The 57018-nt window shown below is 70.8% G+C and carries 49 protein-coding genes and 7 pseudogenes (2 of these 56 running past the window's edge); 32 read left to right on the forward strand and 24 right to left on the reverse strand.

What is annotated here, in order from left to right; translation table 11 throughout:
* Together AB0A97_RS27060 and eno are read right to left on the reverse strand one after the other, a co-directional pair.
* Window positions 1–262, reverse strand: the 5' portion of a protein-coding gene (locus AB0A97_RS27060) for a DUF4157 domain-containing protein (protein WP_361154766.1). It extends 1301 nt beyond the left edge of the window; the window shows 262 of its 1563 coding nt (coding positions 1–262); its start codon is at window positions 260–262; its stop codon lies off the left edge, out of view.
* A 346-nt stretch (window positions 263–608) separates the two neighbouring features.
* Complete coding sequence (gene eno, locus AB0A97_RS27065) at window positions 609–1916, reverse strand: phosphopyruvate hydratase (protein WP_361154768.1); 1308 nt, start codon at window positions 1914–1916, stop codon at window positions 609–611.
* Window positions 1917–2131: 215 nt separating this feature from the next.
* Here eno and AB0A97_RS27070 point away from each other — a divergent pair, with 215 nt between their 5' ends.
* From AB0A97_RS27070 to AB0A97_RS27080, 3 genes are all read left to right on the forward strand, one after another.
* Window positions 2132–2554 (forward strand): MarR family transcriptional regulator, encoded by a 423-nt coding sequence (locus tag AB0A97_RS27070; RefSeq protein WP_361154770.1) that lies wholly within the window; start codon window positions 2132–2134, stop codon window positions 2552–2554.
* A 561-nt stretch (window positions 2555–3115) separates the two neighbouring features.
* Window positions 3116–4990, forward strand: coding sequence for an ABC transporter ATP-binding protein (locus tag AB0A97_RS27075; RefSeq protein ID WP_361154771.1), 1875 nt, complete (start codon window positions 3116–3118; stop codon window positions 4988–4990).
* On the forward strand, window positions 4987–5505 hold the full coding sequence (locus AB0A97_RS27080) for a S26 family signal peptidase (protein WP_361154772.1): 519 nt from the start codon (window positions 4987–4989) through the stop codon (window positions 5503–5505). Before AB0A97_RS27075 ends, AB0A97_RS27080 begins: the two co-directional genes overlap by 4 nt.
* A 92-nt stretch (window positions 5506–5597) precedes the next feature.
* Here the strand turns inward: AB0A97_RS27080 and AB0A97_RS27085 are convergent, their stop codons facing one another.
* The 5 genes from AB0A97_RS27085 to AB0A97_RS27105 form a co-directional block, all read right to left on the reverse strand.
* Window positions 5598–5996 (reverse strand): hypothetical protein, encoded by a 399-nt coding sequence (locus tag AB0A97_RS27085; protein WP_361154773.1) that lies wholly within the window; start codon window positions 5994–5996, stop codon window positions 5598–5600.
* A 986-nt stretch (window positions 5997–6982) separates the two neighbouring features.
* Entirely contained in the window at window positions 6983–8587 is a 1605-nt protein-coding gene (locus AB0A97_RS27090) for a BCCT family transporter (protein WP_361154774.1), read from the reverse strand.
* Between the two features lie 652 nt (window positions 8588–9239).
* Complete coding sequence (locus AB0A97_RS27095; RefSeq protein ID WP_361154776.1) at window positions 9240–9680, reverse strand: hypothetical protein; 441 nt, start codon at window positions 9678–9680, stop codon at window positions 9240–9242.
* Between the two features lie 177 nt (window positions 9681–9857).
* Window positions 9858–10145 (reverse strand): hypothetical protein, encoded by a 288-nt coding sequence (locus AB0A97_RS27100; protein WP_361154778.1) that lies wholly within the window; start codon window positions 10143–10145, stop codon window positions 9858–9860.
* A gap of 170 nt (window positions 10146–10315) precedes the next feature.
* Window positions 10316–11179: a helix-turn-helix domain-containing protein gene (locus tag AB0A97_RS27105; RefSeq protein ID WP_361154780.1), complete on the reverse strand. Its 864-nt coding sequence runs from the start codon at window positions 11177–11179 to the stop codon at window positions 10316–10318.
* Window positions 11180–11253: 74 nt separating this feature from the next.
* Between AB0A97_RS27105 and AB0A97_RS27110 the strand changes: the two genes are divergently transcribed.
* Window positions 11254–12138, forward strand: coding sequence for an alpha/beta fold hydrolase (locus AB0A97_RS27110; RefSeq protein WP_361154781.1), 885 nt, complete (start codon window positions 11254–11256; stop codon window positions 12136–12138).
* A gap of 114 nt (window positions 12139–12252) precedes the next feature.
* Window positions 12253–12486, forward strand: a pseudogene (locus AB0A97_RS27115) (helix-turn-helix domain-containing protein); the annotation flags it as partial.
* 912 nt (window positions 12487–13398) lie between these two features.
* Here AB0A97_RS27115 and AB0A97_RS27120 read toward each other — a convergent pair.
* Window positions 13399–13572 (reverse strand): hypothetical protein, encoded by a 174-nt coding sequence (locus tag AB0A97_RS27120; protein ID WP_361154782.1) that lies wholly within the window; start codon window positions 13570–13572, stop codon window positions 13399–13401.
* Window positions 13573–13676: 104 nt separating this feature from the next.
* On the opposite strand from AB0A97_RS27120, the gene AB0A97_RS27125 reads away from it, so the two are divergent.
* Both AB0A97_RS27125 and AB0A97_RS27130 read left to right on the forward strand, forming a co-directional pair.
* Window positions 13677–16889, forward strand: coding sequence for a PDZ domain-containing protein (locus tag AB0A97_RS27125; protein ID WP_361154783.1), 3213 nt, complete (start codon window positions 13677–13679; stop codon window positions 16887–16889).
* Between the two features lie 318 nt (window positions 16890–17207).
* A complete protein-coding gene (locus AB0A97_RS27130; protein ID WP_361154784.1) occupies window positions 17208–17492 on the forward strand; it encodes a hypothetical protein in 285 nt (94 codons plus the stop codon).
* An 87-nt stretch (window positions 17493–17579) separates the two neighbouring features.
* Here AB0A97_RS27130 and AB0A97_RS27135 read toward each other — a convergent pair whose 3' ends face one another.
* Window positions 17580–17867, reverse strand: coding sequence for a hypothetical protein (locus AB0A97_RS27135; protein WP_361154785.1), 288 nt, complete (start codon window positions 17865–17867; stop codon window positions 17580–17582).
* Here AB0A97_RS27135 and AB0A97_RS27140 point away from each other — a divergent pair.
* The 4 genes from AB0A97_RS27140 (at window position 17866) to AB0A97_RS27155 (ending at window position 19873) form a co-directional block, all read left to right on the forward strand.
* Window positions 17866–18132, forward strand: a complete 267-nt coding sequence (locus AB0A97_RS27140) for a hypothetical protein (RefSeq protein ID WP_361154787.1) — start codon at window positions 17866–17868, stop codon at window positions 18130–18132. The two genes, AB0A97_RS27135 and AB0A97_RS27140, sit on opposite strands and share 2 nt — an antisense overlap.
* Before the next feature lie 224 nt (window positions 18133–18356).
* Window positions 18357–18599 carry a hypothetical protein gene (locus tag AB0A97_RS27145; protein WP_361154788.1) on the forward strand — a complete coding sequence of 81 codons (243 nt, stop codon included), beginning with the start codon at window positions 18357–18359 and terminating at the stop codon, window positions 18597–18599.
* Between the two features lie 302 nt (window positions 18600–18901).
* Window positions 18902–19501, forward strand: a complete 600-nt coding sequence (locus tag AB0A97_RS27150; RefSeq protein ID WP_361154789.1) for a TetR/AcrR family transcriptional regulator — start codon at window positions 18902–18904, stop codon at window positions 19499–19501.
* Window positions 19502–19504: 3 nt separating this feature from the next.
* Window positions 19505–19873, forward strand: a complete 369-nt coding sequence (locus AB0A97_RS27155) for a DoxX family protein (RefSeq protein ID WP_361154790.1) — start codon at window positions 19505–19507, stop codon at window positions 19871–19873.
* A 125-nt stretch (window positions 19874–19998) separates the two neighbouring features.
* Here the strand turns inward: AB0A97_RS27155 and AB0A97_RS27160 are convergent, their stop codons facing one another.
* Complete coding sequence (locus tag AB0A97_RS27160) at window positions 19999–20988, reverse strand: phospholipase (RefSeq protein WP_361154791.1); 990 nt, start codon at window positions 20986–20988, stop codon at window positions 19999–20001.
* Between the two features lie 1236 nt (window positions 20989–22224).
* On the opposite strand from AB0A97_RS27160, the gene AB0A97_RS27165 reads away from it, so the two are divergent.
* The 7 genes and pseudogenes from AB0A97_RS27165 (at window position 22225) to AB0A97_RS27195 (ending at window position 32846) form a co-directional block, all read left to right on the forward strand.
* Window positions 22225–23415, forward strand: coding sequence for a histidine kinase (locus AB0A97_RS27165; protein WP_361154792.1), 1191 nt, complete (start codon window positions 22225–22227; stop codon window positions 23413–23415).
* Window positions 23408–24073: a response regulator transcription factor gene (locus AB0A97_RS27170; protein WP_361154794.1), complete on the forward strand. Its 666-nt coding sequence runs from the start codon at window positions 23408–23410 to the stop codon at window positions 24071–24073. Before AB0A97_RS27165 ends, AB0A97_RS27170 begins: the two co-directional genes overlap by 8 nt.
* Before the next feature lie 218 nt (window positions 24074–24291).
* Window positions 24292–25593, forward strand: coding sequence for a serine hydrolase domain-containing protein (locus tag AB0A97_RS27175; protein ID WP_361154795.1), 1302 nt, complete (start codon window positions 24292–24294; stop codon window positions 25591–25593).
* A gap of 146 nt (window positions 25594–25739) precedes the next feature.
* Window positions 25740–26564: pseudogene (locus tag AB0A97_RS27180) on the forward strand (methyltransferase).
* A 164-nt stretch (window positions 26565–26728) separates the two neighbouring features.
* Window positions 26729–27700: an alpha/beta hydrolase gene (locus AB0A97_RS27185; RefSeq protein ID WP_361154796.1), complete on the forward strand. Its 972-nt coding sequence runs from the start codon at window positions 26729–26731 to the stop codon at window positions 27698–27700.
* Window positions 27701–28227: 527 nt separating this feature from the next.
* On the forward strand, window positions 28228–29763 hold the full coding sequence (locus tag AB0A97_RS27190; protein WP_361154797.1) for a trypsin-like serine protease: 1536 nt from the start codon (window positions 28228–28230) through the stop codon (window positions 29761–29763).
* Window positions 29764–30191: 428 nt separating this feature from the next.
* Window positions 30192–32846, forward strand: a complete 2655-nt coding sequence (locus tag AB0A97_RS27195; RefSeq protein WP_361154798.1) for a glycosyl hydrolase family 28-related protein — start codon at window positions 30192–30194, stop codon at window positions 32844–32846.
* 76 nt (window positions 32847–32922) lie between these two features.
* Here AB0A97_RS27195 and AB0A97_RS27200 read toward each other — a convergent pair whose 3' ends face one another.
* Complete coding sequence (locus AB0A97_RS27200) at window positions 32923–33831, reverse strand: AraC family transcriptional regulator (RefSeq protein ID WP_361154799.1); 909 nt, start codon at window positions 33829–33831, stop codon at window positions 32923–32925.
* Between the two features lie 153 nt (window positions 33832–33984).
* Here AB0A97_RS27200 and AB0A97_RS27205 point away from each other — a divergent pair, with 153 nt between their 5' ends.
* On the forward strand, window positions 33985–34815 hold the full coding sequence (locus AB0A97_RS27205) for an alpha/beta hydrolase (protein WP_361154801.1): 831 nt from the start codon (window positions 33985–33987) through the stop codon (window positions 34813–34815).
* 69 nt (window positions 34816–34884) lie between these two features.
* Here AB0A97_RS27205 and AB0A97_RS27210 read toward each other — a convergent pair.
* A pseudogene (locus AB0A97_RS27210) lies at window positions 34885–35594 on the reverse strand (SDR family oxidoreductase).
* 451 nt (window positions 35595–36045) lie between these two features.
* On the opposite strand from AB0A97_RS27210, the pseudogene AB0A97_RS27215 reads away from it, so the two are divergent.
* From AB0A97_RS27215 to AB0A97_RS27225, 3 genes and pseudogenes are all read left to right on the forward strand, one after another.
* A pseudogene (locus AB0A97_RS27215) lies at window positions 36046–36234 on the forward strand (transcriptional regulator); the annotation flags it as partial.
* Window positions 36235–36386: 152 nt separating this feature from the next.
* Window positions 36387–36503, forward strand: a pseudogene (locus tag AB0A97_RS27220) (transcriptional regulator); the annotation flags it as partial.
* Between the two features lie 98 nt (window positions 36504–36601).
* On the forward strand, window positions 36602–37351 hold the full coding sequence (locus tag AB0A97_RS27225; RefSeq protein ID WP_361154803.1) for an SDR family oxidoreductase: 750 nt from the start codon (window positions 36602–36604) through the stop codon (window positions 37349–37351).
* Window positions 37352–37411: 60 nt separating this feature from the next.
* Here the strand turns inward: AB0A97_RS27225 and AB0A97_RS27230 are convergent, their stop codons facing one another.
* Both AB0A97_RS27230 and AB0A97_RS27235 read right to left on the reverse strand, forming a co-directional pair.
* Window positions 37412–38119, reverse strand: a complete 708-nt coding sequence (locus tag AB0A97_RS27230) for a phenylalanine--tRNA ligase beta subunit-related protein (protein ID WP_361154804.1) — start codon at window positions 38117–38119, stop codon at window positions 37412–37414.
* A gap of 96 nt (window positions 38120–38215) precedes the next feature.
* On the reverse strand, window positions 38216–39052 hold the full coding sequence (locus AB0A97_RS27235) for an EamA family transporter (protein ID WP_361154806.1): 837 nt from the start codon (window positions 39050–39052) through the stop codon (window positions 38216–38218).
* 152 nt (window positions 39053–39204) lie between these two features.
* Between AB0A97_RS27235 and AB0A97_RS27240 the strand changes: the two genes are divergently transcribed.
* Window positions 39205–39789, forward strand: a complete 585-nt coding sequence (locus AB0A97_RS27240; protein ID WP_361154807.1) for an XRE family transcriptional regulator — start codon at window positions 39205–39207, stop codon at window positions 39787–39789.
* Here AB0A97_RS27240 and AB0A97_RS27245 read toward each other — a convergent pair.
* Both AB0A97_RS27245 and AB0A97_RS27250 read right to left on the reverse strand, forming a co-directional pair.
* Window positions 39711–40646 carry an MFS transporter gene (locus tag AB0A97_RS27245; RefSeq protein WP_361154808.1) on the reverse strand — a complete coding sequence of 312 codons (936 nt, stop codon included), beginning with the start codon at window positions 40644–40646 and terminating at the stop codon, window positions 39711–39713. The two genes, AB0A97_RS27240 and AB0A97_RS27245, sit on opposite strands and share 79 nt — an antisense overlap.
* A gap of 60 nt (window positions 40647–40706) precedes the next feature.
* Window positions 40707–40865 (reverse strand): hypothetical protein, encoded by a 159-nt coding sequence (locus AB0A97_RS27250; protein WP_361154809.1) that lies wholly within the window; start codon window positions 40863–40865, stop codon window positions 40707–40709.
* Between AB0A97_RS27250 and AB0A97_RS27255 the strand changes: the two are divergent.
* From AB0A97_RS27255 to AB0A97_RS27265, 3 genes and pseudogenes are all read left to right on the forward strand, one after another.
* Window positions 40851–41000: pseudogene (locus AB0A97_RS27255) on the forward strand (TetR family transcriptional regulator); the annotation flags it as partial. The gene AB0A97_RS27250 and the pseudogene AB0A97_RS27255 sit on opposite strands and share 15 nt — an antisense overlap.
* Before the next feature lie 172 nt (window positions 41001–41172).
* Window positions 41173–41508 (forward strand): hypothetical protein, encoded by a 336-nt coding sequence (locus AB0A97_RS27260; protein ID WP_361154969.1) that lies wholly within the window; start codon window positions 41173–41175, stop codon window positions 41506–41508.
* A gap of 176 nt (window positions 41509–41684) precedes the next feature.
* Entirely contained in the window at window positions 41685–42026 is a 342-nt protein-coding gene (locus AB0A97_RS27265) for a hypothetical protein (protein ID WP_361154962.1), read from the forward strand.
* Between the two features lie 84 nt (window positions 42027–42110).
* Here the strand turns inward: AB0A97_RS27265 and AB0A97_RS27270 are convergent, their stop codons facing one another.
* Window positions 42111–42710, reverse strand: a complete 600-nt coding sequence (locus AB0A97_RS27270) for a TetR/AcrR family transcriptional regulator (RefSeq protein ID WP_361154810.1) — start codon at window positions 42708–42710, stop codon at window positions 42111–42113.
* Between the two features lie 33 nt (window positions 42711–42743).
* Window positions 42744–43535 (reverse strand): MBL fold metallo-hydrolase, encoded by a 792-nt coding sequence (locus tag AB0A97_RS27275; protein ID WP_361154812.1) that lies wholly within the window; start codon window positions 43533–43535, stop codon window positions 42744–42746.
* A 728-nt stretch (window positions 43536–44263) separates the two neighbouring features.
* Here AB0A97_RS27275 and AB0A97_RS27280 point away from each other — a divergent pair.
* From AB0A97_RS27280 to AB0A97_RS27295, 4 genes are all read left to right on the forward strand, one after another.
* Window positions 44264–45103 carry an ATP-binding protein gene (locus AB0A97_RS27280; protein ID WP_361154813.1) on the forward strand — a complete coding sequence of 280 codons (840 nt, stop codon included), beginning with the start codon at window positions 44264–44266 and terminating at the stop codon, window positions 45101–45103.
* 101 nt (window positions 45104–45204) lie between these two features.
* A complete protein-coding gene (locus tag AB0A97_RS27285; RefSeq protein WP_361154815.1) occupies window positions 45205–45627 on the forward strand; it encodes a hypothetical protein in 423 nt (140 codons plus the stop codon).
* Window positions 45628–45686: 59 nt separating this feature from the next.
* A complete protein-coding gene (locus AB0A97_RS27290) occupies window positions 45687–46109 on the forward strand; it encodes a hypothetical protein (RefSeq protein WP_361154816.1) in 423 nt (140 codons plus the stop codon).
* Window positions 46110–46674: 565 nt separating this feature from the next.
* Window positions 46675–46926 carry a BBE domain-containing protein gene (locus tag AB0A97_RS27295; RefSeq protein ID WP_361154817.1) on the forward strand — a complete coding sequence of 84 codons (252 nt, stop codon included), beginning with the start codon at window positions 46675–46677 and terminating at the stop codon, window positions 46924–46926.
* Window positions 46927–46982: 56 nt separating this feature from the next.
* On the opposite strand, the gene AB0A97_RS27300 is transcribed toward AB0A97_RS27295, so the two are convergent.
* Entirely contained in the window at window positions 46983–47969 is a 987-nt protein-coding gene (locus AB0A97_RS27300) for an NADP-dependent oxidoreductase (RefSeq protein ID WP_361154819.1), read from the reverse strand.
* A 50-nt stretch (window positions 47970–48019) separates the two neighbouring features.
* Between AB0A97_RS27300 and AB0A97_RS27305 the strand changes: the two genes are divergently transcribed.
* Window positions 48020–48646 (forward strand): helix-turn-helix domain-containing protein, encoded by a 627-nt coding sequence (locus tag AB0A97_RS27305; RefSeq protein WP_361154820.1) that lies wholly within the window; start codon window positions 48020–48022, stop codon window positions 48644–48646.
* Here AB0A97_RS27305 and AB0A97_RS27310 read toward each other — a convergent pair.
* Both AB0A97_RS27310 and AB0A97_RS27315 read right to left on the reverse strand, forming a co-directional pair.
* Window positions 48643–49176: pseudogene (locus tag AB0A97_RS27310) on the reverse strand (transposase); the annotation flags it as partial. The gene AB0A97_RS27305 and the pseudogene AB0A97_RS27310 sit on opposite strands and share 4 nt — an antisense overlap.
* A gap of 520 nt (window positions 49177–49696) precedes the next feature.
* On the reverse strand, window positions 49697–51211 hold the full coding sequence (locus AB0A97_RS27315; RefSeq protein WP_361154822.1) for a chitinase: 1515 nt from the start codon (window positions 51209–51211) through the stop codon (window positions 49697–49699).
* Window positions 51212–51523: 312 nt separating this feature from the next.
* Between AB0A97_RS27315 and AB0A97_RS27320 the strand changes: the two genes are divergently transcribed.
* A complete protein-coding gene (locus AB0A97_RS27320; RefSeq protein ID WP_361154823.1) occupies window positions 51524–51940 on the forward strand; it encodes a hypothetical protein in 417 nt (138 codons plus the stop codon).
* Between the two features lie 4 nt (window positions 51941–51944).
* Here AB0A97_RS27320 and AB0A97_RS27325 read toward each other — a convergent pair whose 3' ends face one another.
* The 3 genes from AB0A97_RS27325 to AB0A97_RS27335 form a co-directional block, all read right to left on the reverse strand.
* Window positions 51945–52745: an alpha/beta fold hydrolase gene (locus tag AB0A97_RS27325; RefSeq protein ID WP_361154825.1), complete on the reverse strand. Its 801-nt coding sequence runs from the start codon at window positions 52743–52745 to the stop codon at window positions 51945–51947.
* A complete protein-coding gene (locus AB0A97_RS27330) occupies window positions 52742–56101 on the reverse strand; it encodes an amino acid adenylation domain-containing protein (RefSeq protein ID WP_361154826.1) in 3360 nt (1119 codons plus the stop codon). The genes AB0A97_RS27325 and AB0A97_RS27330 overlap by 4 nt, the downstream gene beginning before the upstream one ends.
* 67 nt (window positions 56102–56168) lie before the next feature.
* A protein-coding gene (locus AB0A97_RS27335; RefSeq protein WP_361154827.1) for an aminotransferase class III-fold pyridoxal phosphate-dependent enzyme crosses the window boundary here: on the reverse strand, window positions 56169–57018 show its 3' portion. 455 nt of this gene lie beyond the right edge of the window; only the last 850 of its 1305 coding nucleotides appear in the window; its start codon lies beyond the right edge, outside the window; its stop codon occupies window positions 56169–56171.

The following is a 57018-nucleotide window of genomic DNA, read 5'->3' on the forward strand; positions in this document are numbered from 1 at the left end:
CCGACCGCTGCACCGTGTCCTGCTGCACCGCGTCCTGACGTTCGGGCTGGTGGCCGCACCCGGGGCCGTGCGTGTGTCGCTCCTGCTCCATTGCTCGGAGTACGGCGGCGTTGCCTGCGGCACGCTGCAACGCCAGCAGCGCCGCGGTCCCGGAACCGGCGGCGGCCGGCCTGCCGGACAGCGGTCCGGCGCTCTGTGGGGGCCTGACCGGGGTCCGCCGCCGGCTCTCCGCCGACGACCGCTCCGGCTCGTGTGCGTGCATGGCTTCCTCATTCCGTACGACTCGCCGCCTCCGCCGGGCACGGTGCCACGCCCAGCGCCCGGCGGGAAGGGACGGAAGGGCAGCCCCGGGGGCAGCCCCGAGGGCAGCTCCGAGGAGGCGGTTCGCGCGGGATTTCCCGAGCACCACGGCCAGGGCTGCCCTGCTGCGAAACCGCGGACTCGCAGCCCCGCCAGGCATCCCCACCGGCTCGCACGCAAGAAGCGCAAGAAGACAGACATGAGGTACCCAGCCCGGGAAGGCACCTCCCCCAGCACGTGCGTGGGCCCCGGTCGTGCTTGAGTTCCAGTGATCGGGGGTCCACGCCGTCTCTACCTCTGCCTGCCGCTCACGCCCGACGCAGCGCCGAGCGGCCCGCGAAGCGCGCCGATTCGCCCAGCTCCTCCTCGATGCGGATCAGTTGGTTGTACTTCGCCGTGCGGTCGGAGCGGGAGAGCGAGCCGGTCTTGATCTGACCGCAGCCGGTCGCCACCGCCAGGTCCGCGATGGTGGTGTCCTCGGTCTCGCCCGAGCGGTGCGACATGACGGCCGTCCAGCCCGCCTGGTGGGCCGTGGCCACCGCGGACAGCGCCTCGGTCAGGGTTCCGATCTGGTTGACCTTGACCAGGATCGAGTTGCCGGCACCGGTGCGGATACCTTCGCGCAGCAGCGTCTCGTTGGTGCAGAACACGTCGTCGCCGGTGAGCTGGCAGCGGTCGCCGACGCGGGCGGTCAGCTCGCGCCAGCCGTCCAGGTCGTTCTCCGCCATCGGGTCCTCGATGGAGACGACCGGGTAGGTGTCGATGAGCCTGGCCAGGTAGTCGGCCTGTTCGGAGGGGGTACGGCGCACCCCTTCGCCCGCGTAGTCGTACACCCCGTCGCGGAAGAACTCCGACGACGCCGGGTCCATGACCAGGCCGATGTCCGTGCCGGGCCGGTAGCCGGTGCGCTCGATGGCGGTCATCACGAAGTCGAGCGCCTCCTCGGCAGTGCGCAGTGCGGGCGCGAAGCCGCCCTCGTCGCCGACGCCCGTGGAGTGTCCGGCGGCCAAGAGGTCGCGGCGCAGGGTGTGGAAGATCTCGCTGCCCATGCGGACGGCTTCGGCGAAGGTGTCCGCGCCCACCGGCGCGATCATGAACTCCTGGAAGTCCAGCGGATTGTCGGCATGGGCACCGCCGTTGACGATGTTCATCATCGGCAGCGGCAGGAGGCGGGCACCGGCGCCGCCGAGGTAGCGGTAGAGGGGCTGGCGGTGCGCCGCCGCGGCGGCCTTGGCGGCGGCGAGGGAGACGCCGAGTATCGCGTTGGCCCCGAGCCGGGACTTCGTGGTGGTGCCGTCGAGGGCGACCAGCGCGGCGTCGAGACCCGCCTGGTCCGCCGCGTCCCGGCCGCGTACGGATGCCGCGATCTCCCCGTTGACGTGGGCCACCGCGCGGTCGACACCCTTGCCGTGCCAGCGCGCGGAGTCTCCGTCGCGCAGTTCCACGGCCTCCCGGGCGCCGGTGGAGGCGCCGGAGGGGACAGCCGCGCGCCCCAGGGACCCGTCCGTCAGGACGACGTCGACCTCGACCGTGGGGTTGCCCCGGCTGTCGATGATGCGGCGCGCGGTGACGGTCTCGATGGCGGCGTTGACGCGTCCGGCTGCGTACGCGGACATGGGAGGTCCTTCCCGTTGTCGTGTGCCGTGGCCCCGGCTGCGGCAACGTTGGCGCTGAGCCCGACGAGGAAAAACCATACAGCAATGCTGCTCAGTTCGCCTGCGCAGCTTGGCTGTGCAGTTTTGCTGTGCAGCATTGCTGTAGAGTGGTGCCGCGTAGCGCTTCCGTGCAGGTCAGGTGCGCGGCTTTGCTGGTCAACGAGGTAAAGTGCCCTATGCCCACCCCGGAAGCCGCCGCTGTCGCCGCCGAACTGCGTACCGCGATGAGCAAGCTCACCCGACGCGTCAAGCACGAGGACCGCATCCCCCTCGGGCAGATCGCCGTGCTCGGCACTCTCGACCGCGAGGGCGCCATGACCACCAGCGACCTCGCCGCCGATCAGCGCGTACGCCCCCAGTCGATGGCCCGGGCGGTCGGGCTGCTCATGGAACAGAACCTGATCACGCGCCGGGCGCACCCCACGGACGGCCGCAAGTCACTGGTCGAGCTGTCGGACGAGGGCCGGGCCGCGCTCGAAGCGGAACGCGGCCGCAGGGCAGGCTGGCTCGCGCAGGCCATCGAGGCTGAACTCACAGACGAGGAACGGGCGTTGCTGTCACGCAGCGCCGCGCTGCTGGAGCGGCTCGCCACACGCTAGACGAGCCATTCCCCTGTGGATCAGTGATCGTGGTCCTGACGAGATCGGCGCGTCTCGCCGCAGGCCCTGTGCGTGTGTGTAGGGGCGTGCGCGTGAGGAGGGTGGCAAGTATCGGCCATACCCGTACGTACCTCCTCACGGCAACCGTCGCATGACTTACGGTACTGCCCCAAGCATCCCCTGGAAGCCCACGGGCAGCATGCCCCACTCGGCAGCCACCGGACGCGTGCCAGTCCTCATGCGCACACTTCCTCCGATCCGAGCCGTTCGAGCTGTCCGAGATCCGAGCCACCTCTCCGGCGCCGCCGCGCGACAGCCGACAGGCCGAGTTCGGCCGTCCGACCGCCCGGCCGACTGGCCGCCGTCCCGCGACGCCTCACGTGCGCTGCCGGTCCTCCGCAGCGTGGAGCAGAAAGGGAACCGGAACTGCGGACAACCAGCCTGGCGCACCGGATCACCGGCGCCACCTCGCTCGCCGCGCGGGCCGCCCCCGGTGCCTTCGCGGCTCACGCACTGCTGACGCTCGTCACGGGCGCGGCGCCGGTGGCCACGGCATGGCTGATGAAACTCGTCGTCGACAACCTCGTCCAGCGCGGACCACTGAGCACGCTGCTCGGCCTCGCGTCGGGGCTGGCCGCAGTCGGCGTCGCTACGGCGATGCTTCCCCAGTTCGTCCAGTACTTGCGAGGTGAACTGGACCGCAAGGTCGGCCTGTTGACGCAGGAACGGCTGTTCACCGCCACCGGCTCCTTCATCGGGCTGGGCCGCTTCGAGGACCCGCGCTTCCTCGACCGCCTGCGGCTCGCCCAGCCATCCGTCGGCATGAATCCGAACGACGTCGTGGCCGGGGTGCTGAGTGTGGTGCGCTCGGCCCTCACCTTGACCGGCTTTCTCGGCTCGCTCTTCCTGTTGGGCCCGGTCATGGCCGTACTGCTCCTGCTCTCGGGCCTTCTGGTACTGGCCGCCGAGTTCTCGCTGTCGCGGCGGCGGGCGCGCATGATCTGGGAGGTCGGGCCGGTCGAACGGCGCGAATTCTTCTACAACGACCTGCTGTCCAGCGTGGCAGCGGCGAAGGAGATACGGCTCTTCGGCAGCGGCGGGTTCCTGCGCGCACGGATGCTGACCGAGCGGCGTACCGCCAACGCGGCCAAGCGGGCGATGGACCGCCGCGACATCACCGTCCAGGCCGGACTGGCGACGCTGGCCGCGGCCGTGTCCGGTGCAGGGCTGGTGTGGGCGGTCATCGCGGCCCAGCGCGGGGCACTGTCGGTCGGTGACGTCACGGTTTTCGTGGCGGCGGTCGGCGGTACGCAGGGCGCGCTGGCGACGATCGCGGGCGAGCTGGCCCGCTCCCACCAGGCACTGGAACTCTTCGACCACTACCTCGCCGTCACCACCGCCCGCCCCGACCTGCCCGTCGCCGCCGAACCGCGCCCTCTGCCGGTACTGCGCCGCGGCATCACCCTGCAGGACGTATGGTTCCGCTACTCCCCCGGCCACCCCTGGGTGCTCCAGGGCGTCACCCTGCACATTCCGCACGGGAAGGCGCTGGCACTGGTGGGCCTCAACGGCGCCGGCAAGTCCACGCTGGTGAAGTTGCTGTGCCGGTTCTACGACCCGACGCGCGGCGCGATCCTGTGGGACGGAGTGGACATCCGCGAGACCGACGCGGCGGAACTGCGGCAGCGGATCGGGGCGGTGTTCCAGGACTACATGCACTACGACATGACGGCAGCCGAGAACATCGCCCTCGGCGACCTCACGGCGCTCCACGACACACCACGCCTGCGAGCGGCCGCCGTACGGGCGGGAATCCACGCCGCGATCAGCAAGCTGCCACGGGGGTACGACACGTTGTTGTCGCGGACCTTCTTCATGACGTCGGACTCGGGACCAGGGCCGGGGCCGGGACCGGATTCAGAGCCAGGGCATGACTCTGGGCCGGATTCAGAAACGCTTCCGCAAGCGCCTTCGCAACGGGACACGAGCCCAGCCGCTCCGGACTCCGGCGTCGAATTCTCCGGCGGCCAGCGGCAGCGCCTCGCTCTGGCACGCGCCTTTCTCCGCGACCGCTGCGAACTGATGATCCTCGACGAGCCCTCGGCGGGCCTCGACGCCGCGGCGGAGCACGAGATCCACGTCTCTCTACGCCGGCACCGCCAGGGCCGGACGAGCCTGCTCATCTCCCACCGCCTGGGCGCGGTACGAGACGCCGACCTCATCGTCGTCCTGTCCGATGGGCAGATCGTGGAACAAGGCAACCACGCCGCCCTGCTGGCTTCCGACGGCGCGTACGCCCGCTTGTTCGCTCTCCAGGCAGCCGGCTACCGCGACGAACCTCAGGACCCACCTGCTCCGCTACGCCCGCTACGCACCGAAGCCGACACCGGCACCGGCGTCGAGCCCCTCCCCTCCACACCGACAGGAGACCGATGACCGCCGGACTCCTCTTCGTACTCGGCGCGGCCTCCACGGCCGTCCTGCTGCGCCGCGCGCTGGTGTCGGTGACGGTACGCGGTACGAGCATGGAGCCCGCCTACCACGACGGTGACCGGGTCGTGGCGCTGCGCGGCCGCGCCCCGGCCGCGGGCCACGTGATCGTCCTGGAACGGCCCGGACCCGGTCGCCTGTGGTCGCGGCCGCCGCTGCCGCCGTGGGCGGGAGCCGCCGCGGTGTCCGGCCGGCAGTGGATGATCAAACGTGTGCGCGCGGCGCCGGGAGACATCCTCACGCCCCAGGACGCCGCCGGGTTCCCCCTGCTGCGACCGGGCCTCGTACCCTCCGGCCACCTCGTGCTCCTCGGTGACAACCACCGTTCCAGCCTCGACTCCCGACAGGTGGGCTACTTTCCCACCAGCCGCGTTCTCGGCATCGCCCTCCTCGCCCGACCGGGGCAGGCAGCGACGGCACCAGCAACGGGCAGCAACCACGGCGCCAGCCCAAGGGTGTGAAGGCTGCCCCTCATGCCGGTAGCCACGGCTCCCGAATGCGGTACACCCTCGGTACACCCACCGAAGACCGTCCGAAGACCGACCGAAGTCCGTCAGCCTGCGTCGCGCTTGCCTTTCCTGGCACCCATCCCCTTGGCCAGGAAAACGGTGCGCATCGCCGGGATCATTCCCCTGCCTCCGTTGCCCTTGTCGGCGGAAGCGGCGGGGCCGCCGCGAGTCTCCTCGGCGGCGACGAGGGCGTATGCGCGGGCGAGGTCCTTCAGGGCCTTGCAGGATCGTCCCCTGCGTTTGGCCTTGCTGATGGCAGTGGCCTCGCCGGCGATGGCTTTGAGGAGTTTCTTGCGGGCCAAGATCGCGGGCGCCTGGGGAGCCGCGGCCGGCACACCGCCCGCTTCGGCCGTCCCGGACGGACGGCCGACGCCGATACCGACGCTTTCGTCGGCCTGTTCCGTGAGCGGCTTGTCCTTGGCCCCGGTCTTCTTCTTGGTCATACTGGTTCCTGTTCTTTTCACCTGGCGGTGCTCGACTCGTCGCCTGTCCCGTCCTGCTCGGCCGTGCGGCGGGCGCGGAGTACTGCCCTGTCGGCACCGCCGCCTGAGCGAAGGGGCGTCAACTACGTCGTCCACTGAGGGGCGACCGTACGGCTTCGGCACAACACCGCTCGTCGATTCAGCGGGCGCCGCCGAGAGAGAAGCGTCGATTACGGGGGAGAAATGCGTGGCGATCCGGTCGGTCACGGTCGCGTCGCCGCCAACTGGAACACGGCTCGGACGCGCTCTCCGTACCTTCGAAATCGCTAACGCCATCAGCAGTTTCCCCATACACAGGGGCTCTTATGCATTCTTGCGCATTCCGTCCCCACCGGAATCGAGCTCCGTCGCCTGGGACGCGCCTCTCAGGTCTGCCTCGGCCGGAGCAGTCCGAACAACACACCTAGGAATTCTTGTTTGAATCACGGTCCGTACGAGTCGAACGCAGCACGTCCGCCGGGGCACGACGCTGAGCGCCGGCCCCCGCGGTTCGCCCCCGGGAGCGTTCGCGCAGGCGCAGGACACCGAGGGCGATAAGGCCCTAGAAGCACGCTCTCAAGGGCGTTGAAGACCAAGGCGCCGATCATGCCGGGTTGCCGGGTACCGAAGGCATCTCAGCGCTAGAAGACGGCACAGACCACAAAAAGGCGAACAGCTTGGTCAGACGCGCGACACGACGCCGGTCCGAAGTCCTGGACGGCGCGGCGCTCCGCGCTCGTCCGGTCCAGGCCCGCCGCCGCGTACGCCTCTGCGGCATCTCAGCCCGTCCCGTGCCTCGGTCAGCGGATCGGCCTTGGCCGCACGCGGTCCGGTCAGGGCCTTGGCGAGTTCCGCGACCTAGTGGTCGATCAAAGGCCCGGAGCAGCGCTTCTCTCAGAAAGCCGAGACCACGCGGCCGACGGGGCTGATCGGCCCCGCACCGGCCGACGGAAGCCTTACCCGCTGGCTCAGCTCTGCGATTCCAGCGGCCCTCGCGCCGCCGACGCCTGGGGCTCCGGGGCCGCCGATGGCTGGGGCTTCGGGACCACCGGTGACTGAGGCTCCGGGGCGGTGACCGACGGCTCCCTCGGTACGAGGCCCTGTTCCACAGCCATCTCCTTGGCCACCCGCGGAGCGGTCCAGAGAGTCGGAAGCATGATGAAGCCGACGGGCACGGCCGTCACGACGATGAAGGACTGCAGCGCGGTGATACCGCCGTCCCCGACAAGGATCAGCACGGCCGCCGCGGCCCCCATGAGCAGAGCCCAGAAGGCACGTACCGCACGGGTGGGTTCGCCGGTCTTCGTCCCGGCGGCAGCGATGCTGTACGACATCGAGTCGGTGGTGGTCACCACGAAGGTGATGGTCAGCAGGAGCAGCGCCACCGCGACGACGGCACCCATCGGAAGCTGCTCGGCCATGGAGATGACCGCGGCGTCCATACCGACGGCCTTGAGTGGGCCGGAGATGGTCCCGGGGTTCTGCTGTTCGAGGAAGATGCCGGTGCCGCCGAAGACGGTGAACCAGAACATGGTGGCCAGCGGCGGAATGATCGCGGTGGAGACGACGAGGTCGCGCACAGTACGGCCCTTGGAGATACGTGCCACGAAGATCGACATCAAAGGTCCGTAGCCCAGGAACCAACCGAAGAAGAAGACCGTCCAGGAACCGAGCCACGCGTGATCGCCCCGGTTGAGGGCCAGCGGCACGAAGTCCTTCGCGTACTGGCCGAGCCCGCCGAGGAAGGAGTCGAGCACGAAACCGAGGGAACCGAGTACGACGAAGACGGCCATCAGGGCGACGGCGAGCCAGATGTTGGCCCTGCTGAAGAACTGGATGCCGCGGTCGATGCCACTGGCGACGGACAGTACGGCGACGACGGTCAGCAGGACGATGACGCCGAGCTGTACGGGGTACCCACCGGAGATGCCGAACACCTCGGAGAGGCCGTAGGAGACCTGAAGCCCGAGGAACCCGATCGGCCCGACGGTTCCGGCCACCACGGCGATGACGCAGACGATGTCGACGGCGGCGCCCAGCCGGGAATGCCGGATGCGCTCACCGAGCAACGGGTACAGCAGGGTCCTCGGGCGCAGCGGCATGCCGCGCTCCTGGCCCCGGATCATCACGATCGAGGCGAGAGTCCCCAGGACGGCCCAGGCGAGGAAGCCCCAGTGCGCGAAGCTCTGGGAGAGCGCCGCGTCGGCCGCCTGCTGGGTACCGCTCTCGACACCTTCGTAGAAGGGAGGTGTCTCGACGTAGTGCTGTACCGGCTCGCCCGCCGCGAAGAAGACCCCGCCGCCCGCGAGCAACGTCGACATGATCATCGCGACCCACTGGAACCTGCCGTACTCCGGGCGCGCCCCGGCGCCGCCCAGCCGCACCTTCCCGTACCGGGAGAAGCCCAGCCACAGCGCGACACCGAACGTCGCCAGCAGCAGCACCTGCCACAGCGGGCCGAACCAGCGCGCGACGAAGGTGAAGACTGCGTTGACGGCGTCGCCCGTGGCCGTGGGCGCGATCAACGCGGCCAGGACGAACGCGATGAGCAGCCCGCCACTGACAGCGAGCACCGGTATGTCGGTGCGCCTAGGCTCTCTGGATGGCGGCGCGGCCGTCGTATGGCACGCGTCGTCACCGTCCGTGGTCGGCTCCGTCCGGGTGGGGACGGCCGCGCTGGTGGCGGTTCGGGCGTGGGGAGTCGGCATGAGGTTCCTTGCTGGCGGGGTCATTCGCACCCGGGGCATGACACACCGCAAGGACGCACGCGCTCACGAGACGCAGGACCGCTCGGTGCGCGGGTCAACAGAGAAGGCTGCTATCCACGAGGCGATGCGGTCAAATTCGGGAGAGTCGTCCCAAAGGGGCCGGTGCCTTGATGGTGGGGGTTTTCGCGTCGGGAGGGGTGCCGTGGTTGACGAAGATCACCCTTGAGCTGTGAGGCGGGTACGGCCCGTGAGGTACGTTCGGCCCGTGAGCCTCGTCACGTGCCCGCGGTCAGCTGTATCGCCGGGAGCCGGTTCGGCTCGGACCGAACCGGACCGAACCGGACCGACCCGGACTGGCTCGGACCGGCCCGGACGGGTCCGACCCGTCGGTCAGCGGCTGTCGATGGCTACGAGGTGAAGGAGCGGCGCCGCCGGCGGGCGCACGGGCTACGGGCTACGGGCTACGGGCTACGGGCTACGGGCGGATTATCGCCGCCCAACCAAGCAGCACGCCGCTCTATGCCTTGCCCGCCGCCGCCCCAGGTTCCACATCGCGAAAGGCCCGCACGGCACCCGGATGCCACTCCCCCCGATCCGACGGCAGCACTTCGGCCGACCACCCCAGAGACTGCGCCACCCCGACGGCGTGCTCCGCACCCACTCCGCGGAAGAACCGCACGGGAAGAACGACCGACACCTCCCGCTGCTTCCCTTCCGAGGGGTGGCCGACGTAGAGCGCCTGGTTGTTCTCCGCCTTCCGCAGGCGTCCCCGCAACCTGTCATCCGCGTACGAACGCCAGACTTCAGGGTCACGCGACCACTCAGCCTTCAGCCGGGACCAGCTCAACAACCCGCGAACCGGATTGAACCAGCTCTTGGGCGGATTCAGCCCCGCTGAAGCCAGCGCGACCACCGCGCACAGCGCCAGCGACGTCGCGGCCCAGAGAGGCAGATACACCCACTGCGCAACGTATTGGACAAGCAGGCTCGCCCTGCCCCGCCGACGGCTGGTACCCACAGGTTTGGTCATCCGCACACTTCCATACTGTGCTGCGCCCGAAAGTCCCGCCCAGCACACTCCCGTTCCGGGCCACTCCGGCAGACTCCCGACATTGACGCGCAGGGAACGATTACGTCAGTTCGTCTCCAGGATCTCCCGCCCGGCCGCCACCCGGGCATTCAGGCGCTGCACCCACCAGTTGTCAGCATCCTGCAGATAGCGTGCCGTCCTCGCCCCTGGGGCTGTTTCGATCGTGTGCATCAAGCCTGACGCCAGTCCGTAGCACCCATCGGGCCCGAACGCCGTTGCCAGCATCTGCGCCTCTTCGTCGGTGACTGGAGGGATGATGCTCTCAAGGAGGCGCTCCGCCTTTTCAATCTCCTCCTGCGAGGCGTCCTCCGACGGCATTCCCTCGTTGACCAATTCCTCAACTTCCCTACGGGCAGTCAATGCTCTTTCCCCTCCCCAGCTCGCGAAAACGTCAGCAACCGTACTGGTTGAGGCGTGCACCTGTCCGGTCAGCCGGGCGAGACCATTGACCACCCACCAGGGAACCCGCCTCACGACACGCTCTAGCCGGAATCCCTGAAGGCTCAGGTTCTGAGCGGCTGCCCCGCGGTCGGCCAGGCGCGGTCGTCCACCGTCAGGAAGGGCTCGTTCAGCACGGCGGCCGGGGTGGTGCCGGTGAACTCCAGGACGTCCCGATGCAGATGCGACTGGTCACAGTAGCCGCCGTCCGCCGCCACTCGGGCTGCGCCTTCGCCCGCGACCAGGCGGTGCGCGGCGTGGTCGAAGCGGATCAGCTTCGCGGCGCTCTTCGGCGGCATGCCGATCTGCGAGCGGAACCGTGTCCATAGGCGCTTGCGGCTCCAGCCGAGTTCGGCCGCCAGGCGGTCGACCCGGACGAGGCCCTGGCTGCCCACGATCCGCCGCCAGGCCCGGGCCACCTCCGGGTCCGCCGGCGACCACGCCGCCAGTCGGCGTGCGAGCAGGGCGTCCGTGAACGCGAATCGGGCCTCCCACGTGGGGATCGCGGCCAGTTGTTCGCGGATCCGTGATGCCTCCCCGCCCCACAGGTCGTCGAGAGGCACCAGCGAACCTGCCAGTTCAGCCGGACCGGCGCCCAGCACCGCGCCGGCGACCACCGGGGACAGACGCACCTGCACGCACTCGGCATCTCCGCCCCACGCCCGAAGCCCGCCCCCTGAGCCGGCCCCCGGCCCGGCGACGAAGCTTCCCCGATGCCGCTGCCCGGCGCCGTCCTCCACGGTGGAAGGGCTCGTCCCGAACTCCAGGATGAGCATCACCGCCGGATGCGGAATCACCCGCAGGCCTTCGACCGGCACGCCGGGGACCCGGAATCCGGCCATGTCGACGCCGGCCACCCGGCTGGGCCGCTGCGGACGTGCGACGTCCCATACAGCGGGATCATCACGTTCACTCGTGGTGCACCCCATCTCCCGATGCTACGCGGGCATGGACGGAACATTTGTCCAATCCGCCGGTACGCACCGGCGCCGACAGTGGTCTCATGACTCCTCCCGACCACCTTCACGAAAACGGCGACGTTCGTGCCACCGGCGACGTTCGCGCCCATGCCGACGAGGAATTGTTCCTCAGCCTGGAGCACGGCGATCTCCACGTCCACCAGGACGGCCCCCGCGACGCCCCGGCACTCCTCCTCATCCATGGAACAGCCGCTTCGATCCGCTCATGGGACGCGCTGGTTCCGCTGCTGACCCCGCTCCACCGCGTCATCCGGATCGATCTGCCGGGCCACGGCCGCTCGGCCGAACCGACCGACGGCGAGTACGCGGTACCCGAGCAGGGGCGCAGGATCGGTACGGCACTGGACCGGCTGGGCGTCCGGCGCGCCACCGTCGTCGGCCACTCCAGCGGAGGCTACGCCGCCACCACGCTCGCCGAGCAACGCCCTGACCTGGTGACCGCGCTCGTACTCATCAGCACGGGCCCCAGCATGGACGCCTTCATCGCACCGGGGTCCACCGCGTTCGACCCTGCACAGTGGCCACCGACCGACGATCAGGTCCGCCAGTTCGCCAGCACCGTTTTCCACTCTGGTTACCACGTGCCACAAGTACTCATCGACGAACTGCGCGGCATGTCCTACCGTGCGCTCGCCGCAGCAATGCAGGCATCCACCGCCTACCTGACCGAGCGGCCGCTCCCGGATCGGCTGACCGCCCTCGGCAAACCGCTACAAGTGATATTCGGCGACCAGGACCGCAGGTGGCGGCCTTCGTCCGCGATCGACTACCGCGTCGTCCCCGGCGCAGAAGTCGAGTTGCTGCCCGGCTGCGGACACTCGCCCATCCTGGAGGAACCGCTGCGGACCGCCGCCCTTCTCCTCTCGTTCGTCAAACTCCACACTCCTCCATCAGGCGGGGCTGTCTGAGGTTTCCACGCGACGCGCCAGGTCGGCGCATGCTGCCCGCAGCATGCGCGTCCCAGCTTCACTTCGCGGCAGACGCGCGCCCCCCAGGCCGTCGCCGGTGCGCGCCACAGTCGCCGACGCAACGGTCCGCCGCCGCTCCGGTACGCCACGGAGCTACGAATGCTGCTCGCCGGCCAGTGGCTGGTCCAGAACACGTTGTCGGTCCAGTCCGTGGCGCAACGCCTCGGCTACACCTCCCAGGCCGCCTTCAGCCGCGCCTTCAAACGCGTCACCGGCCGGCCGCAGGGCTCCAGCAGGGCCGCCCGCGCTCAAACACCGCTCTCACGGACTGCTGGTGAGGGGAACTGACGCAAGGGGCATGCGGTGCGTGCCGTTCCTGTCGCTGGCCACGGCAACGAACCGGTCGTCTTCGGCGGCAGGTCGGTGAAGATCGCGACCAGGGGCTGCGGTTTTCCGGGTCCGGCCTTGAACCAGGCGTTCTCGCTCTGTTCCTCGGCTTCGGCGCCCTTTCCCGTGCATTGCCGGCGGTGAGGGGGATCTTCCGGTCGGCCAGGAGGCCGAAGGAGGTTCCGTACCGCTGGTCGTGCTGTGGGGCAGGGGCCGACCTGGGGTGGGTGGTCCTGGTGAGGGTGACGGGTGTGGCGGACGTACCCTGCGTGCTGGGACCTCGAAGCACGGGGGGCCGAGGCCGTCCATGCCGGAGAAGCCGAGCAAGGACTCGTCCAGCACCACACCACCCGTGACGCCGGCTGTCAGTTGCTTCTTCCGGGGGCCCAGCGGCATCTCGACCCTGAGCGCGGGCTGCTCAACCGTGCCGGTGATGCAGGTCATCAGCAGCACACGTCTTGCGGAAGCGGCTTCGCTCCTTTCTTCTCGTTCGGCAACGGCAACACGCCCGGCGTCCCGAAAATGGTCAGCAGCTTCCAGGGTCTTCTCGAACCCCAGCGGGCAACTGACCGCACCGTTCGGTGCCGGCTTCAGCTCCGCGTGCTGAAGTTTGTAGTCCCAGCCCTCGGACAGCTTCCGGAACCGACACCGCGTCGCCCTGCCCATGGAGGCGTCGCGCCGGCACCGGCCGGACGGGCCGGGCGTCCGCAACCGTTCCCTCGCGGGCAAAGAGGCCGATGCGCCAGTCTGGTCCCCCCGGCGACGCCAGAATGACCGGGGAGCCGGACCAGGCACCGTTGGCTACCGCTCCGGCACGTATGTCCCGCAACGCAGGTATCGGAGTCGTCCAGAACAGGAGGTGGACCGGCCCGTTCACGGATGCGCGGACACGTCACCCCCGGTGACGGCGCGCACCGCTCCCCGGGCCTCACCCCAGGCCAGACCGTTGATGCGCTCCTTGCCGCCGGCGGAGTCCGCGACGTACCGCCGGCAGGGAACGGATCTCTCGTCGAAGGAGGGCCCCTCGTGGTCCCGCTCACGTTCCACGGCTACGACGACAGCGAACCGGGGAGGGCCTGTGCCCCTGTGAAGCGGTACGTCCGCCTCGTCTTCGCCTGGTCACCCCGTACGTCACCGGCCGGAGGTGCCCGATGACTGCCGCCTATCTCCGGTACCCGCACCTGCACGGTGACCTGGTCACGTGCACGGCGGAGGACGATGTCTGGATCGCACCGCTCGACGGCGGCCGGGCCTGGCGGCTGAGTGCCGACAATCGTCCTGTCACCCGTCCGCGGATATCCCCTGAGGGAACCCACATCGCCTGGGCCTCGACCCGCAACGGCGCGCCCGAGGTGCTCGCGGCGTCGATCGAGGGCGGGCCGGCCGCCCAACTCACCTACTGGGGCAGCCGGGTCACGGTGTGCGGCTGGACACCGGGCGGCGACGTCGTCGCCATCAGCGCGCACGGGCAGCCCTCTTGGTGCCGCAGATGGGCCCATGCCGTGCCGCTCGACGCCGGGCCGGCCCGCAGGCTGCCCTACGGTCCGGTCGGGGACGTGGCCCACGGGCCCGTCGGTCAAGTGCTGCTGCGCTCCGCCGGGTTCGGCGGGGACGCCTCGTCGTGGAAGCGCTACCGGGGCGGCACGGCGGGCAAACTGTGGATCGATCTTGCGGGCGACGGCGAGTTCGTACGTTGTCACCAAGACTTGGCCGGGAACCTCGAATACCCCCTCTGGGCCGGGGAGCGCATCGCCTTCCTCTCCGACCACGAGGGGACCGGCGCGCTGTACTCTTCACGCCCGGACGGCACGGACCTGCGCCGGCACACCCCGCTCGGCGGGTTCTACGCCCGCCACGCCGCGACCGACGGTACCCGCGTCGTCTACATGTCCGCCGGCGACCTGTGGCTGCTGGAGGATCTCGACGGGGCCGAGCCCAGGCTTCTGGACATCCGGCTCGGCGGCCAGCGCACCGACCTCACACCTCGCCCCGTCACCACCGAGCACAACCTCACCGCGGTGTCCCCCGACCACACCGGCCGCGGCAGCGCCGTCACCGTCCGCGGGACCATTCACTGGATCACCCACCGCGACGGCCCGGCCCGCGCGCTCGCCGCACAGCCCGGCGTACGGGCCCGGCTGCCCCAGACCTTCCGCCTGGACGGTGAGGAGCACGTGGTGTGGGTGTCGGATGCCGACGGCGAGGATGCCCTGGAGGTCGCGCCCGCCGGCGGCATTGCGGACAGCGTGACGCCGCGCCGCCTGGGCAGCGGGGAACTGGGCCGGGTACTCGACCTCACCGTCGCCCCTGACGGCAGCCATGCCGCTGTCTGTGCGCATGACGGGCGCGTCCTGCTGCTGGAGCTGGCGTCCGGGCACATACGGGAGCTCGACCGCAGCGAGCACGGCGCGGTCACCGGGCCGGTCTTCTCGCCGGACTCGTCCTGGCTGGCCTGGTCCCACCCCGGCCCCGTGCCGCTACGGCATCTCAAGCTCGCCAACACCTCCGACCTGATGGTCTGTGACGCGACGCCGCTACGTTTCCGGGACTTCTCCCCCGCGTTCACGCTCGACGGCAAGCACCTCGCCTTCCTCTCCGAACGTTCCTTCGACCCGGTCTACGACGCACACGTCTTCGACCTCGCCTTCGTCGGCGCGTGCCGCCCGCATCTGATCACCCTGGCCGCGACCACTCCGTCGCCCTTCGGCCCGCAGCGCGCCGGCCGCGCCGTCGAGGCCGAGAAGAAGGACGCGGCGGAGGGGGACGGCGCGCCGCCCGTCACCGCTGTCGACCTCGAAGGGCTCAGCGACCGGATCATTCCCTTCCCCGTGGAGGCCGCCCGGTATTCCGCGCTCCGTGCGGCCACGGACGGCCTTCTCTGGCTGCGCCATCCGGTGCGCGGGGTGCTCGGCGCGGCCCGGGCCACCCCCGATGCCGCCGATCCGAAGAGCACCCTGGAGCGGTACGACTTCGAGAAACAGAAACGCGAGGAACTCGGTTCCGACATCGACTCCTTCGCGGTCACCGGCGACGGCAAGCGACTGCTGCTGCGCTCGGACGGCACACTGCGCCTCGTACCGGCCGACCGCCGCCCCTCGAAGGAGGAGAGCGACACCAACATCACCGTCGACCTCGCCCGTGTCCGGCACACCCTCGCCCCGGCCGCCGAATGGCGCCAGATGTACGACGAGGCGGGCCGGTTGATGCGCGACAACTTCTGGCGCCCCGACCTCGGCGGCAACGACTGGACCGCCGTCCTGGACCGCTACCGCCCGCTGCTGGAGCGCATCGCCACCCACGACGACCTCATCGACCTCCTCTGGGAGGTCCAGGGCGAACTAGGCACCTCGCACGCCTATGTCTCCCCGACCGGCGGTTACAACAAAGCCACCCGGCAGGGGTTGCTGGGCGCCGACCTCTCCCGCCACGAGGACGGTGCCTGGCGCATCGACCGCGTCCTGCCCTCCGAGACCTCCGACCCCGACGCCCGGTCCCCCCTGGCCGCGCCCGGTGTCGCCGTGCGCGCGGGCGACGCGGTCGTCGCCGTCGGCGGCAGGCCCGTCGATCCCACCACCGGGCCGGGCCCGCTCCTGGTCGGCTCCGCGGGACAGCCCGTCGAACTGACGGTCCGCCCGGCGGGCGGCGGTGGCCTTCGCCACGCCGTCGTCATCCCGGTCGCCGACGAAAGGCCGCTGCGCTACCACGCCTGGGTCGCCGACCGGCGGGCCCACGTCCACGAGGCATCCGGCGGCCGGCTCGGCTACCTCCACGTCCCCGACATGGTCGGCTCGGGCTGGGCCCAGCTCCATCGCGATCTGCGGGTCGAAGTCGCCCGCGAGGGGCTGGTGTTGGACGTACGGGAGAACAGCGGCGGCCACACCTCTCAACTCGTCGTCGAGAAACTGGCCCGCCGCGTCATCGGCTGGACACTGCCGCGCGGAGCCCAGCCGTACAGCTATCCGCGTGACGCCCCGCGCGGTCCGATCGTCGCCGTCGCCAACGAATTCTCCGGATCCGACGGCGACATCGTGAACGCCGTCATCAAGGCGCTCGGCATCGGCCCGGTCGTCGGCACCCGCACCTGGGGCGGCGTCATCGGCATCGACTCGCGTTACCACCTCGTCGACGGCACCCTGGTCACGCAGCCCAAGTACGCCTCCTGGTTCGAAGGGCACGAGTGGGGCGTCGAGAACTACGGCGTCGAACCGGACGTCGAGGTCCCCCAGACCCCGCAGGACCACGCCGCGGGACGCGACCCCCAGCTCGACGAGGCGATCAGGATCACCCTGGCTGCGCTGCGCGGGAACCCGGCGAAATCTCCGCCCTCGCTGCCTTCACTGCCCCCGCTGCCGGACCGCCCCTGACAGGGCTTCGGTCCGTCGCCCGCACCGTACGGGGCCGCGACGCGAGGTGTCGGCCGGGCGGCCGCAAGGCGTGCTTTTGAAGACCAGGAGGTGGGGTTCGGGTGCGGAACGTCCAGCAGGCCGCGGGGCATTGGTATGGACCTGAGTCGGTACGACTCGGGCACCCTGTCCCGGTATACGGGCGCCGCACCCGGCAGTAACGCCCGCCCCGCCCTTCCCACCTGCCTCTACCAGTTTTGCCGTGCCACATTCCCGGGCCCCGAAGGAGATCATCGGGTTCACACGACGGCGACTTTAGCCGCCGCTTACACGTGCCTGGTGGACACGCGCGAGCACTGTGCAAGAATTGTCGACGCACATCTCAGCCGCTCCACCTACTTCGCGACGACCACCTTCACCGGCCGGACCGGTAACGCCGACGACATCGAAACCGGCGGCTGGCGCTCCCTCAACCTGTGCCGGGCGCCGTTCTCGCTCCCCGCTCCCCTGCACCTCATCGACGAGAACTGCACAGAGGTCTACGAGTCGGAGAAAGACGGAGCAAGGATCGAGCATCGCTTCGCCGACAAATCGATCGGTGTCTGGCGGACCGCCGACCTGTAGGTCCTCCCGGCCACGGGAGGTCTGTAAGCATTACCGGTACGGGATGTCACGACAGTAACCAGAGGCCCGGAGTCCATGAACGTACGCTCATGTGATGCGCGAATGGCCGGAATACTCGTAGTCGACGAGAGGTACTTCCCGGAGAGCGAGCTGGAGCCGGCGCAGGTCGGAGCCACCTCGTTCGCCCGCTCCGCACTGCGCTGCCTGCGGAACGCCGGGCTCTCCGCCGGGGTGATCCTCTACAAACGGGATGAAGAACTGACGGAGCCCCAGGTCGCTCTCGTACACCGGTCGGCCTTCCGCTGCGCCACGCTCCTCTTCCACTTCGACATGGACGCAGCCGCCGTGAGCCGCGCTGTCGCCGAAGCGGCGCATGTTCGTGCTCCAGCACTCACGACTGCAACGGGAATACCTGGTCAGCCGAGGCGTCGACGAACGACGGATCCGCGCGGTGCGGCCGCCGACAACGCCGTCCACGGTGCCGGAGCCGCTCCGGGACGGTCGGCTGAGATCGTTCGTCGAGGACGCCGAGCTGCTCGTCTTCACCGCCGTCGCACGGCTGGACTACTTCAAGAACGTCGAACTCCTCATCAGCGGCTGCGTCCAAGCGCGCAAGCGAGGGGGCCCCTGCGGTTTCTGATCGCCGGGGACAGCCCTGATGACGCCGTCGCGCGCGAGGCGCTGCGTGCTCGCGTACCGAGGGAGCGCCGCGCGGAATTCCTGGCAATCGGAAAACTCTCCAAGACACAGCTCCACGCCCTGTTCAGCCTGGCACGGCCCGACGGAATCTTCGTCTGCTCCTCACAGTACGAGACGTTGGGCATCACGCCGCTCGAAGCCGCACACTCGGGTGTCTGCACCTTGATGCCCGAAACCGACAAGGTGGAGGCAGACAGGTTCTTTCCGGTCGCGCACCGATTTCCGCCCAGCAGCGACGGCCTGGCCGAGGCGATCGAGTTCCTGTACGCGGGCTCTTCGGGCGCCCAGCACCTCGGCGAAGAACTGCGGGAGCACGTCGCGGCCGAGGTCTCCGAGGAGAACTTCCAACGGGACACGCTCAGCGCCTGGGCCCACTTCTCACGAGTCGCCCGGCAGACGGACAGGTGAGTCCGGACTCCGGACCGGTGGAGCGCGTATCGCCGCCGCCTGTGCCCGACGGCGGCGACCGTTCGCCGCGGCCTGCCGACCGACTGGGGTGAACGGGCCCTGAACGCTCCACGTGAGGACATGCGATCAAGGTACCGGCCGAGTAACCCGGTACCGGAACCGTAGGCGCCAGGCCGCGGCCCCGCCACGGGCGCCGGCGGTTCATGGTCCTGCGTGCCGGGTCCGAGGCACCAGGGAGCCGCCTCACACCGGACCGGCCGTCACCATTGCGTCGGCGTGGCCGCGCCTCCTATATTCTGAACATGTTCGCTGAACACGTTCAGCCAACCCGCGCTGAACAGAAACGACGTACCGCTGCCCGCATCACCGACGCTGCCGCGCGACTCTTCACCGAGCAGGGCTTCCAGGGCACGACGGTGCGCCAGATCGCCGCCGCGGCGGGGGTTTCCGTAGGGGCGGTCATGGCGGTCGGGGACAAGGAGTCGCTGCTGAGCCTGGTCTACGACCGGGCCATCGCCGCCCGTGTCCCCGCGCCGCCGACGGCGGGGTCCACCACTTCCGCGGTCGACTACCTGTCCCACTACTTCACCCCCTTCCTCGACCTGTTCACCGAGAACGAGGAGCTGGCGCGCGCCTACTTCCGGGCCCTGACCCGCGGACGCCCCGAGAACGCGGCCAACGCGGCCCTCGGCACACTGCGCACGCTGACCGAGAGCAACCTGACCACCGCGATGGTGAACGCGGGCACGCAGGACGCGCACGCGCGACTCGGCGCGCAGGTCATGTTCGCCAGCTACCTGGGTGAGCTGATGCTCCTCGCCGCGGGAACCACCGATCCCCGGCAAACGGCTTCCAGAATCCGGGCCACCGCCGAATTCATCACCTCGCAAGGCAGGAACTGAGCGATGACTCTCTCCGAACTCCCCTCCCCGGTCTGGCCGATCCTGGTCCTCCTCGTGATCCAGGCCGGCGACACCCTGATGATGGTCCGTCCACCGAAGTTCATAGTCGACTGCCTGGAAGGCGTAGGGTTCCCGCGTGACTGGTGGTGGGTGCTGATCACTGCCAAAGCGGCCTCGGTCGCAGGGCTCGTCGTGGGGCTCCGGGTGCCGGGTGTCGCCATGACGACCACCGCGGCGATCGTGGTCTACTTCCTCGCGGCCGGCGCATCCCATGTGCGCGCCAGAGCCCTCAACTCCACCTTCTGGGTCAACTGTCTCGGCATGTTCCTGCTGTCCCTGGCCGTACTCGTGGTGAGCTTCGTGCGCTGGTGACGCGCGGCACGTCGGCTGTGGAACCGCTCGGAGTTCATCGGCAAGAACCGTCGGCCGGGGTTCCGGCCGACGGTCTGAGGGGTGCATGGGGCGCGGGCCGGTACGGTCCGGGCCCAGTCCGGCCTCTAGTGGAACAGGCGGTCTCCGCTGTTGGCCATCCGGTGGGAGCCGCTGTGACGGTTCACCCAGTCACGGATGAGGTTGATGGCGTTGGCGCACTGCCAGCTGTTGTCGTACTCGCGCTCTCCGGTGAAGGCGGCGTAGCCCGCGATGATGCCGTCCACCCGTGCGTCGCCCAGCAGTTTGTCGACGTACCACGGGTCGTTGTAGGTGGCCGTCCAGGAAAGGGTGGCCGCGAGCTGTCCGGCGGCGCGGTCGGCGGCGCCCTTCTTCAGTTCGGCGCACGTGTTCCACGTGGCTTCCGTGCAGTTGCCGAATCCGTTGGTGATGTTGGTGTCGCCGTAGTCCATCACCCGGCGGCCGGTCGGGAATCCGGAACCGGACTGGTTGAAGGCGTTGCGGACCTTGTCGCGGCTCCCGGTCGTGGTGATGCCCTCCAGCTTGCCGAGCTTGCCCTCCAGGCTCTTCCAGCCCCTGCCGCCGACGTCCGGCGTGTTGCCGCCGTGGTACTCGAAGAAGCCGTAGAGCACCTGGATTCCGGCAGCCGTCAGCCGCTGTGCCTTGTCGCGCAGCCCGGCGACACTGCACGTACGGTTCTCCGCTTCTCCGCAGTAGTTCGGGTCCTTGATGTCCAGCCAGACCAGCGACAGTCGGCGCCCCGCGTTGGCGTTGGAGATGATGCGGTCGAGCATGCTGTCGAAGCTGGGGCCCCGCCGGTTGTCACCGGCCGAGGAACAGTCGTGCCAAGCACGCCATTCGTTCGGGTTCCACCAGGCACAGACATCGATCTCGATGGCGTTGGCACCATGGTTGATCGCGGCGTCCACGCCGTCCACGGTGTTGACCCGGTGCGCGATGGCGTAGATCGCGTGACGTTGGTCGGCTGCTGCCGCCGGGGTCGCGCTGAGCGCGGTGGCACCGAGGATTCCGCACAGTGCCGCTATCAGGGCCCGTACGATCCGCGGGCCGACGCCTTTTCTACGGTGAGTGGTCAAGAAGGGTGCTCCTCATGTCGGTCTGCAGAAGCGGAGAGCTGCCGGCAGCGCGGCAGACAGGGGACGTTACGGTGCGTCGACGCGTCCGGTAGGGGTGGCTCGGGACCTCGGCCGAGCTTCAGATGTGCGGGGCGCGGCCGCCGTCGCGACAGTGCTCGGGGCCGTGTCTCCTCGCCCCGGTGGGCGTGGGCCCGGCAGGTGCCGTGGCGGTGTCGCGCAGGGTGTCCGCGCCACTTCGGCGCCGTCTCCGTCCTTGTGCCGGACGGGATGCCGCCTCCTCGCGCGTCGGTTTGGCCGCCGCTGTCCCCACGGCGCTCCTCTTCTGTACAACGTGACGGCGACAAGCCGTCTTTCCGCCGCGAAAGTATCGCGCCCGGCACCCTTTTCGTGACTGGTTATCAGCCGGTTTCCAGCAGCAAATGGCCATTATGCCGTTCCCGTGGGATCTGGCGGACCGGATGCTTCCACCAGGTCCGTGCATGCTGAAACTGACGCCCCCGTGCAGCGGCCACCGTTGCGAGGCCGTACGGCGCGGGCCCGAACCTCGGCGCCGCCTGCCACGCTGTGAGGTCGCTGGACGACAACCACCCAGGGGCCGGGATCGGTACCGGCAAAGGAAAACGGAAGGATCAGCGCGCGCTCGGTCACCCTCGACTCCTGCCTGCGCCCGAAATACGGAAATGCAGACGTGCCCCCGCAGTCGACCGCCTCGATCGGCACCCCGCACCTGCTCCTCGATCGCATCGGACACCCCGATGAACACCACCTTCCGGCATACGGCAGGAGGACTTCCGCGAGCGCGTGGACGGCGGCCGCGATACACGGCTCCGCGTGGCTCACCCGGTGACAGGTGAGGGCGAAAAGCGCGGCCTCGACCACGGTTTCGTCGCTCATCGAGACGACGGGGTCCTGCTTTCCCGTCCAGGGATTCTCGTAGGAAGGGAACCGCGGTATGTGACGCACCGCGAATTCGAGGATGGCGCCCGTCCGGCCACGGAGGTACGTCCCGTCCGCGGCGGTGCCCGTCGGCGAACCGGCGGGCAGCCTCGGACGCTCTCCGCGGCCGACTCGGTGTCCGAGTCCGACGCGTTCGACCAGTGCGCTGAGATGATCACGGGATGCCTGCCGTGGTCGGTCGAGCTGTCCGCCGAGCAGGCCGATCAGGCCGGTCGATGACAGCGTGAGTCGTTCTTTGGAGTGATGATGACCGAAGCGCGAGCTCTTAATGTCGGGCGCATGGGAGTACTCGACGGCGTGTGGCCCCGATGGAGTGCTGACGTCGGGCTGGTCGCGCTGACATGTCTGCCACCGCTGCTGTCGCAGCCGTACGTGGACACGTCAGGGGTGGCGTGGTGGTCGCTCGTCGGCTGCGAAGCGGTGACCGTGGCGGTGCTGGTACTGCGTCGGCGGCTGCCGGTCACGGCCTTTGTGGCGGGCCTGGGAGCACTCGTGGCGGCGCTGGTGGGGAGCGCCGGTCAGGACGCCAAACTGACCCCGCTGATCTTCCTGCCGCTCGCCGTACTCCTCTACAACCTGGGCAGCTACCGCACGAGCTGGGTACGCACCGTGCTGGCGATGCTCGGCGGCGGCGCGCTGATCGCGATCGGCCTGGGGGTGAACCAGCTGACCGCGGACGCCGGTGAGTTCCGGGGCGGCCTGGACATTCTCGCCTCCCTGGCTCCGATGCCGCTGTCGTGGGTGATGGGTTTCGCCGCACGTACCCGCCGTGTACTGCTCGCCGCGGCCGAGCAGCGGGTGGCCGACGCGGACCGCGCACAGCGTCTGCAGGCGGCGCAGGCCGCGCAGCGGGAGCGGGCACGGATCGCCCGCGAGATGCACGACGTGGTCGCGCACTCCCTCACCCTGCTCGTCGTACACGCGGAAACCCTGCGCGCTCGGGGTGACGAGCTGCCCGACTGGGCCCGTACCCAGATCGACGGGCTGGCGGCGGCGGGCCGCCAGACCGGTGGTGAGCTGCGCGATCTGCTCCGGATGCTGCGCGATCCCGCCGAAGCGGCCCCGCTCCAGCCGGTGCCCGGCCTCGGAGAGCTGGATGTGTTGTTGGACAGCCACCGTGCCGCGGGAGGCTCGGTCGAGGTGCATGTGGGAACGGAGCTGGAAAGGTTGCCGCATCCGGTGCAGTTGGCGGGGTACCGCATCGTGCAGGAATCACTGGCCAACGCCCGCCGCCACGCGCCCGGAGCGCCGGTCCGGCTCACCCTCGACGCCGCCGCCGGACAACTGCGCTTCGAGGTGGTGAACGGCCGCGCGGCGCGGCGCGGCACAGCGGGCGCGGGGGTCGGGCTCGGTCTGGTCAGCATGCGGGAGCGGGTGGACGCGCTGGGCGGGGAACTCACCGCCGGCCCGACCGGCGACGGCGGATTCCGTGTCGAGGCCACGATGCCGCTGGAGACCGCCGATGTCTGAGCGGATCAGTGTGCTCGTGGTGGACGACGAGCCGGTCATCCGCGCCGGCCTGAGCGCGATCCTGGACAGTCAGGCGGATCTCACCGTGGCCGGCACCGCGGGCAACGGGGAGGAGGCCGTCGAGGAGTGCGCGCGGCTGAGGCCGCGCGTACTGCTGCTGGACGTCCGCATGCCCCGCCGGGACGGGCTGTGGGCGCTGGCCGAGCTGGGCCGCCGGCAGCTGCTCGGGCCGGGGCGGAGCCAGGTGCTCATGCTGACGACGTTCGATCTGGACGAGTACGTGGACGAGGCGCTGGCCGCCGGGGCGGCCGGGTTCCTGTTGAAGAACAGTTCGTACGAGGAGCTGACCGGGGCGGTGCGGGCGGCCGCGGCCGGGCACAGTGCGCTGAGTCCGGCGGTGACCCGACGGATCATCGAGGGGCATCTGAGCACCCGGCGTCAGCCGGACGGCCATGAGCTGGCCCGGCTGAGGGACCTCACCGAGCGGGAGCACGCCGTACTGCGGCTGGTCGGGGACGGGCTGAGCAACGCCGAAATAGCGGACCGGCTCGTGGTGAGCCTGCACACGGTGAAGACGCACGTCAGCCGGATGCTCGCGAAGACCGGCTGCCAGAGCCGGGCGCAGGCGGCGGTACTGGCCAGGAACACACTGTCCTGACCGCCCCGAGCGGACGGGACACCGGCCCTCCCTGGCGCTGCTCGTCACTCCTCCGAGTGACCCGGAGCCCACAGAAGGCCCGCCAACGAGCGATGTGCCGGGTGGCCGGCGCTGGCTGAATGGTTGCTGTGCGGCGGGCCCGCCATGAAGCCCCTCAGGGGGAGGAATTCCGGCCCTCGACGCACGCGACCACCTGTCATGCGCCGAAGGGAACTGTCATGTCCGCACTCTCAACGTCTCGCCGCCGGATTCTGCACGGGGCGCTGACCGTGACCTTGGTGACCGGTATGGGCGGAGCGCTCACGGCCTGCTCGGAGACGGACACGGATGCGGGTGCGGGTGCGGCGAAGACGTCGGCCAGGCAGGAGACGTCGGGCGCGCAGGCCGACAAGCGCCTGGCCGATCTCGCGCAGAAGGCGGCGGACGGGGGCTCCGCCGGGGTGATCGTCCGGGTCGTTCGCGGGAGTGGGGCGCCCGTGGACATCGCACGGCAGGCCGCCTGGACGAAAGCCGATCACCGCCTCGCCGCCGACGACCAGTTCAGGGTCGGGTCCAACACCAAGACGGTCACCGCCACTCTCGTCCTGCAACTGGTCGCCGACGGCAAGGTCGGCCTGGACGACACGGTGGAGAAGTGGCTGCCCGGACTCGTGCGGGGCGGCAAGGACATCACCGTACGCATGCTCCTCAACCACACCAGCGGCCTGGGCGACTTCCTGCTGACGCCGGAATTCCTGCCCTCCCTCACGGGCCAGGAGCGGCGCACCTGGCGAGCGGAGGACCTCCTCGCCATCACTCCCCCGCAGGATCCGCCGGCCGCGCCCGGCAAGAAGCACTTCTACAGCAACGCCAACTACGCGGCTCTGGGTCTGATTCTCCAGAAGGCCACCGGGAAGAGCCTCACCGAGCTGATCGAGCGAAGGATCACCAAGCCACTGGGCATGAAGGACTCATTCCTGGCCACGGACGCGGGCTGGAGCGCCGGCAAGCAGCACGTGACCGGTTACGAGCCGGGCGCCAAGCAGCTCAAGAGCCTTCTCGCACCGACCGTGGACCTGCCCGAAGGCATTGGCTTTGCCGGCCCTGGACGTCCCGGGGGCACCATCGACACCTCCCGTATCGACCCGAGCTGGTCCGGCGCGGCAGGCGGCATGGTCTCCACCGCACGGGACTGGCAGCGCTTCCTGACCGCGCTCATGTCCGGCAAGCTGCTGCCCGAGGCCCAAATGAAGCAGATGCGCACCACCGTTCCCGCCGCCGAGGAAGGCGGCGGCTACGGTCTGGGCCTGATGAAGGTGGACACCCCCTGCGGCACCGTCTGGGGTCACACCGGCGGCCTGCCCGGCTACTCCAGCGAGATCTACACCGACGCGGACGGCCACCGGAGCGTCGCGGTCCTGACGAGCACGAACTTCGGCATCAAGGAGAAGGCGGCCGCAGGCACGAACAAGGCCCTCGTCGATGAGGCAGCCTGCTCCATGCTGGGCACGTCGCGCCCTTCCGCGAGCCCGGCCGGATAGCCGGTGCGGACATCGCCGTCGCCTGCGACCAGGCCGGTGGCAGCCGAGACCGCGGGCGTCGGCTGCCGAGGGCCCCGGACCGTGCCGGCAGGCCCCGAGGCCCCGAAGGCCCCGGCCCCATACGGACCACATGCAATGATCCGCTCATGGCAAGGAACCACTCCGACACCGAATACCTCGTGGACAACCGACAGGCCGAGGCGGGTGAGCGGTTCGCCGAGCTGTCGGCGCTCTTCGACCCGTCGACGTGCCGGCACTTCGAGACGGTCGGGGTCGGTGCGGGGTGGCAGTGTTGGGAGGTCGGTGCCGGTGGGCCCACGGTTCCTGCCTGACTGGCCGAGCGTGTCGGCCCGGCCGGGTACGTGGTTGCCACCGACATCGACACCTCCTGGATGCGCGCGGCCGCGGGTTACGAGGTACTGCGCCACGACGTGGCGGTCCAGGCCCTGCCCGAGGGAGGCCCTTTCGACCTGGTCCATGCCCGGCTCGTGCTGGTCCACGTCGCCGAGCGGCACCAGGCCCTGCGGTCCATGGCCGAGGCGCTGCGCCCCGGTGGTTGGCTGGTGGTGGAGGACGGTGACCCGGCGTTGCAGCCTCTGATCTGTCCCGACGAGTACGGGCCCGGGCAGGAGCTGGCGAACCGCCCGCGCCGCGGCTTCCGCGAGCTGCTGCGGCAGCGCGGCGCGGACCTGGCGTACGGGCGCAAGCTGCCGCGGCTGTTGCGTGCGGCCGGACTGGCCGAAATCGGGGCCGGCGCCTACTTCCCCCTCACTTCCCCCGCGTGCGCCGAGCTGGAGCGGGCCACCGTCCACCAGGTCCGCGACAAGCTCGTCGCGGCGGGGGCGGCCACTGAAGAAGAGATCGACCGGCACCTGGCGAACATCGCCGCCGGCGGGCTCGACCTGGCCACCGCGCCGATGGTCTCCGCTCGGGGCCGCCGCCCGGTGTCGGCGGTCGGAGTCGACCCCTGAGGTTCACTCCCCACTGCGGCGGTCCCCACTGAATGCGCTCGCGCCCGTTTCCTTGTTCATTCCGCCGAACCATTCCGCTACGTTGGATTCCGCGAGCATGGAAAGTGTCCGTGTGTTCACGCTCGTTCAGCTCCTTTCGGTCGGGGTGTCGAGGTGGTTCGGCGATGGGTGAAGAGCTGGCGCTGAGGGTCGGCCCGTCGCGGATGGAGATGGCGTACGAATGCTTCGGTGACGATCACGCGCCGCCCGTGTTGTTGGTGATGGGCGGCGGTGCGCAGATGATCGCCTGGCCGGAGGAGTTCTGTGCCGAGCTGGTCCGCAGCGGCCTGCGAGTGATCCGGTTCGACAATCGGGACGCCGGCCGGTCGTCGCGCTTCCCCGACCTGACGGGCCCCGATCTGCCGGACCCGGACCCGCAGGACCTCGACCTGCCGGGCCCGGACGTGCGGACGGTGCTGACCGGCGACTCCTCCCTGGCGCCTTACACGTTGTCCGACATGGCCGATGACATCGTCGGACTGCTCGACGTGCTGCAGGTGCGGAGCGCCCATCTGGTGGGCGCGTCGCTGGGCGGGATGATCGCCCAGACCATGGCCGTCGAGCACCCCGAGCGCACCCGCTCACTGACGTCGATGATGTCCAGCACCGGTGACCGCGCCGTCGGCCGCCCCGACGCCACGGCGCTCGCCGGGCTGGGAACGCCTCCGCAGGACCGCCGGAGTTTCATCGCCTGGCAGGTCCGGGCCCTACGGGCCGTGGCGTCGCCGGGATTCGCGTTCGACGAAGCCGCGGCCACGGAGCGGGCCGAGCGTGCCTACGACCGGGGGCACGACCCTGCCGGCATGGTGCGTCAGTTCGCCGCGGCCAGGGCCTCCGGCGACCGTACGGCACGGCTGCGGTCGGTACGGGTTCCGGCGCTCGTCGTCCACGGGACCGACGACGTGCTGATCGACATGAACGGCGGGCGAGCCACCGCCGCGGCCATTCCCGGCGCCGAGCTGGCCATCATCGACGGCATGGGACACAGCATCCCGCGCGAACTGTGTCCGCAACTCGTCATGCTCATCGCCCACCTGATCCACCGCGTGGAGACGACGCCGCGACGGAGCACCCAAGGACCTCTCCGGGTCGGTTGACCGCTGTCACCGCGCCGAACCGCGCTGCGGGGCACAGCGGGCGGATAGATGCCGATTTGTTAGCGAAGTAGCAGCGCTTGATGATCTGTGGCGCCAAGTGATAATTCTTCTGCGGGGCGCGCTTTGCTCCCTTCAGCGCCTCATCAACCGAAAGGTGAGTCATCGATGCGGATGCCTCTGTGCCCGCCGACCGCCGTCGGCTCGCCCGGCAGCGCCCTCACCGCTGACGCCTTTGCGCTGTTCGGAGCGACCGACGGGCGCCCCCGGGCTGCTCGACGGCGCGGGGCTTCTGCCTCCACGGCACCGGGTACGGGAGCGATGGCCACCTCGCCCCGCAGCCTCTCGCGATCGGACGCCTGGAAGGGAATCGACGCGGAATACGCCGTCGCCCTCGTGTAACGGAAACACACGGCGCAACGGAAACACGCTGTGCTCGACATCACTGTGGGCAAGAAGGCCCGCCGGGCCCCGGACATTTCTCCATCCCTTCCCTTTTTCCCTCCCTCTCAAGAATTGAGGAAACACGAGTGCTTGGCAGACGTCCACGCGCCATATGGGTCACCGGGCTGGCCGCGACCACCGTCGCGGTGAGCATGCTGACCGGTGTCCCCGCACACGCAGTCGTCGGTGACGCCGCCAAGAACGGGGCGTACCCGTTCACCGCGAAGCTCGACATCGGCAGCGGCCAGCGCGCCTGCACCGGTGTGCTGGTCGATCCCCAGTGGGTACTCACGGCCGTCAGCTGCTTCGCCGACAAGCCCGGTCAGGACAAGGTCGCCGCCGGCAAGCCGAAGTCGGCGACCTCGGTGACCGTCGGCCGCACCGACCTGTCCGGCAAGGACGGGCAGGTACGCACCGTCACCGAACTCGTGCCCCGTACGGACCGTGACCTGGTGATGGCGAAGCTGTCGGCACCGGTCGAGGACATCACCCCGGTCCCGGTCGCCTCCACCGCTCCTGCCCAGGGTGACACGCTGCGCGTCGCCGGTTACGGCCGCACCAAGGACGAGTGGGTTCCCGACCGCCTGCACAGCGGTGGCTTCTCCGTCGACGCGGTGGAGAAGACGACGCTCGCCGTCACCGGCAAGGACGGTGCGAGTGTCTGCATGGGCGACTCCGGTGGCCCGGCCCTGCGTGAGACGGAGGCCGGCGGCTACGAGCTGGTCGCGGTCAACAGCACTTCGTGGCAGGGCGGTTGCTTCGGCTCCGAGGAGACCCGTACGGGCGCCGTCGAGGCCCGGGTCGACGACGCGCACCGCTGGGTCCAGCAGATCCGCCTGACGACCATGTACCGCCATGTCACCGACGTCGTCGCCAGCGCGGACTTCAACGGTGACGGCCGTCCCGACGTCGCAGCCGTCCTCGACGACCACAACCTGCACGTCTTCTACACCGGCCCGGACGGCAAGCTCGAATACGGCCGTGAGCTGTGGAACCACGACGGTTCCTGGGGCCGTAAGCGCGCGATGGTCGCCGGTGACTTCAACGGCGACGGTCTGACCGACATCGCCGCGATCAACCTCGACGGCTACCTCGACCTGTATCCGGGCACGAAGAGCGGCAAGCTGGGCTCTCCCCGCTCGATGTCCAACGACAACAGCTGGAAGATCGTCTCCAAGTTCGCCCGTTACAAGGCCGACGACTCCGGCCGCGACGGCTTGGTGGCCATCTGGAACGACGGCTCGCTGTACGCCTACACCACTGCTGCGGACGGCCGCCTCTCCGGCTTCAAGCGCCAGGTCTGGCACGACAAGACCTGGTCCAAGAAGCACCTCACCAGCGCGGACTTCAACGGCGACCACCGCGACGACATCGCGGCGGTCTCCCAGACCGGTGGCCTGGGCCTGTACACCGGCAACGCCAAGGGCACGTTCGACTACGACAAGGCGATGTGGCCCGACGAGAGCTGGGGCGGTTTCCGGGCCGTCATGGGTGGCGACTTCAACGGTGACGGCAAGGCCGACGTCGCCGCCATCAACAGCTCCGGCGACCTGTTCCTCTACCCGGGTAACGGGAAGGGCACCCTCGGTTCGCGCTCTGCGATGTGGCCCAGCACGTCCTGACGTCGGTACGACGGCGTCGGCACGGCGCAGGACAGCGCGGCGACCCGACGCTGTGACGAGCGTGGTGTGAGGGGCATCCGGCCGGACGGCCGGGTGCCCCTCTGTTGCGTCTGATCGCCGACGCGCCTCCGGCACCCGGGCCCGCGCGCGGCGAAGCCGATGTGAAATCAAGCTCCGCCGTCCCTCACGCCAGCGCCTCTATCGCCCATGTGGGTGAAAGCTCGCCCGGCGGCTGTCCTCGGTCGGCAGTTTGCAGTCTCCTGGTCCGAGGCGACCGGCCGCCCCGACGGAGTCCCGCCGTCCCTGGCGTCGGACACGTTCCCGGCACCGGACACGCCGACAACGTCGAACGCGTCCGCGGCATCGGACACGTCGGCGGCCCGCGGGCAGTCCCGTTTCACCCGGCCACCGCGCACCCGGAGGAGCCCATGGAAACAGCAACGGTCGCAGTCGACGTCCAGGCCGGGGACGTGCTCTGCTCCGCGCTGGCTCCGGACGATGCCACGAGGCTGACCAGGGCGACGTCCGCCGCGCTCACCGCGGGAACGATGGTCACCGGGATCGCTGCCACCGCGGCCGCGGCCGACACGAAGGTGAGCTACTACGAACAGCCGGAGGTCGCGCCGGCGCAGACCACCGGGCTCGGAGCCGGGCAGCCGTCCGCCGTGGTCGTCGACGGGCAGGGCCGGTGCGCGCGCCAACTACCGCTGCTCGAAGGCGCGTTCGTCGTCGGCGAGTGCGATGCGCAGGGGAACGTGACCGTGGTACCGAAGCACGACTTCGCGAACGTCCTCGACTTCGGCGCGAAGGGCGACGACCAGAGCGACGACTGGGACGCCATCACCCGTGCCATGCACTCCCTGCACCCGCTCCGCCCCGGCGTGGTCTATTTCCCGGCGGGCTACTACCGCATCCGCCGCCCGCTGGTCGTCGGCCGCGAGCAGGGGAAGATCGAGCTGCGCGGCGAGAGCGAACACACCACCACCATCAGATTCTTCGGCGCGCACGGCCCCGCGCTGTGCATCTCGCCGAAGTCGCTGGGCCACCTGCCCACGTCGGACGCCCTGCTCACCGGAGCGGGCCGGGCCGGCGTTCTCAGCGCGAAGAACCGGAGCACCGTCAACCTCCGCGACAGCCCGGCGCTCGACATGGACGGCGCGGCGTCGTTCTCGGTCTCCTGCACGGTGCGCCCCGACGTCCTTCCGGGCGGAGGCGGGGAGCCGGTCCTCTCCAGTTCGGGCCGCCGGCTGAACAGCGAAGCGGCCACCTGCGCTTTCGGTATCTTCCTCGGCGGCACGACAGGCCAGGTCACCGTCACCGCCACCGCCCGGCTCGACGGCGTGGACCACGTCATCTCCCACCCCGGCAGCTTCCCGGTCGGGCAGCCGCTCCACCTCTCCCTGGTCTGGGACGGCACCCACCTCGACCTCCACGCCGGGCCGCCCGGGACGGTACTGACACCCGCCGAGCCACGGGAGGGACAGCGTCCCCGGGCCGGGGCGAAGCTGACCCAGCCCGTCGAAGAAGGCGTGTACCTCGGCGCCAGGAGTCAGCAGCGCTGGCCGGAATACCACGATTTCACGCGGCCGTTCACCGGGCGCATCGACTCCGTCCGCATCAGCGACTTCGTGATCGACCGGGACACCGGTACACGTACCTTCACCGCGCCGACCGCGAAGTTCGCCTCCGACTTCGCCACCAACGTCAGGCCCGACCCCGTCCACGCGGACCAGCGGCTGGTCACCCGGATACTGATCAACTTCGACCGCGACGTCGACGCCTTCACCGTCGGGTCGACGTGGATCCGACGGACTCCGGACCCCGACCCCGTCTACGTGATGTACCAGTGGGGCGGGCCTCCGGTCGCGGCCGCGCTCACCACGGTCCGGCGGCTGGAGTTCCAGTGTCCCTCGGGCGCGGGTGTCCACGGCCAGCTCTCGAACAGCTCGGTGTTCAGCCACCTCCGCGTCACCGCCGCACGCGACGGGATGAGGCTGCGGAACAACTCGTACCTCTCCGAGGTCGAACATCTCTTCATCAGCGCCACCAGGCTCGGCCTCACCCTGGGCGGCAGCGGGCTGGCCAGGGTCAACCGGTTGCAGACCGTCGGAACCCAGTACGACTTCGTGGCGACCGACGTCGTCGGCGTCACCGCTCGCGACTGGTACATCGGCAGCCACCGCTCCGTCGTGCCGCTCCTGCTGACCACAGCGGCGCCGTACGGGTCCTTCCACGGCATCGGAATCGCCATCAGTTCGGAGGCGACACAGGGCCATCCGGAGACCTGGCAGTGCGCGGTGGCCACCTCCGACCTGCACCATCTCGTCCTGGAGAGTTCGGTACTGGAGACCAGCTTCCTGAAGCGGACCGACTGCCCACCCGTGCGCATCGACAACTCCCTGCTCCTGCTCGGTCAGGAACCGCCCAGGCCCCCGCTGGAGATCCCCACCGCGTCGACGTTCGTGAACTGCGAGTTCCGCCCGAGCGCGAGCACCCGCGCGAACCTCGTGTTCACCGGCAGGCGGGGGCCGACACCGGTCCGGATCCTCGGCAGCACCACCGATCCCGTGAAACCCTGGACCCTCCCCCGGGACGAGAACAGGGTGTCCCATCTCGGTGGCTGTGTGTCCGCGACCGACCTCGGCCAGACACAGTGGCAAGGCGGGCGGGACTGGGTGTTCGCCCTCGACACCACGACGGGACGGATCGGGGCCCGCGAGCGGGTGGCCCAGGGCTGCGGCATCGCGGCCGCGAATCCCCTCACCCTCGCCGCGGTGCCCCTGGCAGCCGGAGCGAGCCGCTACCGGGCCGAGGTCATGGCGACCGACCCGACGGGCCGGGCCGCGACGTGGGTCGTCGAACAGGGCCTGAGCAACGTCGGCGGTACGGTCACCGCCTGGGCGCCCGAAAGCCGGGTCCTCGACTCCTTCGGGTCCGCCGAGGGCTCGGTACCGGCCGGGTGGGACCCGCCACAGATCGTCTCCTTGGACGGTAACGCCGTGGTGAAGTGCTCGCCGCCGGGAGGGCTGACGCTGGCCTTCACGGTCAAGCTGCGGGCGACCGAAGGGCTGGCTGCCTCCTGACGGGACGCTGCGCGCCGACCAGGGGCGAGCCTGTCTTGTCTCGCCCTGGGCCGAGGCAGTCGGACACCGTCGGGCGTCACACCGTGCCTTGATGGGGGACGTATCCGCCGGCGGCGGTGCTGTACAGGGTGCGCCAAGTGGTGGGGGCCGTGCCGGTCTGGCGTTTGAAGAAGGCGGTGAAGTTCCCGGCGTCCTGGAAGCCGAGGCGTCGGGCGCAGTTGCCGACCGGCAGCTCGGTGTGGGCGAGCAGTCTTTTCGCTTCGAGCAGGACGCGCTGGTCGAGGAAGGTCTTGGCGCCGGTGCCGGTGGCGGCACGCGTCGCCCGGGTGAGGGTGCGTACGTCGTAACCGAGTGCCTGGGCGTAGTCGGCCACGTGATGCCAGTCGGTGAAGTGCTCTTCGACGGTGGTCCGGTAGGCGCGGAAGACGCCGGTGTGCCGACTTCCGGAACGCCTTGTCCCGGTCGGGGCCGGTGCGTCGGCGGTGGGGAGGGTGCGCAGGATCAGGGCCGCCAGCAGGTGGGAGAGGAGGGCGGGTGAGGCCAGGCTCGGGGTGTGGACTGCTGCGTCGTGCTCGCGTTCGAGGTGTCCGGCGGCGAGCAGGGCGAGGGCCAGGCGCTGCTGGTCCAGGTGCCAGCAGGCCGGGGTACCGGCCTCCGGCACGGTGAAGCCGGGAAGCGAACCGGGCCGGAAGAGGATCAGCGGACCGTCGCAGGCCTCGATGTCGCTCCAGCGGTGCACCATGCCCGGCCGGATCCACACGGCGCTGCCTTCTTCCAGCAGATGGCTGTGGAAGTCCGCTTCGTGCGTGCCGGTTCCGGAGCCGATCAGCGCGAAGACGTGGAAGTCGGGGCGCTGCGGCTGGGTACGTCGGCGGTGGACGTCCATCGAGCGCAGCGCGGCGAAATCGAGGACTTCCACCCCGTACGCCGATCCGACGGCCGGGAGATAGTGCACCTGCCGCACCGCACCGTGTCCGTTTTCCACAAGGAGTGTGTCCCTTTCCGCCACTGGGTGAACGGTCTCGCGCCTACCGTCGCAGACAGGCCTGACAGCAGGTCAGGGTATGGGTTCACCGGTTCGGCGCGAGCGGCGGAGTCGCTTGCTGCCGACGGAAGGGAAGACGCGATGATGGCGGAGATGGCGGAATCGACAACCCGTGTTGCGGTGTCGGGCGGGAGTCTCGACGTGCTGACACGGGGCCGCACCGGGCCGGCACTGGTTTTCGTCCACTACTGGGGCGGCTCCGCCGCCACCTGGAACAGCGTGCTGGGCCTCCTGCCGCCCGGACAGGCGACGGTCCGCTTCGACCAGCGCGGCTGGGGCGCCTCCCGAGCCCTGCCCGGTCCCTATCACCTCGACCAGCTCACCGACGATCTCGCCCGGGTGGTCCGAGCCCGCGTGCCCGGGCCGTTCGTCCTCGTCGGCCACTCGATGGGCGCCAAGACGAGTCAGCTCCTCGCGGCCCGCCGGCCGTCCGCGCTGGTCGGCCTGGTGCTCGTGGCGCCCGCACCGCCGCAGCCGCCCGTCATGGTCACCGAGGAGTACCGGCAGGGCCTGGCGCACGCCTACGACTCGCCCGAAACGGTGCACCACGCCCTCGACCATGTCCTGACCGCCACTCCGCTGCCCCCGGCGGTGCGGGCCACCGCGGTACGGGACAGCCTCGCCTGCGGCGCCGAGGCCCGGCGCGAATGGCCCCTGCGCGGAATCGCGCGGGACATCACCCGCGCCGTACGGGACATCGAGGTACCGGTGGCCGTGCTGGCCGGGGAGAACGACGTGGTGGAGCCGCCGCACGTCCTGCGTGACTGCCTGCTGCCCCACATCCCGCACGCGACCCTGACAACGGTCCCCGGCGCCGGTCACTTGCTGCCCGTGGAAGCTCCCGATGCCGTCGCGTCAGCCCTTCGGGACTTCCTCGCGGACACAGCCGGGGGCGGGGGCAGGGGCACGGACATACAGGGCTGACCTCGGGGGACGCGGGTCGCCCCGGTGTCCGCCCCGGCCGGCTGAGCACTGGATACGGCCTGGCCGCCGTCAACGCTGCGCGGTGGGCCGTACCACGATCTCGTTGACGTCGACCTGGTCCGGCTGGGCGACGGCGTAGGCGATGGCGTCCGCGATCGTTGCGGGGTCCAGTGCCATGGCGTCGCGGCGGGCCGGCAGCGCAGCGCGGGCCTCGGGGTCGGTGACCGCGTTGGCGAAGCCGGTGTGGACGAACTTCGGGGAGACGATGGTGACGCGGGGTCGCCCACCTCCTGCCGCAGCCCTTCGCAGACCGTACGGACGGCCGTTTTCGTCGCGGCGTAGACGGCCTGTCCGGGGCCGGTGCGGTACGCGGCGGTCGACACCACCGTGACGAAGTGCCCGGCTTCCTGCCGGCGGAAGACCGGCAGTGCGGCGGCGATACCGTGCAGGACGCCGCGCAGATTGACGTCGATCATGTCGTCCCATGCGTCGACGTGCAGGTCCTCCAGTGGGGAGACCGGCCTGATGCCGGCGTTGTCGACCAGCACGTCGAGGCGCCCGAATCGGGTGACCGCCGTGTCGACCAGGCGGACGAGGTCCGCACGCCGCCGTACGTCGGTCGGCACGCCGACGGCGCGGCCGCCGCTCTCCCGGATCTCGGCGGCGAGCTGCTCGACGCGATCGCCGCGCCTGGCGCCGAGGACGACCGTCGCACCGCGCCGCGCCAGGGCGAGCGCGGTGGCTCGGCCTGTCCCGCTGCTCGCACCGGTGACGGCGATGACCTTGTTGCGGGTTCCGCCTGGTCCGAGTCCATGGCTGTGGCCGTGTCTGTGGTGATGCGTGCGGCCGTGGTTGTGGTGGGGGCCGTGGTCGCAGGGGTCGTGGTGGTGGGCATGAGTGCAGCGACAGCCGGACCAACGCGGTGAGCTGGGGGGCCTTCCTTCGCAGCCGCAGGCAGCGCATCACACCGGACCAGGTGGGGCTGCCGCACTCCGGCCGCCGCCGGACGCCGGGGCTGCGCCGGGAGGAGCTCGCGCTGCTCGCCGGGATGAGCGCGCCACCTGATGCACGTACCTGGAGCAGGGCCGGGACATCCGCGTCTCGGACCAGGTGCTCGCGGCCCTCGCCTCGGCGCTGCGGCTCGACCGCCACGAGCGCGACCACCTCTTCCGGCTCGCCGGTCGTACCCCCGAGCCCGGGGCCGGGGAACCTGAACCGCTGGCCGCCGAGGTGGCGGCTACCCCCCTGCTGCTCCAGCCGCGACCGGCCTACATCATCGGGAGCAACTACGACGTCCTCGGCTGCAATCAGGCAGCCGACGAACTGTTCCCGAACCTCACCACGCCGACGGACCGCCCGGCGAACTTCGTCCGCTGGGTGTTCCTCGCCCCGGTGGCCCGGGACGTCGTGGTCGACTGGGAGCCGGAGGCTCGCGGTCTGCTCGCCCGGCTGCGGACACTGGCCGGACGCCACCCGGTTCACGGAGCTGATCGACGAGTTGAACACGGCCAGCGCAGGCGCGTGCCTGGTGGGCGCAGTACGAAGTTCAGGTCCGGCGCGGCGGACGTAAACGGCTGCGGCGCGGAGGCGGCGAGGAGGCCGAGTTCGTCTACACGGCGTTCCGCCTGGCCGAGCAGCCGGAACTGACGCTGGTGATCTATACCGAGGGCGGGGAGCCGACGGCCTGACGCAGCCGACATTTTCCGTATCGGGCGGTACAGATGTGCTACGTTCTCATTGAGTACCGATCGGTACTGAAGTTCGCCACCTCGTGGAGGTCATTCCTGTGGGACAGCTAGCGGGCAAGATCGCCGTCATCACCGGCGGCAGCACCGGGATCGGCCTGGCCGCCGCCGTACGGCTGGCGGCCGAGGGCGCGCACGTGTTCGTCACCGGCCGGCGCAAGGCCGAACTGGACGCGGCCGTCGAAACCATCGGCCCGGTGCGGGCCACCGCCGTGGCGGGTGACATAGCGAACCTGGCCGACCTGGACCGTCTCTACGACGCGGTCCGTGCCCGGGGCCTGGGTCTGGACGTGCTCTTCGCGAACGCGGCGAGCGCCTCGTTCGCGACGCTGCAGGAGACCACCGAGGAGCACTTCGACCAGACCTTCGATGTCAACGTGCGGGGCACCCTGTTCACCGTGCAGAAGGCGTTGCCGCTGCTCAACGACGGCGCCTCGGTGATCCTGAACTCCTCGGTGCGGGCCGATGACGGTGTCGCGGCCTTCGGCACGTACGCGGCCTCCAAGGCGGCGGTCCGGTCCTTCGCCCGTACCTGGGCCAACGAGCTCAAGGACCGCGGCATCCGGGTCAACGCGATCTCGCCGGGCACCATCGACACTCCCGGACTCGACGGCGTGGCCGCCACCGCGGACGCACCCGTCACCAAGTCGCAATTCGCCGCGGCTGTGCCACTCGGCCGGATCGGGCGTGCGGACGAGGTCGCCAATGTGGTGGCGTTTCTCGCTTCCGAACAGAGCAGCTTCGTCCTCGGTGCCAATCTGTACATCGATGGCGGCGAGAACCAGTTCTGACCTGCGGGCGGCACCCGTTGCGCGAGCCAGAGCCAGGCACGGTCGGCGGGCGGGCGGAGCTCAGACAGTTGCCTGCGGATGTGCCGGGCCGAGGTAGTGGATCGCGGTCTGCTCGGCGTGCGGGGTGAGCAGGTCCCGCAGTTCCTCCGCGGCGGTCTTGAGGAGGTGGCCGTCGCGGGTGGCGTGGAGGGTTTCGAGGGCGAAGACGACGTGGGCGGAGTCCTCGGTGACGCGGGTGCGGTGGGCGTCGCGGTGGTTCCAGTGGCGGGTCAGGACGCCGGTGGTGTCCGCATAGATGATCTCGCCGGGCCTGGGGTTCTCGACGGTGTCGGGTTCGCCGAGCGGCGTGAACTCCTCGGCGCCGTCCGCGTGGCGGACGGTGATGTCACCGGTGACGTGGTCCACGTCGAAGGCGCCGGCGGGCAGGCCGTGCCGTACGGATACGCAGTTGTAGGAGTCGACGGGCGGGTTGACGCGCGGCAGGGCGCCCTTCTTGGCGAAGCGGCGGCCGAGTGCGTCGACGCTGGGGCGGATGCGGCGGGGGTTGGTGCCGAAGGACCGGTAGGCGGCGTGCCAGGCCTCGATACGAGGGTCACTCTCGTCGGCGGGCTGCCAGGTGCCGTCGGCGAACTGCCGCTCCAGACCGTCCAGAGCGGCAGCGGTGTCGGGCCAGGGCTCGCGGCCCCGCAGTCCGGTGGCGGTGACCAGGGCGATGAGGGTGTCGGGGAAGGCGTCGGCGACGGCGGGGGCGATGCGGATGTCGGGCATGGGGTCCGTTTCCTGTTCCTGTGCGCGTGCGGGGAGGGAGGGGGCGACTGCGGCGATCGGCGACGGGCGGGCCGCGCACCGCGCAAGGCCGGTCGCTCAGGTCAGGGCGAGGAGGCTGACGGCGACTGCGGCGGTGCCCAGGCCGACCAGTTGGCCGCGGTGCATGCGTTCGGCGAGGACACCGCGGGCCAGCAGGACCGTGCCGGCCGGGTAGAGGGCGGTGAGCACGGCGACGACGGTCAGGTCGCCGCTCCGTGCGGCGAGCAGGAACATCAGGTTGGCCAGGGAGTCCAGCACACCCGCGGCGGCCGACATCGCGTAGGCGGGCCGCTCGGAGCCGAGCTTGCGGCGCATCAGCGCGGCGGCGGTCAGGGTGACGGCCGAGGAGACCGTACGGCCGATGACCAGCGGGGCCACCCCGCTGTCGGACGGCGCCTGGTGCAGGAAGACGAGCTGGAGGGCGATGGCGGCTCCCGCGCCGAAGGCCAGCAGCAACGCCGTACGGGAGGGGCGCGCCGCCCCGGTGCCGTGTCCGGCGCTGACGAGCACCACCGCCACCAGCGCGAGGGGCAGGCCGATCAGTCCGGCGGTGGCCAGGCGCTCGCCCTGGAGCAGGCCCACGCCGACGGGCAGGGCGGCGGACATCAGCGCGGTCACGGGCGAGAGCACGTTCATCGGGCCGATCGCCAGGGTCTTGTAGAGCAGCGCGAACGCGGCGGCCGAGGCAATTCCGGAAGCCGCGCCCCAGCCCAGGGCCGCGGCGCCGAACGAGGCGCCGAGCACCGGCCACAGCAGGAGTTCGACCGCGAGACTGGCCGGCGCCGCGATCATCACGGTGCGCAGCACGTGTGCCTTACGGGCGCCGAGGCCGCCGAGGAAGTCGGCACATCCGTAGGCGAGGGAGCTACCGAGAGCCAGCAGTAGAGCGATCACAGCGACAATCCCTTACGATTCAACGGAACGACCAGACCGTACAACACAATGACCGGTCGGCGTCAACCGAACGACCGCACGGTGCATTCGAATGGTCCGCTGTCCAGCGACCGGCGACCGGCGACCGGCGACCAGCCATGGAAGGTGATCAGATGGCCGAGACGGCCGCAGCCCTGCGGACGCTCGCGCAGAACGTCAAGGCGGCCCGCTCCCGTGCGGGCCTGTCCCTGGAGGAGCTGAGCCGACGCGCCCAGGTCAGCAAGGGGGCGCTGGTGGGGCTGGAGAGAGCCCAGGGCAACCCCAATTTCTCGACCCTGGTCCGGCTGGCCGACACCCTGGGCGTCTCCGTCTCCGCCCTGATGCAGGGATCGCCCGAAGGCCGCGTACGCATCGTGGACGCCGATGCCGTGGCGCCGTTGTGGACCGGAGAGCGGGGCAGCGAAGCCCGGCTCATGCTGACGACCTCGGGTCCGGCCCCCACCGAGATCTGGCGCTGGCGGCTGGAGCCGGGTGAGGAATATCCCAGCCACCCGCACCAGGCCGGAGTCGTGGAAACCGTCAACGTCACCGCCGGCCGCATGGTCCTGGTCGTCGACGGCACCGAGCACACCGTGGAAGCCGGCCGGACCGCCACCTTCGACGGCGACAAGCCCCACACCTACCGCGGTACGGGCGACGCGACCTGCCACCTGATCATGACGGTCCACCTGCCGCCGGGACCCGCCGCGACGGGCTGACGGCTCGACCGGCGTCCGTGGCGCGCCGAAGCCGGGCGAGGACGACGCCGGGCAGGAACGAGTGGGGCGCGGTGAGGTCGGGACGTGACGGCCTTCTCGGGGGTGGGGCCGGCCACGGACGCGTGCCGGGAAGAGGGATAGCGGCGGACGGACAGGGCCATCACCACGATGGTGATCAGGCCGGCGACGCAGGCGACCACCAGGACGCCGACGCCGCCGGAGGTGTTGACCGCGCCGCCGCCGACGGTACCGGCCAGGGCGATGCCGGCGTAGAGTCCGCTGGTGTTCAGCGCCACCGCCTCGGTGGCGGCATCGCCGCCCATCTGCATGGCGCGGGCGTTCATCGGGGGGTTGTTGGCCCAGCCTGGCACCCCCCACAGCACCAACACGAGGCAGACCAGCCACACCGGTGCCGTTTCCTGCCCGATACCGCCGACCACCAGCAGCGCCAAGGCGGCCGCCGCCACCCCGCCGAACGCGGCCAGCAGCGTGCGGTCCACGCCCCACCGGTCGGTCAACCGTCCGCCCAGTACGGTGCCCACGGCGCCCGAGACACCCACGATCGCGACGAAGACGCCCACGTACCGGCCGCCTACGCCGGTGAGGTCGTGGGTGACGGAAGCCATGTAGATATAGGGCATCAGGCCGCCGCAGGCCGCGAGCATCGTGCCCAGTACGCACAGCAGCAGCGAGGGCCGCCGCAGCAGAAGCAGCCGCTCGGCCACTCCGGCCACCGGAGTCCGCGGCATGCGGGGCAGCGTCAGCGCCGCCAGCACCCGAAGGGCCATCAGTGTTCCGAAGGAAGGTGCCAGCGCCGTGGCGAAGTTGACCACCGCGAACACCGCGAGTCCGCCCACGATCAGCATTTTGCGTGGCACCCGCCCGGCGGCCACCGCGAGGGTCGGACAGGCAATCGCCTAGGTGATCGGGAACACCGTCACCAACTGGCCCGCGGTGCCCTCGCTCACCTCCAGGTCGGCGGAGACCGCCGGAAGGGTCCCGGCGATGACGAAGTCATCGGTGCCGATGACGAAGGTCGTCAACAGCAGGCCGATGCTGCCGTGATCGGCGAGCACCCGTCCGGTGTCCAACGGCCGTTGCGTGTACGCAAGAAGCTGCGCACACGTCAGGCGCTCGTCGACGCGGCGCTGGAACTGTTCACGGAACGCGGCTTCGACAGCGTCACGCTGGATACGCTGTGCGACGCCGTCGACGTCTCGAAGCGCACGTTCTTCCGCACCTTCAGCAGCAAGGAGGACGTGGCGCTGGCGCCCGTCCACGACCTGTGGGCCGTTTTCATGGAAGAGCTGGAGACCGCGGAGCCCACGGGCGGCCCGGCCTTCGAACTGCTGGGGGGGCGTGCTGCTCGCGACGCTCGGCCGCATGGGCACGGACGGCTGGGCCGAGCGCCTGCGGCTCAGTCGCCGGCTGTCGGCGCGGACACCGTCGACGGAGGCGCACCACCTTGCCTTCTGCGACCGGACCGGCGCGGCGATCGTCACCGTCATGCAGCGCGGGTTCGACATGACCATGCAGCCGGATCCGTACGGCCTGCGGCCGCGGCTGGCCGTCGACCTGCTGGCGGCGGCCTTCCGCCGGGCCCTGGAACGCTGGGTCGCCGACCCTTCGGAAACCGGCCACGAAGGGCTCGCCGACGCCCTGCGGGACGCCTGCGCGGCCGTGCCGGAAAGCCTCGTACTGCCCGCGCGTACACACTGACGCACGCCTCCCGGCCCAGCGGCCCCTCGTCGGAAGCGAGCCCCGCCGGCCCCAGAGCGCGAAAGCGGCCTCCGCAACATGTCCAGGCACTCTGGTGCCTCTCGTCGGCACGGGCTACTTTCATCTGCGATGGCCCGCACCGGGGCATCACGACCCAAGGGGGAACATTGCGCAAGATGGCTGTATCTGCCGCGAGCCTGACTCTCGCCGCGGGGGCCCTCGGGCTCACCGTGGCGCCCAGCGCCAATGCGGCGACACCCTGCCCGTCCGGAGCTGTCTGCATCCGCGAGACGAACGGCAGCATCCTGAACAAGAACATCTTCTACAGCTACGGCGCCCACAACCTGTCGAACGTCACCGGCAACCGGGTGATCGTCAACAACCAGACGGGCGGCGCCGGGTTCCAGTTCTGCTACGGGTACAACGGGACCGGTGGCTGCTCCGTCGTGATGCGCGGCGTGGGCGAGTCGGCGCCGTACAACATGACGCCGATCAACTCCGTCGTACTCGTACGCTGAGCACCACCGGAGGGCGTCCCGCCGGCTTTCCCGCCTCCCCAACCTGACGGCCGGAGAGGCGAGTTGCGGGCGGAGCGCTGGGCCTCACCCCTCGCGTGCGCTGTCGGCCGCGGCGAGTACGGCACAGACGCCGTCGCGGGCCGGGCGGGCGGCGTCCGCTCCGAGGAGTGCGGACGTCGCCATGGCCCCCTCGACCAGGATGTGGACCTGCTCGCCGACGCCGCGTGCGTGGGTGTAGTCCTCGGCGAGTCCGGTCAAGTAGTCGCGGAGCAGGCTCTTGTGTTCCTGGACGGCTTCGGCCACGAGCGGGTGACGTTCGTGGCCGGGGCCGCCGACTTCGGCCCAGGCGTTGACGAAGGCGCAGCCCCGGAACCCCGGTGCGGTGATGGTGTGCTGCATGTGGTCGAACGCCGCGAGGAGGCGGGCCCGTGAGCCGGCCGGGGCCGGGGCGGACCGCTCGACGGACCCGGCCAGGTCCGCACGCAGTCGCTGCCCGTGCGCCCGCAGGTAGGCGGCCACGAGGTGGTGCTTGGAGGGGTAGAGCTTGTACAGCCGCGCGAGCGACACCCCGGCGTGGTCCCGGACCTGGGTCATCCGCACCGCGTGGATGCCGTACTCGTAGAAGAGCTCTTCGGCAGCCTGCAGTACGCGTGTCCGCCCCTCATCGCCGTCCGCCGCCGTCAACCCCGGGCCTCCTCATGCGCTAGAACGTTGGTTCTAGTGTACGGGCGCGACCGACGGATCGAACCACTCTCCGTACGGTACGGCCAGGGGCGTGATGCCGAGTTCCCTCGCGCGCCCCTCGAAACGTTCGACCGCCCGCGGAGTCTCGATGTAGATCGGCGGCTTGTCGAGCGTGCCGTAGTGCATGGGGACCGCGATGCGGGCGCCCAGGATGTGCGCCGCGACCGCCGCCTCCTCCGGCAGCATGACGGCGTTGAAGGGGCTCGGCGGCTGGAGGTGCGGGAGCTCGACCACCGCCCCGTTGATGGGGACGAAGGCGATGTCCACCGGGCCGAACCGGCGCGCGATCGACCACCAGTGGCCGTGGAAGACGGTGTCCCCGCCGTGAAAGACGCGCAGGCCGTCGCATTCGACGACCCAGGAGAGCTGCGGATCCCCCAGCCCGTCGAGGGAGGGCCCCGCGCCGATGCGGAACGGGCCGGCGCCGCGCTCCTCCCACGGCCGCACGACCTCGGTCGCGACGCCGTGTTCACGGAACGACGCCTCCGCCCCGCAGGTCCACTTGAGGTCGTCGTCCGGTCCGGTGACCGGCTCGGGCCGGTACACGGGAGCGCCGGGAGCGAGCGCCTTGCGGATCGCCACCGGGTCGGCGTGGTCGGTGTGCAGGTGCGTCACCAGCGCCGCCACCGTCTCCCCCGGGCGGGAGGCCGCGGGGAACTTCTCGTCCGAGTACAGCGGCGAGGTGTCCTCGACGAGGTCGATGACCAGTGTCCGACCGGCGTGTTCGAGCTCGGCGCCGGCCCATCCCAGACGTCGTAATCGCACAGCGTCTCCTTCGCTCTCATGGTCAGGCAGCCGACGTCGACATGCCGGACGGGCCGCTAGAACCAGTATTCTTAGAACGGGCATTCTCACCGTAGCAGAATGGGCGTTCTAGGTTGGCCGGGTGGGGTGTTCGGCATGGGAGCGGGGGTGTCGGCGCCGGCAGGACGCCGTTGGGGGGACCGAACTACGGTCCTCCCGGGCAGACTTCGGGGCCACCACGGCGGCCCCGCTGCTCACCTGCGCGCAGCCACCGCGCCAGTCGGCCGGGGGGTTCCGGCCGGCCCGGACGGCCGGAACGGCAGACAGGTTTCCCACTTCCGGCGAATGTCCAAAAAGGACCGCCCCTCCACACTCGTACCCGACCGGACTGAACCGGCCGGTCCTGAATCACATATTCCACAGTGCGGCGCCCAGCAGGGCGCCCGTCGGCTCACGGGGGGACGCGGCGGCAGACGCGCTCTGCCGCGGCGCATCGGCAGGCGCCGCCAGGACGGCCGACGAGCACACCGGCCGCCGGTGGCCGGGCTCGTGGACCGGACCACGCGGCTGGTGCCGGGCCGGCCCGTACACGGCACGGACGGTCCGGCTGCTATCCGGGAGAGACGGGTGCTTCTGGAAGGACGGTCGCACGGGGGCAGCGCCACCTCGCGGCCCGGCAACCGTGTCGGCGACGCCTGCTCGTACGACGGGGGAGGAAGGGAAAAGTGCTGATCGGACACGCTGTTCAGATGCAGGGCACGGGCCCGGAACTGGTGGAGCGGGAGACCGTTCTCGCCACTCTGCGCCACCTCCTCGGCTCCCTGTCCCGCAGACGAGGCCATACCGTCCTGGTGACGGGGCCCACGGCGTCGGGCCGGTCCGCGCTGCTCCGGGCGTTCGCCGAGGAGGCCGCGGCAGCCGGCGCCTCGGTACTCACCTCGGCGGGCTCACCCGCCGAGAGCCGGCTGCCGTTCGAGCTGGTCAACCAGTTGCTGCCGGGGTTGCGTCCGACGGACGGCGCGGCGGAGCACCCGATGCCCGCGCAGCCGGCCGGCACTTCCGGTGCCGACGCCGCCCGCGAGGTGCACCGTTCGGTGGCGCGGCTCGCCCGGACGGCGCCGGTCGTCCTGGTCGTCGACGATGTCCAGCACGGTGACCGGGAGTCGCTCGACTGCCTGCTGTACGCCGTGCGCAGGCTGGAGCGGGCGCCGGTCATGATCGTCGTCTCCGAGCCGGAGCAGCCCGTCCCTGGTGTTCCTTCGGTCAGTTCCGCGCTGCTGCCGCACCGGCGCTGCACCCGGCTGCGCGTCGGTCCACTGTCCGTGGACGGCATCCGGACGCTGGCCACCCACCGTGTCGGCGCTGTCGAGGCGCGGCGGCTGGCCCCTCGGCTGAAGCTTTCACCGGTGGGAACCCGCTGCTGGTGCACGCCCTGCTCGACGACGGCGGCGGGTGCGGGGAAGCGGACAGAGCCGGAGCCGGGGACGAGTGCGGGGACGGGGACGGTGCTGCGGGCAGGGCCGGCACCGGGGAGACGGCCGGCCCCGGGGAGGGGTGCGCCGGCACCCGTTTCCACGACGCCGTACTGACCTGCCTGGACCGCTGCGGTCCGGGCGCGGCGGACGTCGCGCGGGCGCTCGCCCTGATCGACACACCGGCCACGGCGCAGTTGATCGGCGAGATCACCCGGATGACCCCGGAGTCCGTCGGGCAGGCCGTCACGGCCCTGCGCACGAGCGGCGTCATCGAGAATTTCCGTTTCCGGCATCCGGGGGCCCGCTCCGCCGTACTGGCTTCGGTGCCCTACGAACGGCACCGCGCGCTGCGGTTACGTGTGGCGGAACTGCTGCACCGGCGCGGCGCCCGCCCGGCCGAGGTCGCCCGGCATCTGCTGCGCTGCGGTGAGGTGGGCGCGCCCTGGGCCTGCCAGGTGCTGGAGTCCGCCGCCGAGGCGGCCATGGCCGACGACGACATCGGCCATGCGGTGAACTGCCTGCGGCACGCCCATCTGTCGGCGGTCGACACCGTCCGGCGGACGACGTCGCGGATCGAGACGGTGCAGGCCGAATGGTGCCGTGATCCCGAGCCGTCGCAGCGGCATCTGAAGACCTGATCGGCCAGGTACGGCAGGGCGGTGTCGCCGAGGAGGCACTGCCGTCACTGGTCAAGCAGATGATCTGGCACGGCATTCCGGGGATCGCGGAAGAACTGCTCGACCGGTTGCGCCTCGACACGGGCGCGGTCTGCCCGAGTGAGGCCGCCGAGCGGCAGTTCACGCACCTGTGGGCCGCCTCCGTCTACCCGTCCCTGCTGCGGACGGTGCCACAGACGCCGGTGGGCCGGCGGCGGGACAGCGGGCCGCTGCTCGGCCGGATGGACCGGCCGCTGCGGGCCGCCGGGGCCCTGCTCGACGTACTGAAGCCGGGCGGCCACGACGCGGCGGTGGCCGACGCCGACCAGTTGCTGGTGTATCCGGCCGGCCGGGAACGGGAGGTCTTCCGGGTCGCCGTCCTGGCACTGGAGACGCTGCTGTACGCGGGCCGGGCCGAGCGTGCGGCGCGGTGGAGCGAGCGGCTGCTGGACTTCCAGCGGTGACAGCCCGCCAAGGTCCTGCTCGGCCAGGCGGCCATCCCCTGGGACCGGCTGTCCGAGGCGGACTTCCGCCGACTGCTCCTGAACTACGGTGCCTGGAGCGAACAGAACAGCGCGCCGGGCTCGCCGGGCGCGGAAGTCTCCAGTGTCCTGGTGCTCAACCACCGCGCCAGCGGCCCGGTGGCACTGGTCAGCCAGATCGACGCGGAGCGGCCCGGTGCGCGCGACCGGCTGCGCGCCTTCCTCACCGCGCTGGTCGAGGGCACCGCCGTCCAAGGTGATCCGGCCGTCACCGAAGCCGTCCAGGAACTGACCTGGCTCCAGGCCAACCGGCACCTGGTCACCGTCATCGGCAACCAGCCGATCCCCTCGGTTCGTGGCGCCCCCAAGTCCGCGTACCTGCGCACCAACTACTCCGGCGTCCAGGCCGCCACGATGTACCGGCACCTGAACCGGCCCGATGTGCACCGTCCCGGCGCGATCGTGATGCTGATGCCCTTCGGCGGGCAGATCAACGCGGTGCCCCCCGGCCGCCACCGCCTCCGCGCAGCGCGACTCGGTCATCAAGATGCGGATCGAGAACTGGTGGGTGAACCCGGCGGACGACGCGTCGAACATCGGCTGGACCCGGGAGATCTTCCAGGATCTGTTCGCGGACACCGGCGGCGTGTCCGTACCGGACTCCGCCACCGACGGCTGCTACATCAACTACGCGGACGCCGACATGACCGACCCGGAGTTCAACCGCTCCGGCATCCCCTGGCCGACTCTCTACTACAAGGACAACTATCCGCGTCTGCGCAAGGCCAAGGGACGCTGAGACCCGCGCAACGTGTTCTGGCACCGGATGAGCATCGAACCTCCGGTCGCGGAGAGCTAGTGCCGCATCGGGCGATGTCCGCCCTGTTGGACGAACGTTGCCCTGGTGCGGCACTGGAGAGTGAACACGATCTTTCCCCGGGCGTGGCCGGTCTCGCTCAACTGGTGTGCCGCGGCCGCGTCCTCGATGGGGAAGGTGGCCGCGACCGGTACGGTGAAGCGGCCCTGCCCGGCGAGAGCGGCGGCCACGGCAAGTCCTTCGACCGCCTGCGGGTCCGCTCCCGGGCCCGCCGAGCGTGTCTGGTGGACTCCGTACTTCGCGGCGTTCATGTCGGCGATGGTCACCACCCGGTCCGGGCTTCCGGTGAGGTCCACCAGATCGGGCAGCGAGCCGGATCCGGCGCAGTCCAGGACGACGTCGACTCCGTCCGGTGCGAGGGCGGTGACCCGCTCGGCCAGCCCGGGGCCGTAGGCGGTCGGTGTCGCCCCCAACCCCGCGACGAACGTGTGGTTGTGCGCGCTGGCTGTACCGATGACGGTCGCGCCGCGGGCTGCCGCGAGTTGGACGGCGACCGTGCCGACCCCGCCGGCCGCGCCCTCGATCAGCAAGGTCGTGCCGGTGCCGATCTCCAGCCGGTCGAGGGCCCGCGTGGCGGTCTCGACGTTCCCGGCCGCGCCGCCGGCCTGCTCCCAGCTCAGCGCGTCCGGCTTCGGCGCCCAGGCCGCCAGGACAGCGTACTCGGCGTTCGCACCGCCGAGCTGTGCGACCTCGACGATGCCGAAGACCTCGTCGCCCGGCCGGATACCGGTCACCCCTGGGCCGACCTCGTCGACCACACCCGCGGCATCCATGCCGAGCACGTGGGGCAGGCGCAGCGGTGCCATGGCGCGGAACCGGCCCGACCGGAGGTGGCAGTCGGCGGGAGTGAGGCCCGATGCCCGCACGCCCACCCGGATGTGGCCCGGTCCCGCGTGCGGTTCCGGTACGTCGGCGACTTCCAGGACGCTTGCGGGACCGTACTCGGAGAATGTCAGTGCTCTCATGGCGTCGGACGCTAGCGGAACACCCCGTCCGTTTGGCTAAAGTGAGAGCGGTGACAAACCTTTTGCCTCACTCCCTGCGCTCCGACGCCCGGGACAACCGGGAGCGCATCCTGGCCGTGGCCCGCACGACATTCGCAGAGCAGGGGCTCGACGTGGCGATGCGCGAGATCGCGCGGCGTGCCGAGGTCGGGCCCGCGACCCTCTACCGGCACTTTCCGACCAAGGAGGCGCTGGTCACCGAGGCCTTCCGCGAGCAGATGACGGCCTGCACGGCCATCGTCGACGAGGCACTGGCAGATCCGGACCCGTGGCGCGGCTTCTGCCTGGTGATCGAGGCGGTGTGTGCAATGCAGGCACGGGACCGGGGCTTCACCGCGGCGTTCGTCTCGGCCTTCCCCCGCGCGATCGACTTCGCCGCGGACCGGGAGCGGGCACTGGACAAGGTCGCCGAACTCGCCCGCCGCGCCAAGGCGGGCGGCAAGCTGCGTCCGGACTTCGTCCTGGACGACCTGATCATGGTGCTCATGGCCAACGGCGGCATCCGGACCACCTCGCCGGCCACCGCGGTGGCCGCCGCACGACGCTTCGCCGCACTGCTGATCCAGGGCCTGCGGGCCGAGCCGGCCATCCCGCCGCTGCCCCCGCCGGTCCGGCTGCCGTTGGCGGTGGTGACTTAGAAGGCGGAGGTGAACGTCCGTCCGTCACGCAGCAGCGCCCGGAGCACACTCGCTCGTCGTCGGGCCAGGGCGATGACGGCCTGGACGTGCTTGCAGTCGTCGCTGCGCTTTTTGCGTAGAAGTCCCGGTTCGGTCCGTCGCGGATGATGCCGGTCCGTGCGGACATGTAGAACACCCGTCGCAGGCGGTGGCTGTAGCGCTTGGGCCGGTGGAGGTTGCCGGTGCGGCGGCCGGAGTCACGCGGGACGGGCACCAGCCCCGCCGCCGAGGCCAGATGGCCGGCGTCCACGTAGGCCGACAGGTCCCCGGCCGCGACGAGGAACTCAGCGCCGAGTATCGGCCCCATGCCGGGCGGGGACTCGATAGTTTCCGCCTGCGGATGGCTGCGGAACGTCTCGCGGATCTGCCTGTCGAGCCGCTTCAGCCCGGTCGTCCAGGGCCAGGATCTGTGTGGCCAGGTCGGCGACGACCTGCGCGGCAACGTCCTCACCAGGCAGCGCGGTCTGCTGGGCCCGGGCCGCATCCAGCGCGGTCGCAGCGGCCGGTCTCACGGATCTGTAACGACCTGCATACCTTGCGGCTGTCCGGTGTGCTGGACCGGATCGCGGGCATGGTGGTCGGCATCCCGACCGAGGTCACGCCCCACGACGGCGGCGGCGGGCGCGCAACTCTACGCGACGTGGTGCTCGATGTTCTGGGGCAGCGTGACGGTCCTCGCCCAGGTCGACTTCGGCCACACCTCGCCGAACCTGCCACTGCCTGTCGGCGTCCGCGCACACGTGGACGCCGACAACCGGACGCTGTCGCAGGTCCGGAGGGCTGCGCCCGTCGTGTTCCGCTTCTCCGAGCGGCCTGCCTGTCATGCCCGTTGCTCCGGCTTGCCCGATCGTCCTGACCGCCGCCGAGTGTTCGAGTGAGCGGGGGCTTGTGGCCACGAGACCGGCCTGCGTCCGCTCCGTCCCCGGATGCCGGGGAGCCGGGCGGCCAGGCGGCCAGGGACGGAGATTCGCGCGAAGCCGGGCAGCGGCAAGACGGTCAGCAGCGAATCGGTCAGCAGGAGCCGAGGTTCTGCCAGACGCCCCACTCGCCGGTGGTGCCGGGCTCTTCGCCCGTCGTCCACCACTTGGCCTTCCAGGTGTGCCCGCGGTGCGCGACCTGCTGGCCGGTGGTGTAGACCGTTCCAGGGGCCCAGGGTGCGGCCGTGCACTGGCCGCCGGCGACGGTCAGGGCGTATGTCGCCGTGCGGCTGCCGGAAGGGCCGGTTCCGGTGACGGTGATGCGGTGGGTGCCGGACGGCGTGGCGGCGGTCGTGGCGAGGGTCAGGGTGGAGGAGCCGCCCGCCGTGACGGAATCGGGGCTGAGCGAGGCGGTGACGCCCGCGGGGGCGCCGCCGACCTTCAGGTCCACCTTCTGGGCCGCGCCCGCGGTCACCGCGGTGCGCACCGTGGTGGTGGCCGTGCCACCGGCGGCCACCGATCCGGAGACGGGTGCCGCGGTCACCGCGAAGTCGTTCTGCGGGGTGCCGGAGCCGCTGGTGAAGGGCGCGAAGATCCGGGTGAAGTCCCAGGTCTGCTGCTCGATGCCGGAGCAGTTGTCCGCGGCCGGGCCGCCGGGGCAGCTTCCGTTGTCGCGTTGCAGGGCCCAGAAGGACAGCGTGTTGATCTTCTTGGCCTTGGCCCAGTCGTAGACCTGCCGGGCGTTGGCCAGGGTGAAGGTCTCGGCCGGGCCGAAGTCGTCGGCGCCGGGCATCTCGGTGACGCCGATCATGCCCCAGAGCTGGGCGTCGCTCTTGTCCGGGTAGAGGCGCGCGAGCTGGTCGCGCAGGCCCTGGGCGGCGGTCTCGGTGTCGCGTGCCATGTCGTGGGCGGCGTTGTCGTAGTAGTCGAACGTCATCAGGTCGACCACGTCGACCCGGGCGCCGTTCTGCACCGCGTTCTTCAGCAGGGCGACGGCGTTGGCCGCCGGGCCGCGGGTGGTCGTCGGCAGGGTGTAGGAGATCTCCAGCTTCCGGCCGTTGGCCGCCGCCCAGTCCTGTAGGAGTCTGATCGCCTTGTTGCGCCGGTCGATGCCCGCCGCGTTGTCGAGCGCGTCGACTTCGATGTCCATGTCGAGCCGGCTGACGTCGTAGGCCGTGACGGCCTTCTGGTAGGCGGCGGTGATCTGCTGGACGTCGGTGCAACTGTCGGCGATCTCGGTGCCGGTGGTGTCGGCGGTGTACCCGCCGAAGGAGGGGATGGCGTCACCGCCCCTGGCCCGCAGGGTCTTGATGTCGTCGCCGAAGGTGGCCGGGGAGATCGGCATGCTGGTGCTGCCGTTCCACAGGGGCGTGCAGGAACCCTTGGCGGCCGTCTGGATGAACGCCATCGTCAGGTGCTTGGCACCCGACTCGGCGGACATCGCGGCGGGGCTCTGGCCGGTCCAGGATTCGAAGTAGGGGGCGAAGACCTGGGCCGGGAGGGGGGTGGCCGCCGCCGCGGTGCCGGTGCCGGTTCCGGCGAAGCCGAGCGCGGTGGCGGCGGTGACCGCGGCGACGAGGGCCACGCGTAAGGGGTGCTTGCGTCTCATGTCTGTTCCGTCCAGCCGATGAGGGGTGTCCAGCTCGTCCCGTGCGTGCGGTACAGGGACGGGGAAGAAAGTCCCCCCAAGAGCAGGAACATGTCAATGGTCTGGACCAAACGAGGACTGGACCAATTGGGGCGAGGGGGCATCGGCGCGCCCCCGGGAACGTCTGTTCTTCCGCACCCGGAGGCCCCATAGTGGGGCTGGTCCGGTGCGCTCCCGCCGAAGGCGGGCGGCCGGGGCCCGGACCGGCATTCCGCGAATCCGTCGGGCGGCGGAGCGAACGCCCGTCGCCTCCGTGCACGGCGAGGAGTGATCATGACCGGTGCGGACGAACCCGGTACGGCTCGGCGTGAGTTGTTCGCGCTGCTGGAGAACGTGGACACGGTCGACGAGTTCTTCGGCCGGCTCGCCGACGACGTGCGGTGGAGGCTGTTCGGCAAACACCCGCTGGCCGGGTCCTACCGGGGACGGGAGGAATTCGTCCCCGCCACGATCGGCAAGGTGCGGCCGCTGTTCGACGGTGGACTGTGCTTCCGTATCCGGGGGCTGTACGGCGGCGGGGCGGTGACCGTGGTCGAGATGGACGGGGTCGCCACGGCGAAGGACGGAGTCCCCTACGACCCGTTCTACGTCTGGGTGTGCCGCTTCGAGGGCGAGACCATCGTCGAGGTGAACGCGTACATCGACTCCGCGGCGGTCAACGACATCCTGGAGCGGCTGTCTCCCGGATGACCCGTCAGCGGCGCACCGCCCCGGCGATCAGGCGCACGGTGTCGTGGGGCCGGGTGAAACAGACGAAGTGATCGCCGGGCACCGTGGCCAGGGTGACGTCGTCCACCGCGTAGTCCTGCCATGCCGCGGCGGCCGCCGCGTCGAGGTCCGGGTCCTGGGCGGCGCGGATCACGGTGACGGGCCAGGGGACCCGCCAGGCGGGGCCGGGACGGTAGCCGGCGAGCATGCGCAGGTCGGCTGACAGGGTCTTGGCCGCCAGGTCGTCGTACTGCTCGTCGTGCTGCTCATTGTCCGGACCGGCCCCGGTCTCCGTCCCGGTCCGGTGCTCGTACCCGTGCATCCGGTGCGGCACGCTGTCGGTGTCCGCCGGAGCCGCGGCGACCCGGTGAGGCGGCGGGCTGCCGGAGACGAAGAGGCGGTCCGGCACCGTGACACCGAGGTGGTCGAGCCGACGGCAGGTCTCGTAGGCGAGCAGGGCTCCCATGCTGTGGCCGAACACGAGGTACGGGCGGTCCGCCAGCCACTGCGCCGCGATGGCGACCTGCCGTGCCGTACGGGTGAGGTCGGTGGCGGGCGGTTCGCCGACCCGGTCCTCGTGGCCGGGGTACTGGACCGCCCACAGGTCGCACTCGGGTGGCAGAAGGCCCCGCCAAGGACGGAAGGCGCTGGCACCGCCCGCGGCGTGGGGGAAGCACAGGAGCCGGACGGAGGGCTCACCCGCTCCGCGGGGCGGCGTGGTGAGGTTCCTGAGCCACTGCCCCGCCGGGCCCGGCGCGCGGGTGCCGTCGGGGTGCGTGCCGGTCATCCGCCCGCCGTCCCGTCGTCCGATGCCGACCGCCCCGGCCGCCCCGGCTGCCCCGGCTGCCCCGGCTGCCCCGGCTGCCCCGGCTGCGACGGTCCGCGTATCAGCTCCGCCATCGCGGCCACGGTGGAGGCTTCCAGGAGCGTACGCAAAGGAACGCGCCGGCCGAAGCGGGCGCGGAGGGCGGAGGCGAGCCGCATGGCGCGCAGGCTGTCGCCGCCCAGGTCGACGAAGCGCTGGTGCCGGGAGGACACCTCACGGCCGAGGACGGCCGACCACTCCTCCGCGACGGCCTGTTCACCCGCGCCGCTCGGGGGCTCGTCGGGTACGGGGGCAGGTTCCGGGGCGCCCCAGGCGGCGAGGCGTCCTCGGTCCACCTTGCCGTTGCCGCCGAGCGGGAGTTCGTCCAGCAGCAGGTAGTGCTCGGGCCGGGCGTAGGAGGGCAGCCGGGTGCGGGCGTGCTCCCGTACGGACGCCTGGTCGAGGGTGTCGGCGAGGGGCAGGAGGTAGGCGATCAGCCGGCGGGCCGGGCCCTGTCCGGTGACGACGGCGACGGCGCGGGCGACCTGGTGGTGGGAGGCGAGGGCGGCCTCGATCTCGCCGAGTTCGACGCGATAGCCGTTGATCTTCACTTGGTGGTCGGTGCGGCCCAGGAATTCCAGAACGGCTCCCGGCCGGTAGCGCCCCAGGTCCCCGGTGCGGTACCAGCGGGCCCCGGCGTGGTGGACGAAGCGCCGGGCGGTCTGTTCGGGGGCGGCCCGGTAGCCGCGGGCGACTCCCACGCCGCCGATCCACAGTTCACCGGTCACCCAGTCCGGGCAGTCGCGCCCCTGGCCGTCCACGACACGGTAGCGCTGGTTGCCCAGCGGGCGCCCGTACGGCAGGGAGGGCCAGCCGTCCTCGGCACCGTCCGTCTCGAAGTAGTTGGAGTAGACGCTGCCTTCGGTGGCGCCCCCGCAGGCGACGAAGCGGCAGCCGGGCACCAGGGCACGCAGCCGCGCGGGCAGGTCGGTGCCGATCCAGTCCCCGCCGGTGAGCACCAGCCGCAGCGTGTCCGGCGGCGGGCCGTCCTCCGCGGCGGTGATCAGCGCGTCCAGCAGGACCGGCACCGAGTCCCAGACCGTGACGCGGTGGTCGCGGACCAGGCGCAGCCACGCCTGTGGGTCGCGGGCCTCCCCGGGGGCGGGTACGACGACGGCTCCGCCGGCCGTCAGCGGCCCGAAGATCTCGTAGACGGAGAGGTCGAAGTCGAGTGCGGAGATGGCGATGCCGCGGTCGTGGGGGCCGACGGACCAACGGTGGTTGATGTCGTCGACGGTGTTGACCGCCGAACGGTGGGTGATCTCGACGCCCTTGGGGCGGCCGGTGGAGCCGGAGGTGAAGACGATGTAGGCGAGAGCGGAGACGCCGGTGGTCACGGGGCGGCGCAACGGTGCCGTCGCATGAGCCTCCTGCCAGGTCAACTGATCGACAGGGGGCGACTGGCCGACGGAGGGCCGCGGATCGACGGGAAGTCGCGGCCCGACGGGCTGCCGCGGGTCGACGGACCGCTGCGGATCGACGGACCGCTGCGGATCGACGGACTGCTGTGGGCCGACGGACTGCCGCGGGCCGGACGGCGGCGAGCCCGGCGCGTCGGTGATCTCCTTGCGCACACCGGCGATACGGAGGATGTCGGTACGGCGCTGCTCGGGCTGATCGGTGCCGACGGGCACGTAGCAGCCTCCCGCGGCGAGGACGGCGAGCGCCGCGCGGATCTGGTCGGGCACGCTCTTCAGGGAGACGGCGACCGGCTCACCGGGGTCGAGGCCGCGGTGCCGCAGCAGGGCGGCCATGCGCAGCGCGTCGTCGGCGAGGGCGCCACGGGTGACGGTGCCCTCGGCGCAGAGCAGCGCGGGGCGTCCGGGGTCGGCGGCGGCGAGTTCGAAGAAGCGCTGGTGCAGCAGGTGGCCGCTCTCCGCCCGGTAGGTGGCGTTGGCCAGGTTGCGGGTCTGCTGCTGGGCGGCCGGCAGGTGGGCCGGGGGCGGCTGGTTCCAGTCCTGGTCGCACAGGGCGGTCAGCAGGTCGCCGCCCAGCTCGGTCATGGCTGCCGGGAGTTCGTCGGGGAAGAGTTCCTCGGCCAGGTCCCAGGCGAGGCAGACTCCGCCGAAGTGTTTGACGGCCAGACAGTCCAGCCAGACCTGAGGGGTCTGGGTGATCATCCAGACGGGCGGGCCGAAGCAGCGCTCGAAGCACGCCGGAATCAGGTCCACGTCCAGCAGGTTGGTGTAGACGGCTCCGGTGGGCGGGAGCCCTTCACCGCGTGCGCGGGCCAGTTCCCTGAGCCCGGCCGGCCCGGCGGCGAACTGCGGCCGACGGGCCGTACGCCGTTCCTGGTCGACGGTGTGCACCAGTTCCCGGAGCGTGGCTGCCCCGGAGATGTCGATACTGGCCGGACGCAGGCGGGTGAAGTCGCCGACCACGGGCGCGGTACCGGAGCGGGACGCCGGGGACGGGAACTCCGGCAGCGTGATGATGAAGTCGTCGTTGGTACTGAAGCGGCCCAGGGTGTGTACGAAGGCAGCCAGGAGTACGGAGTCGGGTTCGAGGCCCTCGGCGCGCGCTCTGGCGCTCATCCGCCGCCATCTCGGGGCCGGGACGGTCAGCACCCGCCGGCTGAAGCGCGCGCCGGACACCGTCTCCGGGTCGGCGGTCAGGGGCAGTGCGGGGGGAGCCAGGCTGCGCCCGTCCAGCCGCTGCCGCCAGGCGCCCAGGTCCACGTCCGGCGGGGCGTGGGCCTCATGGCGCTGCCGGGCGGAGACGTCGTAGCGCGGCGCCGGCGGGGCGGCTCCGCGGTAGAGGCGCGCGAGGTCGGTCAGCAGGGTGCCGATACTGGGCGGGTCGACGGCCAGCAGGTCCACGTCGACGTGCAGGCGGCTGTCCGTGCCGGACAGCAATGTCAGCCGCACGTCGAGCACCTGTCCCCGGGCCACGTCCAGCCGCTGGTCCGACATCTGTTCACGGACGGCGGCCACTGCCCGTGCCTGCTCCTCGGCGTCCGAGGCGGTGAGGTCCCGGACCAGGAGACGGGCGGTGGGGACGCCGAGCAGGGTGGCGGTCTCGTCGTCGCCGGGGAAGGCGGTACGCAACGGCGGGTGCCGGTCCTGGAGGCGGGTGACGGCGTCCCGCAGCCGTGCCGGGTCCACCGCCGTACCGTCGAACTCGAAGTACATGTGGCAGGCCACACCGCCCAGCGGTGCGGTGTCCTCGCGGCCGAGGCGGTAGGCGGACTGGACGGGGGTCAGCGGGACCTTCCGGACCGTCCCCGGACCGTGCTCCTCCCTTCCCCGCGGCGCGCTGCTCCTGTTGCCGGTTGCCATCGGTGGCCTTCTCCCTCCGTGCTGCTCGCTCGCGTAGCGGGGTGGGTGTACCGGGGCCGTGCCGGGGTCAGCCGCGGGCTTCCCGGGTCGCGGCCGTGATGATCTGCGTGGCCTGTACCGCCTGCTCGTCCGAGATGGTCAGCGGCGGCGAGATGCGCAGGCAGTTGCCGAAGCTGCCGCCCACACCGACCAGCAGCGCCAGCACGCGGCACTCTTCTTGAACCTTCGCGGCCATCTCCGGGGCCGGTTCGAGCGTGCCGGGGCGGGTGTACTCCACGGCCAGCAGCAGGCCCTGGCCGCGTACCTCGCACACCCATGGTTCGTCCGCCAGGGACTTGCGCAGGCCGTCCAGCAGCAGAGCGCCCACCTGTCCGGCGCGTGCGGGCAGGTCGTAGGTGTCGATGTGGTCGAGCGTGGCCAGGGCGGCGGTCAGCGACAGCGGGTTGCCGCCGAAGGAGGATATGGAGGGGGCGGTGAGAGCGGACATGATGGCGCGGCGGCCCACCAGCCCTCCCATGGCGAAGCCGTTGCCGACGCCCTTGGCGAAGACCAGCACATCGGGGGCGACATCGTGCCACTGGTGGCCCCAGTACCGGCCCGTGCGTCCCCATCCGGTCTGGACCTCGTCGATGATCAGCGGGATGTCGTACCGCCGCAGCACCTCCTGGTAGGCGGCCAGTTGGCCGGGGGCCGACGGGACGGCGCCCGCGATGCCCTGCACCGGTTCGGCGATCATGGCCGCCGTGCGTTCGGGGGTGCAGGTCGCGATGGTCTCCTCCAGGTCCCTGGCGCACGCCCGGACGTAGTCCTCGTCCCCGAGGCCCGCCAGGGCGCCGTGGCGGCGCTCGCCCCCGTGCGCGTACGCGACCCGCAGCGGGGACAGGCCCCGGCCCTGCCAGGACCGGTCACCGGTCACG

Origin of the sequence: Streptomyces sp. NPDC045470, from assembly GCF_040646595.1 — a bacterium.
GTDB lineage: Bacteria > Actinomycetota > Actinomycetes > Streptomycetales > Streptomycetaceae > Streptomyces.

Bases quoted from the DNA above. Each gene is read 5' to 3' on its own strand.
- AB0A97_RS27135 (WP_361154785.1), bottom strand. From the start codon at position 17,867: ATGCGCCGCTTCGGCGACAGCGCGGCTCACGGCGGCTGCGTCCATGTC.
- AB0A97_RS27205 (WP_361154801.1), top strand. From the start codon at position 33,985: ATGGCGGAATCGACAACCCGTGTTGCGGTGTCGGGCGGGAGTCTCGAC.
- AB0A97_RS27145 (WP_361154788.1), top strand. From the start codon at position 18,357: ATGCCCGAAACCGACAAGGTGGAGGCAGACAGGTTCTTTCCGGTCGCG.
- AB0A97_RS27315 (WP_361154822.1), bottom strand. From the start codon at position 51,211: ATGAGACGCAAGCACCCCTTACGCGTGGCCCTCGTCGCCGCGGTCACC.
- AB0A97_RS27325 (WP_361154825.1), bottom strand. From the start codon at position 52,745: ATGACCGGCACGCACCCCGACGGCACCCGCGCGCCGGGCCCGGCGGGG.
- AB0A97_RS27110 (WP_361154781.1), top strand. From the start codon at position 11,254: ATGACTCCTCCCGACCACCTTCACGAAAACGGCGACGTTCGTGCCACC.
- AB0A97_RS27195 (WP_361154798.1), top strand. From the start codon at position 30,192: ATGGAAACAGCAACGGTCGCAGTCGACGTCCAGGCCGGGGACGTGCTC.
- AB0A97_RS27330 (WP_361154826.1), bottom strand. From the start codon at position 56,101: ATGGCAACCGGCAACAGGAGCAGCGCGCCGCGGGGAAGGGAGGAGCAC.
- AB0A97_RS27240 (WP_361154807.1), top strand. From the start codon at position 39,205: ATGGCCGAGACGGCCGCAGCCCTGCGGACGCTCGCGCAGAACGTCAAG.
- AB0A97_RS27155 (WP_361154790.1), top strand. From the start codon at position 19,505: ATGACTCTCTCCGAACTCCCCTCCCCGGTCTGGCCGATCCTGGTCCTC.
- AB0A97_RS27295 (WP_361154817.1), top strand. From the start codon at position 46,675: ATGCGGATCGAGAACTGGTGGGTGAACCCGGCGGACGACGCGTCGAAC.
- AB0A97_RS27265 (WP_361154962.1), top strand. From the start codon at position 41,685: ATGGCTGTATCTGCCGCGAGCCTGACTCTCGCCGCGGGGGCCCTCGGG.
- AB0A97_RS27085 (WP_361154773.1), bottom strand. From the start codon at position 5,996: ATGACCAAGAAGAAGACCGGGGCCAAGGACAAGCCGCTCACGGAACAG.
- AB0A97_RS27260 (WP_361154969.1), top strand. From the start codon at position 41,173: ATGGGCACGGACGGCTGGGCCGAGCGCCTGCGGCTCAGTCGCCGGCTG.
- AB0A97_RS27070 (WP_361154770.1), top strand. From the start codon at position 2,132: ATGCCCACCCCGGAAGCCGCCGCTGTCGCCGCCGAACTGCGTACCGCG.
- AB0A97_RS27165 (WP_361154792.1), top strand. From the start codon at position 22,225: ATGGGAGTACTCGACGGCGTGTGGCCCCGATGGAGTGCTGACGTCGGG.
- AB0A97_RS27125 (WP_361154783.1), top strand. From the start codon at position 13,677: ATGACTGCCGCCTATCTCCGGTACCCGCACCTGCACGGTGACCTGGTC.
- AB0A97_RS27140 (WP_361154787.1), top strand. From the start codon at position 17,866: ATGTTCGTGCTCCAGCACTCACGACTGCAACGGGAATACCTGGTCAGC.
- AB0A97_RS27285 (WP_361154815.1), top strand. From the start codon at position 45,205: ATGACCCCGGAGTCCGTCGGGCAGGCCGTCACGGCCCTGCGCACGAGC.
- AB0A97_RS27075 (WP_361154771.1), top strand. From the start codon at position 3,116: ATGAAACTCGTCGTCGACAACCTCGTCCAGCGCGGACCACTGAGCACG.
- AB0A97_RS27300 (WP_361154819.1), bottom strand. From the start codon at position 47,969: ATGAGAGCACTGACATTCTCCGAGTACGGTCCCGCAAGCGTCCTGGAA.
- AB0A97_RS27230 (WP_361154804.1), bottom strand. From the start codon at position 38,119: ATGCCCGACATCCGCATCGCCCCCGCCGTCGCCGACGCCTTCCCCGAC.
- AB0A97_RS27175 (WP_361154795.1), top strand. From the start codon at position 24,292: ATGTCCGCACTCTCAACGTCTCGCCGCCGGATTCTGCACGGGGCGCTG.
- AB0A97_RS27150 (WP_361154789.1), top strand. From the start codon at position 18,902: ATGTTCGCTGAACACGTTCAGCCAACCCGCGCTGAACAGAAACGACGT.
- AB0A97_RS27080 (WP_361154772.1), top strand. From the start codon at position 4,987: ATGACCGCCGGACTCCTCTTCGTACTCGGCGCGGCCTCCACGGCCGTC.
- AB0A97_RS27280 (WP_361154813.1), top strand. From the start codon at position 44,264: ATGCAGGGCACGGGCCCGGAACTGGTGGAGCGGGAGACCGTTCTCGCC.
- AB0A97_RS27185 (WP_361154796.1), top strand. From the start codon at position 26,729: ATGGGTGAAGAGCTGGCGCTGAGGGTCGGCCCGTCGCGGATGGAGATG.
- AB0A97_RS27105 (WP_361154780.1), bottom strand. From the start codon at position 11,179: ATGGGGTGCACCACGAGTGAACGTGATGATCCCGCTGTATGGGACGTC.
- AB0A97_RS27320 (WP_361154823.1), top strand. From the start codon at position 51,524: ATGACCGGTGCGGACGAACCCGGTACGGCTCGGCGTGAGTTGTTCGCG.
- AB0A97_RS27290 (WP_361154816.1), top strand. From the start codon at position 45,687: ATGATCTGGCACGGCATTCCGGGGATCGCGGAAGAACTGCTCGACCGG.
- eno (WP_361154768.1), bottom strand. From the start codon at position 1,916: ATGTCCGCGTACGCAGCCGGACGCGTCAACGCCGCCATCGAGACCGTC.
- AB0A97_RS27170 (WP_361154794.1), top strand. From the start codon at position 23,408: ATGTCTGAGCGGATCAGTGTGCTCGTGGTGGACGACGAGCCGGTCATC.